General features: G+C 64.0%; 60 protein-coding genes and 3 pseudogenes. 33 read left to right on the plus strand and 30 right to left on the minus strand.

Features of this window, described 5'->3' with window-relative positions; all coding sequences use genetic code 11:
- The 7 genes and pseudogenes from K359_RS61885 to K359_RS0135095 form a co-directional block, all read right to left on the minus strand.
- Positions 1–176 (minus strand): annotated as a pseudogene (locus K359_RS61885) (IS5/IS1182 family transposase); the annotation flags it as partial.
- A 330-nt stretch (positions 177–506) separates the two neighbouring features.
- The gene (locus tag K359_RS0135070; protein ID WP_029083457.1) at positions 507–1,115 is read right to left on the minus strand and encodes a hypothetical protein; all 609 of its coding nucleotides are present in this window, start codon (positions 1,113–1,115) and stop codon (positions 507–509) included.
- 192 nt (positions 1,116–1,307) lie between these two features.
- Positions 1,308–1,886, minus strand: coding sequence for a hypothetical protein (locus tag K359_RS0135075; protein WP_371261224.1), 579 nt, complete (start codon positions 1,884–1,886; stop codon positions 1,308–1,310).
- Positions 1,887–2,012: 126 nt separating this feature from the next.
- Positions 2,013–2,855 carry a shikimate dehydrogenase gene (locus K359_RS0135080; protein ID WP_035977696.1) on the minus strand — a complete coding sequence of 281 codons (843 nt, stop codon included), beginning with the start codon at positions 2,853–2,855 and terminating at the stop codon, positions 2,013–2,015.
- Positions 2,856–2,886: 31 nt separating this feature from the next.
- Positions 2,887–3,530, minus strand: a pseudogene (locus tag K359_RS53940) (YoaK family protein).
- A gap of 123 nt (positions 3,531–3,653) precedes the next feature.
- The gene (locus K359_RS0135090) at positions 3,654–5,702 is read right to left on the minus strand and encodes an elongation factor G (protein ID WP_029083460.1); all 2,049 of its coding nucleotides are present in this window, start codon (positions 5,700–5,702) and stop codon (positions 3,654–3,656) included.
- A gap of 179 nt (positions 5,703–5,881) precedes the next feature.
- Entirely contained in the window at positions 5,882–6,787 is a 906-nt protein-coding gene (locus K359_RS0135095) for a LysR substrate-binding domain-containing protein (protein ID WP_029083461.1), read from the minus strand.
- A gap of 124 nt (positions 6,788–6,911) precedes the next feature.
- Here K359_RS0135095 and K359_RS0135100 point away from each other — a divergent pair, with 124 nt between their 5' ends.
- Positions 6,912–7,838 carry an alpha/beta fold hydrolase gene (locus K359_RS0135100; protein WP_051346583.1) on the plus strand — a complete coding sequence of 309 codons (927 nt, stop codon included), beginning with the start codon at positions 6,912–6,914 and terminating at the stop codon, positions 7,836–7,838.
- Between the two features lies 1 nt (position 7,839).
- Here K359_RS0135100 and K359_RS0135105 read toward each other — a convergent pair whose 3' ends face one another.
- The 3 genes from K359_RS0135105 to K359_RS0135115 form a co-directional block, all read right to left on the minus strand.
- Entirely contained in the window at positions 7,840–8,319 is a 480-nt protein-coding gene (locus tag K359_RS0135105) for a DUF992 domain-containing protein (RefSeq protein WP_029083463.1), read from the minus strand.
- Between the two features lie 259 nt (positions 8,320–8,578).
- Entirely contained in the window at positions 8,579–9,100 is a 522-nt protein-coding gene (locus K359_RS0135110; RefSeq protein ID WP_029083464.1) for a DUF992 domain-containing protein, read from the minus strand.
- A gap of 254 nt (positions 9,101–9,354) precedes the next feature.
- Positions 9,355–10,557: a pyridoxal phosphate-dependent aminotransferase gene (locus K359_RS0135115; protein ID WP_029083465.1), complete on the minus strand. Its 1,203-nt coding sequence runs from the start codon at positions 10,555–10,557 to the stop codon at positions 9,355–9,357.
- A 602-nt stretch (positions 10,558–11,159) separates the two neighbouring features.
- Here K359_RS0135115 and K359_RS0135120 point away from each other — a divergent pair.
- From K359_RS0135120 to K359_RS63545, 3 genes are all read left to right on the plus strand, one after another.
- Entirely contained in the window at positions 11,160–11,810 is a 651-nt protein-coding gene (locus tag K359_RS0135120) for a glutathione S-transferase family protein (protein ID WP_029083466.1), read from the plus strand.
- 180 nt (positions 11,811–11,990) lie between these two features.
- Positions 11,991–12,167, plus strand: a complete 177-nt coding sequence (locus K359_RS63540) for a hypothetical protein (protein WP_165127746.1) — start codon at positions 11,991–11,993, stop codon at positions 12,165–12,167.
- Positions 12,168–12,228: 61 nt separating this feature from the next.
- Positions 12,229–12,384, plus strand: a complete 156-nt coding sequence (locus tag K359_RS63545) for a hypothetical protein (RefSeq protein WP_165127744.1) — start codon at positions 12,229–12,231, stop codon at positions 12,382–12,384.
- On the opposite strand, the gene K359_RS0135135 is transcribed toward K359_RS63545, so the two are convergent.
- Entirely contained in the window at positions 12,381–12,734 is a 354-nt protein-coding gene (locus K359_RS0135135; protein ID WP_029083467.1) for a DMT family protein, read from the minus strand. The two genes, K359_RS63545 and K359_RS0135135, sit on opposite strands and share 4 nt — an antisense overlap.
- Before the next feature lie 210 nt (positions 12,735–12,944).
- Between K359_RS0135135 and K359_RS0135145 the strand changes: the two genes are divergently transcribed.
- The 3 genes from K359_RS0135145 to K359_RS0135155 all read left to right on the plus strand — a co-directional run bounded on the left by K359_RS0135145 (position 12,945) and on the right by K359_RS0135155 (position 15,553).
- On the plus strand, positions 12,945–13,760 hold the full coding sequence (locus tag K359_RS0135145) for a PAS-domain containing protein (RefSeq protein WP_029083468.1): 816 nt from the start codon (positions 12,945–12,947) through the stop codon (positions 13,758–13,760).
- A gap of 97 nt (positions 13,761–13,857) precedes the next feature.
- Positions 13,858–14,319, plus strand: a complete 462-nt coding sequence (locus K359_RS0135150) for a GNAT family N-acetyltransferase (protein WP_029083469.1) — start codon at positions 13,858–13,860, stop codon at positions 14,317–14,319.
- Positions 14,320–14,611: 292 nt separating this feature from the next.
- Positions 14,612–15,553 carry an aldo/keto reductase gene (locus K359_RS0135155; protein ID WP_029083470.1) on the plus strand — a complete coding sequence of 314 codons (942 nt, stop codon included), beginning with the start codon at positions 14,612–14,614 and terminating at the stop codon, positions 15,551–15,553.
- A 150-nt stretch (positions 15,554–15,703) separates the two neighbouring features.
- Here K359_RS0135155 and K359_RS0135160 read toward each other — a convergent pair whose 3' ends face one another.
- Both K359_RS0135160 and K359_RS0135165 read right to left on the minus strand, forming a co-directional pair.
- Positions 15,704–16,933, minus strand: coding sequence for a DUF1501 domain-containing protein (locus K359_RS0135160; protein WP_029083471.1), 1,230 nt, complete (start codon positions 16,931–16,933; stop codon positions 15,704–15,706).
- The gene (locus tag K359_RS0135165; protein WP_029083472.1) at positions 16,930–18,501 is read right to left on the minus strand and encodes a DUF1800 family protein; all 1,572 of its coding nucleotides are present in this window, start codon (positions 18,499–18,501) and stop codon (positions 16,930–16,932) included. Before K359_RS0135165 ends, K359_RS0135160 begins: the two co-directional genes overlap by 4 nt.
- A gap of 327 nt (positions 18,502–18,828) precedes the next feature.
- On the opposite strand from K359_RS0135165, the gene K359_RS0135170 reads away from it, so the two are divergent.
- Positions 18,829–19,503 carry an HAD family phosphatase gene (locus K359_RS0135170; protein WP_029083473.1) on the plus strand — a complete coding sequence of 225 codons (675 nt, stop codon included), beginning with the start codon at positions 18,829–18,831 and terminating at the stop codon, positions 19,501–19,503.
- Positions 19,504–19,796: 293 nt separating this feature from the next.
- Here K359_RS0135170 and K359_RS0135175 read toward each other — a convergent pair whose 3' ends face one another.
- Together K359_RS0135175 and K359_RS0135180 are read right to left on the minus strand one after the other, a co-directional pair.
- Positions 19,797–20,240 (minus strand): DoxX family protein, encoded by a 444-nt coding sequence (locus K359_RS0135175; protein ID WP_029083474.1) that lies wholly within the window; start codon positions 20,238–20,240, stop codon positions 19,797–19,799.
- Between the two features lie 214 nt (positions 20,241–20,454).
- Positions 20,455–21,051 (minus strand): TetR/AcrR family transcriptional regulator, encoded by a 597-nt coding sequence (locus K359_RS0135180; protein ID WP_029083475.1) that lies wholly within the window; start codon positions 21,049–21,051, stop codon positions 20,455–20,457.
- Between the two features lie 87 nt (positions 21,052–21,138).
- On the opposite strand from K359_RS0135180, the gene K359_RS0135185 reads away from it, so the two are divergent.
- A complete protein-coding gene (locus tag K359_RS0135185; protein ID WP_029083476.1) occupies positions 21,139–21,930 on the plus strand; it encodes a crotonase/enoyl-CoA hydratase family protein in 792 nt (263 codons plus the stop codon).
- A 136-nt stretch (positions 21,931–22,066) separates the two neighbouring features.
- On the opposite strand, the gene K359_RS0135190 is transcribed toward K359_RS0135185, so the two are convergent.
- Complete coding sequence (locus K359_RS0135190) at positions 22,067–22,774, minus strand: glutathione binding-like protein (RefSeq protein WP_029083477.1); 708 nt, start codon at positions 22,772–22,774, stop codon at positions 22,067–22,069.
- A gap of 227 nt (positions 22,775–23,001) precedes the next feature.
- Here K359_RS0135190 and K359_RS0135195 point away from each other — a divergent pair, with 227 nt between their 5' ends.
- Positions 23,002–24,117: an MBL fold metallo-hydrolase gene (locus tag K359_RS0135195; protein WP_029083478.1), complete on the plus strand. Its 1,116-nt coding sequence runs from the start codon at positions 23,002–23,004 to the stop codon at positions 24,115–24,117.
- Complete coding sequence (locus tag K359_RS0135200) at positions 24,114–24,746, plus strand: SCO family protein (RefSeq protein ID WP_029083479.1); 633 nt, start codon at positions 24,114–24,116, stop codon at positions 24,744–24,746. The genes K359_RS0135195 and K359_RS0135200 overlap by 4 nt, the downstream gene beginning before the upstream one ends.
- A gap of 75 nt (positions 24,747–24,821) precedes the next feature.
- Here K359_RS0135200 and K359_RS0135205 read toward each other — a convergent pair whose 3' ends face one another.
- Positions 24,822–25,055 (minus strand): hypothetical protein, encoded by a 234-nt coding sequence (locus K359_RS0135205; protein ID WP_029083480.1) that lies wholly within the window; start codon positions 25,053–25,055, stop codon positions 24,822–24,824.
- A gap of 16 nt (positions 25,056–25,071) precedes the next feature.
- A complete protein-coding gene (locus K359_RS0135210; protein ID WP_029083481.1) occupies positions 25,072–25,833 on the minus strand; it encodes a sulfite exporter TauE/SafE family protein in 762 nt (253 codons plus the stop codon).
- An 88-nt stretch (positions 25,834–25,921) separates the two neighbouring features.
- On the opposite strand from K359_RS0135210, the gene K359_RS0135215 reads away from it, so the two are divergent.
- From K359_RS0135215 to K359_RS0135240, 6 genes are all read left to right on the plus strand, one after another.
- Positions 25,922–26,824, plus strand: a complete 903-nt coding sequence (locus K359_RS0135215) for a LysR substrate-binding domain-containing protein (RefSeq protein WP_029083482.1) — start codon at positions 25,922–25,924, stop codon at positions 26,822–26,824.
- Positions 26,817–28,037 carry an NAD(P)-binding domain-containing protein gene (locus K359_RS0135220; protein WP_029083483.1) on the plus strand — a complete coding sequence of 407 codons (1,221 nt, stop codon included), beginning with the start codon at positions 26,817–26,819 and terminating at the stop codon, positions 28,035–28,037. Before K359_RS0135215 ends, K359_RS0135220 begins: the two co-directional genes overlap by 8 nt.
- 170 nt (positions 28,038–28,207) lie before the next feature.
- The gene (locus tag K359_RS0135225; RefSeq protein WP_035977688.1) at positions 28,208–28,444 is read left to right on the plus strand and encodes a hypothetical protein; all 237 of its coding nucleotides are present in this window, start codon (positions 28,208–28,210) and stop codon (positions 28,442–28,444) included.
- Positions 28,441–28,647, plus strand: a complete 207-nt coding sequence (locus tag K359_RS0135230) for a hypothetical protein (RefSeq protein ID WP_371261221.1) — start codon at positions 28,441–28,443, stop codon at positions 28,645–28,647. Before K359_RS0135225 ends, K359_RS0135230 begins: the two co-directional genes overlap by 4 nt.
- Before the next feature lie 287 nt (positions 28,648–28,934).
- Entirely contained in the window at positions 28,935–31,847 is a 2,913-nt protein-coding gene (uvrB, locus tag K359_RS53950; RefSeq protein WP_084518612.1) for an excinuclease ABC subunit UvrB, read from the plus strand.
- A gap of 3 nt (positions 31,848–31,850) precedes the next feature.
- On the plus strand, positions 31,851–32,294 hold the full coding sequence (locus tag K359_RS0135240) for a pyridoxamine 5'-phosphate oxidase family protein (protein ID WP_029083486.1): 444 nt from the start codon (positions 31,851–31,853) through the stop codon (positions 32,292–32,294).
- Positions 32,295–32,318: 24 nt separating this feature from the next.
- Here K359_RS0135240 and K359_RS65895 read toward each other — a convergent pair whose 3' ends face one another.
- From K359_RS65895 to K359_RS0135255, 3 genes are all read right to left on the minus strand, one after another.
- Positions 32,319–32,558, minus strand: coding sequence for an SEC-C metal-binding domain-containing protein (locus tag K359_RS65895; protein ID WP_246709471.1), 240 nt, complete (start codon positions 32,556–32,558; stop codon positions 32,319–32,321).
- A 939-nt stretch (positions 32,559–33,497) separates the two neighbouring features.
- Positions 33,498–33,689: a hypothetical protein gene (locus tag K359_RS0135250; protein ID WP_245284812.1), complete on the minus strand. Its 192-nt coding sequence runs from the start codon at positions 33,687–33,689 to the stop codon at positions 33,498–33,500.
- Positions 33,690–33,790: 101 nt separating this feature from the next.
- Positions 33,791–34,030 (minus strand): hypothetical protein, encoded by a 240-nt coding sequence (locus K359_RS0135255; RefSeq protein ID WP_029083488.1) that lies wholly within the window; start codon positions 34,028–34,030, stop codon positions 33,791–33,793.
- A 143-nt stretch (positions 34,031–34,173) separates the two neighbouring features.
- Here K359_RS0135255 and K359_RS0135260 point away from each other — a divergent pair, with 143 nt between their 5' ends.
- The 7 genes from K359_RS0135260 to K359_RS63550 all read left to right on the plus strand — a co-directional run bounded on the left by K359_RS0135260 (position 34,174) and on the right by K359_RS63550 (position 39,167).
- Positions 34,174–34,986, plus strand: coding sequence for a hypothetical protein (locus tag K359_RS0135260; protein WP_029083489.1), 813 nt, complete (start codon positions 34,174–34,176; stop codon positions 34,984–34,986).
- Positions 34,987–35,189: 203 nt separating this feature from the next.
- Positions 35,190–35,633 (plus strand): nuclear transport factor 2 family protein, encoded by a 444-nt coding sequence (locus K359_RS0135265; protein ID WP_029083490.1) that lies wholly within the window; start codon positions 35,190–35,192, stop codon positions 35,631–35,633.
- Positions 35,634–35,754: 121 nt separating this feature from the next.
- A complete protein-coding gene (locus K359_RS0135270; protein ID WP_029083491.1) occupies positions 35,755–36,015 on the plus strand; it encodes a hypothetical protein in 261 nt (86 codons plus the stop codon).
- A 448-nt stretch (positions 36,016–36,463) separates the two neighbouring features.
- Complete coding sequence (locus K359_RS0135275; protein WP_029083492.1) at positions 36,464–36,898, plus strand: nuclear transport factor 2 family protein; 435 nt, start codon at positions 36,464–36,466, stop codon at positions 36,896–36,898.
- 284 nt (positions 36,899–37,182) lie between these two features.
- Entirely contained in the window at positions 37,183–38,136 is a 954-nt protein-coding gene (locus K359_RS0135280) for a hypothetical protein (RefSeq protein WP_029083493.1), read from the plus strand.
- A 154-nt stretch (positions 38,137–38,290) separates the two neighbouring features.
- Positions 38,291–38,710, plus strand: coding sequence for a hypothetical protein (locus K359_RS0135285; protein ID WP_029083494.1), 420 nt, complete (start codon positions 38,291–38,293; stop codon positions 38,708–38,710).
- Between the two features lie 319 nt (positions 38,711–39,029).
- Positions 39,030–39,167, plus strand: coding sequence for a hypothetical protein (locus K359_RS63550; RefSeq protein WP_165127736.1), 138 nt, complete (start codon positions 39,030–39,032; stop codon positions 39,165–39,167).
- A gap of 140 nt (positions 39,168–39,307) precedes the next feature.
- Here K359_RS63550 and K359_RS63555 read toward each other — a convergent pair whose 3' ends face one another.
- From K359_RS63555 to K359_RS0135305, 3 genes are all read right to left on the minus strand, one after another.
- Positions 39,308–39,451, minus strand: a complete 144-nt coding sequence (locus K359_RS63555; protein ID WP_016841369.1) for a hypothetical protein — start codon at positions 39,449–39,451, stop codon at positions 39,308–39,310.
- Between the two features lie 173 nt (positions 39,452–39,624).
- A complete protein-coding gene (locus K359_RS0135300) occupies positions 39,625–40,107 on the minus strand; it encodes a MaoC family dehydratase (RefSeq protein ID WP_029083495.1) in 483 nt (160 codons plus the stop codon).
- A gap of 8 nt (positions 40,108–40,115) precedes the next feature.
- A complete protein-coding gene (locus tag K359_RS0135305; protein ID WP_029083496.1) occupies positions 40,116–40,574 on the minus strand; it encodes a MaoC family dehydratase in 459 nt (152 codons plus the stop codon).
- Between the two features lie 315 nt (positions 40,575–40,889).
- Between K359_RS0135305 and K359_RS0135310 the strand changes: the two genes are divergently transcribed.
- Together K359_RS0135310 and K359_RS63560 are read left to right on the plus strand one after the other, a co-directional pair.
- Complete coding sequence (locus tag K359_RS0135310) at positions 40,890–41,186, plus strand: DUF4282 domain-containing protein (protein WP_029083497.1); 297 nt, start codon at positions 40,890–40,892, stop codon at positions 41,184–41,186.
- A gap of 155 nt (positions 41,187–41,341) precedes the next feature.
- Positions 41,342–41,485 carry a hypothetical protein gene (locus K359_RS63560; protein ID WP_165127734.1) on the plus strand — a complete coding sequence of 48 codons (144 nt, stop codon included), beginning with the start codon at positions 41,342–41,344 and terminating at the stop codon, positions 41,483–41,485.
- Positions 41,486–41,670: 185 nt separating this feature from the next.
- Here K359_RS63560 and K359_RS0135320 read toward each other — a convergent pair whose 3' ends face one another.
- Positions 41,671–42,351: a ParA family protein gene (locus K359_RS0135320; RefSeq protein WP_029083498.1), complete on the minus strand. Its 681-nt coding sequence runs from the start codon at positions 42,349–42,351 to the stop codon at positions 41,671–41,673.
- Between the two features lie 34 nt (positions 42,352–42,385).
- Between K359_RS0135320 and K359_RS65900 the strand changes: the two genes are divergently transcribed.
- Positions 42,386–42,520 (plus strand): hypothetical protein, encoded by a 135-nt coding sequence (locus tag K359_RS65900; protein WP_256375189.1) that lies wholly within the window; start codon positions 42,386–42,388, stop codon positions 42,518–42,520.
- 12 nt (positions 42,521–42,532) lie between these two features.
- On the opposite strand, the gene K359_RS0135325 is transcribed toward K359_RS65900, so the two are convergent.
- Together K359_RS0135325 and K359_RS0135330 are read right to left on the minus strand one after the other, a co-directional pair.
- Positions 42,533–42,877: a hypothetical protein gene (locus K359_RS0135325; protein WP_051346584.1), complete on the minus strand. Its 345-nt coding sequence runs from the start codon at positions 42,875–42,877 to the stop codon at positions 42,533–42,535.
- 134 nt (positions 42,878–43,011) lie between these two features.
- Positions 43,012–43,341: a hypothetical protein gene (locus K359_RS0135330; RefSeq protein ID WP_051346585.1), complete on the minus strand. Its 330-nt coding sequence runs from the start codon at positions 43,339–43,341 to the stop codon at positions 43,012–43,014.
- A gap of 378 nt (positions 43,342–43,719) precedes the next feature.
- On the opposite strand from K359_RS0135330, the gene K359_RS57565 reads away from it, so the two are divergent.
- The 4 genes from K359_RS57565 to K359_RS0135350 all read left to right on the plus strand — a co-directional run bounded on the left by K359_RS57565 (position 43,720) and on the right by K359_RS0135350 (position 49,791).
- The gene (locus K359_RS57565; RefSeq protein WP_084518613.1) at positions 43,720–45,855 is read left to right on the plus strand and encodes a calcium-binding protein; all 2,136 of its coding nucleotides are present in this window, start codon (positions 43,720–43,722) and stop codon (positions 45,853–45,855) included.
- 457 nt (positions 45,856–46,312) lie between these two features.
- Positions 46,313–47,950, plus strand: coding sequence for a calcium-binding protein (locus K359_RS57570; RefSeq protein WP_051346587.1), 1,638 nt, complete (start codon positions 46,313–46,315; stop codon positions 47,948–47,950).
- A gap of 230 nt (positions 47,951–48,180) precedes the next feature.
- The gene (locus K359_RS0135345; RefSeq protein ID WP_029083501.1) at positions 48,181–48,843 is read left to right on the plus strand and encodes a VIT1/CCC1 transporter family protein; all 663 of its coding nucleotides are present in this window, start codon (positions 48,181–48,183) and stop codon (positions 48,841–48,843) included.
- An 87-nt stretch (positions 48,844–48,930) separates the two neighbouring features.
- Positions 48,931–49,791 (plus strand): TorF family putative porin, encoded by an 861-nt coding sequence (locus K359_RS0135350; protein ID WP_029083502.1) that lies wholly within the window; start codon positions 48,931–48,933, stop codon positions 49,789–49,791.
- A gap of 37 nt (positions 49,792–49,828) precedes the next feature.
- Here the strand turns inward: K359_RS0135350 and K359_RS53965 are convergent, their stop codons facing one another.
- On the minus strand, positions 49,829–50,962 hold the full coding sequence (locus K359_RS53965) for an HWE histidine kinase domain-containing protein (RefSeq protein ID WP_156928826.1): 1,134 nt from the start codon (positions 50,960–50,962) through the stop codon (positions 49,829–49,831).
- A 529-nt stretch (positions 50,963–51,491) separates the two neighbouring features.
- Between K359_RS53965 and K359_RS53970 the strand changes: the two are divergent.
- Positions 51,492–52,367: pseudogene (locus K359_RS53970) on the plus strand (integrase arm-type DNA-binding domain-containing protein); the annotation flags it as partial.
- 42 nt (positions 52,368–52,409) lie between these two features.
- Here K359_RS53970 and K359_RS64780 read toward each other — a convergent pair.
- Together K359_RS64780 and K359_RS65905 are read right to left on the minus strand one after the other, a co-directional pair.
- The gene (locus tag K359_RS64780; protein ID WP_245284818.1) at positions 52,410–52,580 is read right to left on the minus strand and encodes a hypothetical protein; all 171 of its coding nucleotides are present in this window, start codon (positions 52,578–52,580) and stop codon (positions 52,410–52,412) included.
- A gap of 98 nt (positions 52,581–52,678) precedes the next feature.
- Complete coding sequence (locus K359_RS65905) at positions 52,679–52,801, minus strand: hypothetical protein (protein WP_256375190.1); 123 nt, start codon at positions 52,799–52,801, stop codon at positions 52,679–52,681.
- A 345-nt stretch (positions 52,802–53,146) separates the two neighbouring features.
- On the opposite strand from K359_RS65905, the gene K359_RS0135365 reads away from it, so the two are divergent.
- On the plus strand, positions 53,147–54,283 hold the full coding sequence (locus K359_RS0135365) for a M91 family zinc metallopeptidase (protein WP_029083503.1): 1,137 nt from the start codon (positions 53,147–53,149) through the stop codon (positions 54,281–54,283).
- The last annotated feature ends 742 nt before the right edge of the window (positions 54,284–55,025 follow it).

Here is a 55,025-nt window from a genome sequence, read left to right on the forward strand (position 1 = left end):
GTCTCAATCCCCGGCCGGCCGTTCTCGCTGTAGAGCGGCGCGATCTCGCCGTCGATCCAGTCCCAATCGATCTTGCCGGTGAGCCGGACCAGCTCGTGCTTCAGATTGATGATCTGGTCGAGCCGCGCCCGGAAAAAATCGTTCGCTCCCGTCGTTTTGTGCTTCTTCGGCCGCATCGTGCCCTCCGATGCGGACAGGGAATCATGCTTCGCCCGTCGAGGGAATCTCGAAAACGAAATTGCAAGCTTCCGATGCACAAAACACCAAAACCTTGCAATCTCAGAACGTCATTCCAGCCAAATTACGATTCCAGATCAGTCGCCTGGAAGCTTCTTAACGGGCGACTAGAACACGGCTGTGGCCACAGCTTATCTCAACAAAAACCATCGGTGGTTATGGGTCCCGGCTCCCGTGCGCAATTGCGCACTAGGCCGGGACGACAACGGAGTTCGTCGCTCGAGATCCCGGGTTCGATGCTGCGCATCGCCCCGGGATGACGCTTCGCGTCACATCGGCGGTGCGATTCCGTCGCGGCCGACATTGACGCGGTTGGCTTCCAGCGTGCCGTCCTCCTTCTGGACCGCACCGAAGATGATGATCTTGGCGCCCGGCTTCAGCTCCGCCTTGTCGCCGGCGACGAAAGTGACCACCGGGGTGCCCGGCGGCACCACGACCTTCTTCTCGCCGTCCTTGTATTTCACCGTGATGTTCTGGCCGTCGGTGCCCTCCACCGTTTCGGCGACGGTGGCGTTGGTCATGGTCGAGTTGGCGCGCAGGTCCCAGGGACGAAAGCCTTCGGCGGCGCCACGCTGGTTTTCCGGGAAGATGTGAACCGCGATCGCCTTCTGCGTTCCGTCCGGCTCGGGCATCGCGGTGACGCCGATATAGGAACCGGGCTTGATCTGCGACAAATCGGTCTTGGCGACGCCGAACACCGCGACGTTGTCGGTCGTCCGCACCTTCATGTCGGCGCCGTCGCGCGACTTGATCGACAGCATGGCGCCGTCGACGGCCTCGATGGTGCCGCGAATGCGCACCGTCGGCGGCTGCTGCGCCGATGCGGCCGAGGCAAAGGCAACGAGAAGCAATGCGGCGAATAGCGTCGATTTCGGCATGATGTCCCTCATGGGTTTGGCTGGCGGAGTCAGGAACACCGGGGAAATGATGGTATTCCGAGCGAGCCACCGTCCTGTTCGCAGGAGAGGTGGCTCGCTCGGTAAACTACGAGCCAGACGAAGGGTCTGTTACTGTGTACCAACCGTTCATCGAAGCCAGGCTCTTCACAAAGAAGAGATGATGAAACCGCGTCACATTGGCGGCGTCAGGCCGTCGCGGCCGACGCTGACGCGGTCGGTTTCGAGCGAGCCGTCGGGCAGTTTCTTCATGAAGGCGATGATCTTGGCGCCGGCCTTCAGATCCGCCTTGTCGCCGGGAACATAGGTCACGACAGGCGTATCCGGCGCGACCTGCACCGTCTTCTCGCCGTCCTTGTACTTGACCATCAGGGTATGACCGTCATTGCTGACCACGGATTGCGCGACGGTCGCGTTGGTCATGCTGCTGTTCGGCTTCAGGTCGTAGGGCCGCGAGCCCTCGCCGGTGCCGCGCATGTGCTCCGGGAAGACATGCACCTCGACCGCCTTCGGCACACCGTCGGGCCCGGGCACCGTGGTGGTGCCGATGAAGGAACCGACCTTGATGTCGGACAGCGCGATCCTGGTGAGGCCGAGCACCAGCATATTGCTCGCCATGTGCAGCTTGACGTCTTCGCCGCTGCGCGACTTCACCGCGAGCGTATCGCCGTCGACGCTCTCGACGGTTCCACGCACCCGCGTCGGCGTCGGCGGCTGCTGCGCGAGTGCGTAGAGCGTGGATGCCGTCACCATCGCAAATGCAATGAATGGGCGAATGAGCGAGGAACGGCTGGCAGACATTGGGGGATCTCCGGGAGGGGCCAAAGGGGCCAAGGTTGATGTAACACTGACCCCCGCTGCATCCCGCTATTCCAGGCCTCAAGTCTTTGTGAGATCGGCTTCAACGAGCGCACGCAGTTCCGGCGTCACTTGCGGACGCTGCCCGAACCACAATTCAAAACCGCGCACCGCCTGGTGCAGCAGCATGCCGAGGCCATCGGCGGTCTTCAGGCCGCGCGCCTGCGCCGCCGCAAGCAATGGCGTCACCAGCGGCACATAGACAAGATCGGTCACAACAGCGCCTTGCGGCAACAGGCCGACATCGATCTCGAGCGCGGGCTGGCCGTGCATGCCGAGCGACGTCGTGTTGACGAGCAGCCCCGCGCGCGGCAGCAGATCGCCGACCGTGTCCCACGTCGCGGGATGAACACATGCACCGAACTGATCGGCCAGCGCGCGGGCACGGTCGATGGTGCGGTTGACCAGATGCACGCGTTTGATGCCGCGCTCGATCAGGCCGAACACCACCGCGCGCGCCGCGCCGCCGGCCCCTAACACCAGCGCATCCTCGGTCTTGTCCCAGCCGGGCGCGCAGGCGTCGAGATTGTTGATGAAGCCTTCGACATCGGTGTTGGTCGAACGCAGCTCGCCGTCGGCAAACCACAGCGTATTGGCGGCACCGACGGCGCGGGCGCGCTCGTCCGGCGTCGACAGAGCCAGCGCGCGCTCCTTGTGCGGAATGGTGACGTTAGCGCCGACGAAGCCGCGCAGCGACAGGCGGAACAGGAAATCCTTGAAATCATCCGGCGGCACCGCCTCGATCACATAGCCGCCCTCGATGCCCAGCGTGCGCAGCCAGTAGCGATGGATCAGCGGCGACCGGGAATGCGCGGCCGGCCAGCCGATCAGGCACGCGGCGCGGGTTTTGCTGGATGATGTCATGGCCGTGACATCGGCCAAGGCAGCCGCGCTGTCAATCCGTCCGTTTCGCGGTTACGGCAACCAGCATGCTGAGCCCGAGCGCGGTGCCGGCGGCAAACCAGATCGCGGCGAGGTTGATCCAGTGGTAAGCAAGTGCGCCAAGAAGCGCGCCTGCGACCAGCGCCGCACCCACAGCAGGAGGTTCGGCAGCCAGGCCCAACCGGCTCCGCCGGTCAGCGCGGCGGCGATCAGCTGGCCGGCCTTGACCAGCGCGCCGGTGACATAGGTGAGGCCGAGCCCGGCGCCGCCTTCGAGCTGGAATGCGGCATTCTCGAGCCCCATCGCCAGCACTATAGCGGCGACCGCGGCGTTCGGCAGGCCATAGGCATAGGCCAAGGCGGCCGCCGTCAACAACAAGGCCTCGCCGAGCAGGATCAGGGGCTGGCGATAGCCGATGCGGCTGAGCACGACCAGGCTGCCGGCCGCAGCACCCGCGACGAACAGCACGATCAGCTCCAGCGCCTCCAGCGCATGCTGCCAATGCCCCTCGGCCAGCGTCACGCCAAGCCGCGTCGAGTTGCCGCTCATGAAGGAGACGAACAGCCCGCCCAGATGCAGATAGCCGATGCCGTCGACATAGCCGGCCAGCGCGCTGAGCGCGGAGGCCAGCGCCAGGTTACGGCGGGATTCAAGCATGATGTCGGAAACTGCTGGGAGAAAATCTCATCGGTCATTCCGGGATGGTCCGAAGGACCATACCCGGAATCTCGAGATTCCGGATTCGCTCGCTGGCGCGAGCGCTCCGGAATGACAATTGGATCACGCCGCGTCGCGATGCGCGGCGATGATCTGGTCGGCGGCGCGGCCCGTCACTTCGGCCATGCGGTCGAACTGGCGGGTGAAGGTGCCGGCGCCGGCGGTGGCCGATCGCAGCTCGACGATGAGGTCGCCGATCTCGGATTCCGGCATGGTGGCTCGGACGCAATCCCAGCCGCTCCAGCCTTCGCGGGTGTCGAAGCCGAGAATCTGGCCGCGGCGCGCCGACAGGATCGCGTTGACCTTGGCAGTCGCCTCGTTCGGACAGAATATCTCGACCAGATGGATCGGCTCCAGCAGCACCGGCTGGCACTGCGGCAACCCTTCGCTGACGCCGACCCGCGCCGCGGTGCGGAACGCCAGATCGGAGGAGTCGACGCTGTGATAGGAGCCGTCGGTCAGCGTGACGTCGAGGTCGATCACGGGGAAGCCGAGCGGTCCACGCGCCAGCGCGTCGACGACGCCCTCTTCCACCGCGCCGATATAGTTGCGCGGCACCGCGCCGCCGACCACCTTCTCGTGGAATTCGAAGCCTGTGCCGCGCGGCTTCGGCTTGATGTCGAGCACCACGTCGCCGAACTGGCCGTGGCCGCCGGACTGCTTCTTGTGCCGGCCGCGCTGGGTAATGGCTTTGCGGATGGTCTCGTGATAGCCGATCGCCGGCGGATGCGATTTGACGTTGACGCCGTAGCGGTCCTTGAGCCGCTCCTGTGCCACGCGCAGATGCATCTCGCCCTGCCCCCACAGCACGGTGTCGTGGGTCCGCGGGTTCTGGATCATCGTCAGCGAGGGATCCTCCTCGTTGAGCCGCAGCAGTGCCTGGCCGAGCTTGACGTCGTCCTTGCGGTCGGTCGCGGCGATCGAGATCGACAGCACCGCCGCGACCGGCTCGACCTTGACCAGCGAGGCCGGGGCCGTCTTGCCGCTCGAGACCGTATCGCCGGTCTTGATCGCGTCGAGCTTGCCGAGCGCGACGGTCTCGCCGGCCTCGGCCTGCGGCCGCTTGCTGTCATGCGTGCCCGAGACCGCGAGGATGCCGGAGATACGCCCGGTCTCGCCGGACGAGGATTGCAGCGTCGCGCCGTCGTCGAGCCGGCCCGCCAGCACGCGCGCCAGCGACAGCTTGCCGCCGTGCTGCAGATGCACGGTCTTGAACACATAGGCCAGCGCGTCCTTCTGATCCTTGACGCCGAGCCTATTGGCAGTCTCGGTGACGCCGGGCGCCTCATGGCGCAGCGCCTTCATCAGGCGGAGCACGCCGTTTTCGCGGCTCGCCGCACCAAGCAGCACCGGGCAGATCAGCCCTTCGCGCAATTCGCGGGCGAGATCGTCGAACACCGCGTCGCGCGGCGGCTGGATATCCTCCAGCAACTGCTCCATCAGCGCGTCGTCATGATCGGCGAGCTTCTCCAGCATCGAGAAGCGCGCTTCCTTCTCGCGGTCGAGATTGCCGCCTTCCAGCGCGACCACCTCCGACGGCTTGTGCTCGCGATAGACGAAGGCGCGCTCCAGCGCGAGATCGACAAAACCTTCGATCAGATCGCCGTTCCAGATCGGGATCTGGCGCAGCACCAGCGGCACGCGCGAGGCCGGCTGCAGCGTCGCAAGCGTCTCGCGGACCCGCTTGTTGGCGCGGTCGATCTTGTTCAGGAACAGGAAACGGGGAATGCCGAGCTCTTCGAGCTCGCGCAGGATGATCTGCAGCTGTGGCAGCTTCTTCTCATCGGCTTCGCAGACCACGACCGCGGCATCGACCGCCGGCAGCGCGGCACGCATGTCGTGCGCGAATTCGATCGAGCCGGGACAATCGATGAAGGTGTAGCTGTCGCCCATGAAGGTGGTGGTGGCGGCGGTCAGGCCTACGCCCATCTTGTGCTGACGCGCCTCGGGGCTGGCATCGCCGACGGAAGTTCCGGCGTCGACGCTGCCGGCAGACTTGATGGCGCCTGTGCGCGCCAGGATTGCTTCCAGAAGTGTGGTTTTACCGCTTTGGAAAGGGCCCACCAGTGCGATGCACCGTGGACCTCGGGGACTTCTGACGTCTTGTCCCATTGCCGCCTCCTCGTTTTGGAGCTCGGCCCATGATTGGGTCGGCGACCATTCATGCTCTGCCTGCGTTTCGCGTTTGGCAAGCGGGAAAACGTCGCTGCGGTGCGGCGGCGTTTAACCATGGCCACAACGGCGGGAATGACCACTATTGTCCGGACGAACGTATCAGGTGCGCCAGTTCCTTAGGCCGGTGCCGCCGCTGTCTCGCGCCAGCGCGTCGCGATGTCGAGCAGGCGCTGCACGGCAGGCGAGACGTCTTCATCACGCCATGCGATCGTGAGCGGCGCCATCACCGACGGTGCGGCAAGCGGAACGTAAGCCACACCGCGACCGGTCTGCGCGCGTGCCGCGGCCTCCGGAACGAGCGACACGCCGACACCGGCTGCGATCAGACCGATCGCGGTCTGCAGATGAAGCACCTCCTGCGCCAGACGCGGCGTGAATCCCGCATCCTGGCAGGCGGCCACGATCAGACCGGTGACCGACGGCTCCGGCCGCACCGGGTAGAGCACGAAGGCATCGTTGGACAATTCGGCGAGCGCAATGTCACTTCGCGCCGCGAGCGGATGCGCGCGCGGCAGCGCTGCGACATAGGGCTCATCGAGGATGAGGCGCTGGGCAAGCCCCGCTTCGGCGAGCAGCGCCGGGCGCACGAAGCCGACGTCGATCCGGCGCCGCCGCAGCGCCTCGGCGATCTCCGCCGCCAGCATCTCGTCAAGCACGAGCTCGACGTCGGGAAACGCGTCGCGATAGCTGCTGACGATATCGGGAAGGCCGGCAAACATTGCGGAGCCGACGAATCCGATCGCGAGCTTTCCAGCCTGACCGCGGCCGACGCGCCTGGTATCGGCAACCGCGTCCTCGAAACTGGCGAGCAGCGCACGTGCGCGCGCAAGAAACAGCTCGCCGGCCTCGGTGAGCCTGACAGGACGGCTATTCCGCTGCAGCAGCGTCACGCCGAGTTCGTCCTCGAGCTGGCGAATCTGCTGGCTCAGCGGCGGTTGCGCGATGTGCAGCCGCTCGGCTGCGCGCGTGAAATTCAATTCCTCGCCGAGCGCCACGAAATATCTGAGGTGTCGCAATTCCATGCCGGCGGTATAGCACGGCGGCCGGCGCCTACGGTCATACGCAATAGCTCTGCTACCGTATCGAACGAATATTGGACCGGAGAAGCGAACGCGGACAGCCTGCGGCGAACCACAGGAGGTCTTAATGACGGCGCTGGAAAAGGCTTTCGCGGAAGCGGCCGCGGCAGGCTTCACGCAGGAGAAGATCGATATCGGCGATATCAGCGTCAACGTCGCGCGCTTCGGCAAAGGCCCGCCGCTGCTCCTGCTGCACGGCTGGCCGGAATTCTGGCTGGTGTGGCGTCCGGTGATGCTGCGTCTCGGCGACAGTTTCGAATTGATCGCGCCGGACCTGCGCGGCTGCGGCGACACCGGCAAGCCGGCGGCTGGCCCGGATGCGTCCGCCACCGCAGAGCGCCACGCGCTGGATATGTTCGCGGTGATGGATGCGCTCGGTCATGACAGCTTCGGCGTGATCGGCGGCGATCTAGGCGCCTATGTCATGCAGGCGATGTCGCATCGTCAGCCGCAGCGGCTGACGGGTACGCTCTATCTGTGCACGCCCTATCCGGGCCTCGGCAACCGCTACGGCCAGCCCAGTCACCTGATCGAAGTCTGGTATCAATACTTCCAGCAGCTGCCATGGGCGGCGCAACTGGTCGGAAGCTCGCGCGAGTCATGCCGACTCTATTTCCGCCACTTCCTCGATCACTGGTCGGGCGACAATTCCGCCGTGTTCGGCGACCTGCTGGAAGCCTATGTCGATAACTTCATGAAGCCCGGCAACATCCAGGGCGGCTTCGACTGGTATCTCTCGTCGGCACCCAATCGCCGGCGCTGGCTGGAAGGCAGGCTGCCGGCGCAGCCGCGCATCGAAATCCCGTCGCGCTTTCTCTGGGGCCGCCGCGATCCGCTGATCGCGCCGGAATGGTCGGACCGGCTGGATCAATACTGGACCGAACCTTCGATCAGGTTCGTCGAGGCCGGGCACTATGTCCACGCCGAGGCGCCCGAGGTGGTTGCCGAGGAAGCCCGCAGTTTCTTCGGCGGAATACAAAACGGTGCAGCTTGAGTTAGCGCCCCGGACGCAGCTCCAGGCTCTCGAGCCCGGCGGCGATGTTGACGCCGACCTGACCCTGCACGCTGAGCGGCTGCAAGGCGATGGTGTTGTCGGAACCGCCGACCAGCACGTTACCGCCGACGCCAACGCCGAGCGTCGCGCTGCCCTGCGCGCCGGCGTAGTTGCCGGACAGCGCGCCAGGTCCAAGCTGGGCCACCGGCGCGTAGACGCCCCAGGCCAGCGCCGACTCCTGGGTGATGCCGAGATCGATGCCGACCTTGCGAATGGTCGCGATGTAACGGTCCTCAGGTGCGCCATCGACGCGCAGCACGCAGCCGAGATTGGTCACCGAACCGACGATGAATCCGACGCTCGCGCCGCCGCGGCATTCCAGGACACCGACCTGCACGCGCTGAATCGGCTGTTGGGCGTTGGCGCCAGCGATCGCCAGCGTGGCGAGGGCAGCACCGGCGAGGAGGATGAAGCGACGCATGTTGGAGGTCTCCGGCTGAAAGGCGTGACGCGAGCAGAGAACAGAACGGCGCCGTGTCTGCGGCGCCTGTCGCTTCCTATGCCATAACATCGGATGCACAGCCAGAATTTGCGGTGTCCGGCCACCGATTGTTACGGGATGTGGCGATGTTGCTATGATCCCGCTGCCGTCCAGAACCTGCCGCGCAAAACACAACAAACCACAGACGCAAAAAAAGAGGCCCGCTTTCGCGGGCCCCTTTGATCAAACACCGACCGGCTTAGTGGTGGTGGTGATGACGGTGGTAATGATGACGGCGCGGACCAGCGAGGCTGACCGGCTCGAGATCGATGCCGGCGATGCCCGCCGCGACGTTGAGGCCGGTCTGGCCCTGCACGCTGATCGGCTGCAGCGCGTATGCGTTGTTCGGGCCGCCGAACAGGAAGTTACCGCCGGCGCCGAGGCCGACCGAAGCGTTGACGCCGACGCCGCCGTAGCTGCCGGCGAGCGCACCGCGCGGGAGCTGCGTGGTCGGCGCGCTGACGGCCCAAGCGAGCTGCGTCGTCGCGGTGACGCCGAGGTCAAGGCCGATCCGCTTCACGGTCGCAACATACGGCTCCGGCCGGCGGGCGTTGGCGCTCTGGAATACGCATTCGAGGCGGGCGACGGAGCCGACGACGAAGCCGACATTCTCGCCGCCCTGGCATTGCAGGACCCCGGCCTGAACCTCGGGCGCCGCGTTGGCGGTGGCGAACGGCGCCAGCAACGCAAGCGCTGCAAGGGTGAGAGTCGAAAGTCGCATTTGGTCTGTCTCCGCAAGATGAACTGAATTAGCGCGGCGGACAGAAGGGAAGGCTCGTGTCCAAAACAAGGCAGTCCGCAAAGACGCCCTAAAAACTTCGCGCGTGTGGCATCGTTGTTCGCGCACACGCGCGTGAGATGAGCGTGATGTGATTTGACTCGTCGAATTTACCGGCGCGCGATCTGCGTACACAAATAGAAACGCTCCCACACTTGGTGCAGGAGCGTTTCCTGAGTTTCTTGAGTTCGGAACGACTAGCGCAGATTGCCGCAGAAGCGCTGGATGCGCTTGCAGGCATCATCGAGATCGGAGGTCTTGGTGGCGTAGGAGATGCGGAACGCCGGTCCGAGACCGAACGCCGAACCCTGCACCACGGCGACACCCTCGCTCTCGAGCAACTCGGTGACGAAGGTCTCGTCGTTGTCGATCACCTTGCCCGACGGCGCTGTCTTGCCGATCGTGCCGGCGCAGGACGGATAGACGTAGAACGCGCCTTCCGGCCGCGGGCACTCGATGCCGCTGGCCTGGTTGAGCATCGACACCACGAGGTCGCGGCGCTCCTTGAACACCTTGTTGTTCGCGGCGATGAAGTCCTGCGGTCCGTTGAGCGCCTCGACCGAAGCCCATTGCGCGATCGACGACGGGTTCGAGGTCGACTGCGACTGGATCGTCGCCATCGCCTTGATCAGTTGCGCCGGGCCGCCGGCGTAGCCGATGCGCCAGCCGGTCATGCAGTAGGCCTTCGACACGCCGTTCACGGTCAGCGTGCGATCGTAGAGGCTCGGCTCGACCTGCGCCGCCGTGGTGAAGACGAAGTCGTCATAGACGAGGTGCTCGTACATGTCGTCGGTCATCACCCAGACATGCGGATGCCTGACCAACACGTCGGTGATCGCCTTGAGCTCGCTCCTGGTATAGGCCGAACCGGTCGGGTTCGACGGCGAGCACAGGATCACCCACTTGGTCTTCGGCGTGATCGCCTTCTCGAGATCCTGCGGGCGCAGCTTGAAGCCGCTCGACGCCGGACAGATCACCGGCACCGACTCGCCGCCGGCGAGCGCCACCATCTCGGGATAGCTGACCCAGTACGGCGCCGGGATGATCACCTCGTCGCCCGGATTGATGGTCGCCATCAGCGCATTGTAGAGCACCTGCTTGCCGCCGGTGCCGACGATGATCTGGTTCGGCTTGTAGCTCAGGCCGTTCTCGCGCGAGAACTTGTTGATGATGGCTTCCTTGAGCTCCGGAATGCCGCCGACATCGGTGTACTTGGTCTTGCCGGCCTCGATGGCGTGGATCGCAGCCAGCTTGATGTTGGCGGGCGTGTCGAAGTCCGGCTCGCCGGCACCGAGGCCGATGACGTTGCGGCCCGCGGCTTTCAGCGCGCGTGCTTTGTCCGTGACCGCGATCGTCGCGGACGGCTTCACACGGTCGAGCGCAGCGGACAGGAAGGCCATAATCATCTCCTGGCAAACGTCGTGAGCCGTTCGGCCACGACTTGATTTGAATGGGATCGCGGCACCCTAGGCCTGTCTCCGCTGCATCGCAAGAAGCTTGGCGGCAAAGCACGAAAACTTTCGCGCATGGCCCGCAACGCGCGCAACATTCCGCAAGTTCCGGAGCCAAATGGCTCATATCCGGCAAGCCCGGCGACGGCCGCTGCAGCGTTGCCGGCAAGGCTTCCGGCGGTCTGCGCCAGCGCGGATTGCTCCGAGGACAATGTGCCGAGCGGTGCGCACCTCGCGGTGCCGATGGCACGCGGTCCGGCCGGCCTGTCGCGCGTTAAGATTTGTGAATTGCCGCGCGTCCGCCACCGCATCGACCGGCACCGTGCACAGCGTCGCGCAGCCGTGATCCGAGTTGTTGCGCCGTGTTGATGGAATCGTTCTGAACGCGTGCAGTGCGGTAGACGTTTCGACTTTTTCCACTGTGCAGGGCTTGCGACGCACCGCTGTCGGCATCATTGTTTAAGCGCGTTGCGGTGTGACAGGCCGCGCAATTTTTCAAGCGTACCGTCTCAGACCAAGTGAACCCGACGCACCGAGTGAACACCGACGCAATGTACAAGCTCTATTCGATGCAGCGCTCCGGCAACAGCTACAAGGTCCGGCTGGCGCTCGCCGTGTTGAACACGCCGTACGAGGCGATCGAGATCGACATCCTGCGCGGCGAGAGCCGCACCCCGGAATTCCTGGCCAAGAATCCGAGCGGCCAGGTGCCGCTGCTGGAAGTCGACGGCCGCCATCTCGCCGAGTCCAATGCCATCCTCTGGTACGTTGCGATCGGCACGCCGCTGGCGCCGGAGTCGCGGATCGAGCGCGCCGAGGCGCTGCAGTGGATGTTCTTCGAGCAGCACGCGCTGGAGCCGAACATCGGCGCCGCCTATTTCTGGCTGTCGCTGGTCAAGGGCGGGCGCGACCTGCAGACGCACGCGCTGGAGGACTGGATGGAGCGCGGCTACGCCGCGTTGCAGGTGATGGAAAATCACCTCAAGGGGCACGCCTATTTCGCCGCCGACCAGTTCACCGTCGCCGACATCGCGCTCTACGGCTACACCCATGTCGCCGACCGCTGCGACTTCGACCTCGCGACCTTTCCGTCGGTCCGCGCCTGGCTGAAACGGGTCGAGCAGACCCCCGGATTTGTCTCGATGGATTGGCGGCCCGGGACCGATGCCGAGCCTGAGGCCCGCCTCGCGGCAGGCGTCTGAACAAAGGGGTTCGAATATCGGGAATAGCGGGGAAACTGCCCAAATAGCGGGCAAAACGCTCGTCGTTGCCGCATTTCTGCCGTTTTCAGGGGGCGTCGCCGCCGCAATCTTGCCGGTGACAACGGGCAGATTTGCTCGGATGTCGCGAGTGATTCGCTCGCGGCCTGAGGGATTTACACCATGACACGGTGGTCCGGCACGGCGGGCTTCCATGGCCGCCCTGCCCCAGTGGCATCGTCCCGGCTGACCCACGCGATCGCGGCGTCGCTCGCGCTTGGCGCGCTGACGCTGTGCCTGGTCGTCGCCGTCACGGTGCTGTCGAGCAACATCAGCATGGCAACGGCGTTCCCGGCGTAATCAAGCAATTCCACTTGGCACCTTGATCCGCGGCAAGGCGCGGGAGAGACAGCGGCGCGACATGTTGAAGACCCCCGTCGGACTGGTGACCGTGACGCTGTCGGCGGCGATCCTGCTGGCCGCTTCGCTGTTGATCGTGACCGGCACCCAGGGCGAGGACCGCGCGCACCCTGCGCAGCTCACGGCGCCTGCCGCCAAGCCGGCCCCGCACAACTAACCCCATTTGTGGAAGATCAGGAACGCGCCGGCGGCGATGAAGGCAAAGCCGAGCGCGTGATTCCAGCCCAGCGGCTCCTTCAAATACAGCACTGAGAAGCCGGCGAACACGACCAGCGTGATCACCTCCTGCATGGTCTTGAGCTGCGCCGCCGAGTAGACCGCGCTGCCCCAGCGATTGGCCGGCACCGCAAGCCAGTATTCGAAGAAGGCGATGCCCCAGCTCACCATGATGACGATCGGGAGCGAGTGATCCTTGAACTTGAGATGGCCGTACCAGGCGAAGGTCATGAAGACGTTCGAGGCGAACAGCATCAGGATCGGCAGCAGCGAAGGCGAAATGGCGGGCATCGATGTCCTCGTCAAAGCAAAGCAGGCGGTAACCCGCGGGCACGAAACCGGGTTCCATGCCGATCTGCATATCATTTGATTTGAAAGCAGCGAAAGCTGGTTCGGATGGGACAAGGCCACCTTAACGGTCGGGGGCAAAATCCCGGCACCATTGCGGCTCTGTCGTCAAACTACGGCTTTATCGTTCGTTTGAGAGACATGAGAACGAGCATGCGGTTCGACTGGCGTGCAATTTCAGGACCGGCCTTGACGGCGATCACGGCGCTCGCCGCTTTCCTGATCGATCGCCTGATCGTCGCCGTCCCCAATCCCGCGCCGCTGTTCGTCTGCATCGTGGCACTGGCGAGCTCCGTCAGCGGCATCACCCCCGGGCTGATCTCCGCCGCGATCGCGGTCGTCGCCTCGGCGCTGTTCTTCCTCGATCATCGTGCGCTGCCCGGCTATGACACAGCCGACGTAGCACGGATGCTGATGCTGGTCGCGACCACGGCCGGCACCGCCTTGATCACCGGGATGCTGCGGCAGAAATGGATCGATGCCTTTGCCGCAGAGCAGCAGCATCACGCCACAGCGGCCCGGCTCGCCGCCGCGCTCGACCAGGTCGACATCGGCATCGTGCTGCTCGACGCCGACACCCGCGCCGAGTTCATCAACCGCGCCTTCCGCGATTATTTCGCGCTGTCGGATGCGCAGGCCGAGAGCAAGCCGCCCTTCGTCGCGCTGATGTATCACGGCCGCGACACCGGCGCCTATGAATTGCCGGAGGACGAACTGAGTGCATTCGTCGCCAAGCGCATCGAGATGATGCGCGCAGGCGATTCCACGCCGATCAACCTCAATCTCGCCGACGGCGAGGTGCTGCGCTTCAGCTGCACGGCGTTGCCCGACGGCGGTCGCATGCTGAGCTACACGCCGGTGACGGACCTGGTGCGGCACACCGACGATCCCGCCAAGGCCGACGAATACCGGGCGCAGCGCGCCGGGCGTGAACGCCATCTGGCGCGGCTGCTGCGCGCCGCCGAGTGAGGCGCGATCGCGCTGGCAATTGATCCCACACGGCGGCAACGATAGAACGTCGAAGCGATGCGCAGGCATCGCGCAACGCAGCCATCCAGGGATATCCATGTCCGACGACGTCACCATCCGCTTCGTCACGCGCGACGATTACGTCCAGTGGCTTCCGCTGTGGGACGGCTACAACGCCTTCTACGAGCGGTCCGGACCGACGGCGCTCGCGCCCGAGATCACCGCGATGACCTGGGAGCGCTTCTTCGACGCCTATGAGCCGGTGCACGCGCTGGTCGGCGACGCCGGCGGAAAACTGCTCGGGCTGACGCACTATCTGTTTCACCGCTCGACCACGGCGATCGCGCCGACCTGCTATTTGCAGGATCTCTTCACCAGCGAGGCCGCGCGCGGCAAGGGCGTCGGCCGCGCCTTGATCAACGGCGTCTACACGCAGGCGAAGCTTGTGGGTTCGCCGCGCGTCTACTGGCAGACGCATGAGACCAACCACACCGCGATGCAGCTTTATGACAAGGTCGCCGACAGACCTGGCTTCGTGATCTACCGCAAGATTCTCTGAGCACGGCTCCGCAACCTGTGGATTAACCGGGATGTCACCGGCACGTTACAAAGCCCGGCTAGGCTTCGCTCGCGTAAGATCAGGCCCCCCGTCTCAGATCCTGCGCCCCGAGCGGTCCCCGTCAGTCGCCGCGTCTGACCGGGACCGCTTTTTTTACGACATTGCCCTGCGTGATAGGTGCCATGCGTGATCTGCGGTAGGTCGGCACCTTGCCGCGCTCCGGCGTGCACGCCACTATGCGCGCCGTCCCCTCGCCTATCCCACAGGATTGTCGCTCCAATAGGATTGTTTCATGGAAATTCGTAATCTCGGCGGCTCCGGCCTGCGCGTGTCCGCCGTCGGCATCGGCTGCAACAACTTCGGCCAGCGCACCGATCTGGAAACCTCACGCAAGGTGATCCACAAGGCGATCGACCTCGGCATCACCCTGTTCGACACCGCCGACATCTATGCCGGCATGGGCGGCTCGGAAACCGTGCTCGGCACCGTGCTGGGCGACCGCCGCAAGGACATCGTGCTCGCCACCAAATACTCCAAGCCGATGGCGAGCGACGGCACCAAGCAGGGTGCCTCGCGGCGCTACATCATGGCGGCCGTCGAAGCGAGCCTCACCCGCCTGAAGACCGATTACATCGACCTCTACCAGCAGCACGACTACGATCCGCTGACGCCGATCGACGAGACGCTGCGCGCGCTCGACGATCTCGTGCGCCAGGGCAAGGTGCGCTACATCGGCAACTCCAACTTCCCGGCATGGCGGATCGCGGAGGCGGAATACGTCGCGCGCCAGATGAACGTGAGCCGCTTCGTCTCCTGTCAGGACGAATACAGCCTCGTGGTGCGCGGCATCGAGAAGGATCTGCTGCCGGCGGCGCAGCAATACAATCTCGGACTGCTGCCGTTCTTCCCGCTCGCCAGCGGTCTCCTCACCGGAAAGTACCAGCGCGGCACTGCTGCGCCCGCCGACACCCGCTTCGCCAAGGCGCCGGCCCTGAAGGATCGCTACGTGACGCCGCGAAACGAGGACATCGTCGAGCAGCTGCAGGCCTTCGCAAGAGAACGCGGCCACACCATGCTCGAGCTCGCCTTCTCCTGGCTCGCCGCGCGCCCGCAAGTCGCAAGCGTGATCGCCGGCGCGACGCGTCCCGAGCAGATCGAGCAGAACGTGAAGGCGATCAGCTGGAAGCTGAGTGCCGAGGAGATGGCGGAGATCGACAGGATTACGAAGGGCTAGTTACTTGCGTCGTCCCGGCGAAGGCCGGGACCCATAACCACAAATCGTCATGGTTGCGCCGCGCTGTGGGTCCAGCGCGTTACAACAATAATCCGCGGTGGCAATGGGTCCCGGCCTTCGCCGGGACGACACTGTGATTGAGGCTGGCGCTTACGCGACCAACCCCTTCATCGGCTTCGCCGGGGCGCTGTCGGGAAACACCGTCTCGGCCAGCACGCGCTCGCCGAGGCCGAACTGGTCGTGCAGCACGCCCTTGATCACGGCGCGCAGGTCGGTGGTCGGGGCGAGGTCGCGGGCCTGGTAGAGATTGGCCGGCTTGAGGCCCGGCCAGTCGGTGATCATCCGGCCGCCGTTCACCGCGCCGCCGGCGAGCAGTGCGATGGTGCCGGTGCCGTGATCGGTGCCCTCGGTGCCGTTGATGCGCGCGGTGCGGCCGAACTCGGTGGCGACCACGATCACGGTGTCGCGCCAGCGCGCGCCGAGGCCGCTCTGGAATTCCGCCAGCGCGCCGTCGAGCCCGCCGAGCAGCTGCGCGAGACGGCCGACCGGGCCGCCTTCATTGGCATGCGTGTCCCAGCCGTCGAAGGCGAGCGCGCCGATCCGCGGGCCGTCATCGGCCGCCATCAATTTGGCGGCGCCGCGCGCCACCAGCCGCATCGCCGCCACGCCGCCGGCGCCCGGCTTCGGCTTCATCTCGTCGCCCTGCGCCTGCTTGTCGAGCTGCAAGCCCTGCGTGAGTGCGCTCGCCAGCGTCGGATCGCGATGCTGGTAGAGATCGAGCAGCCGCATCGCGGTGTCGTCGGCGGCCTGTGGCAGCGCGGTCGGCGCCCAGCCGACGGTCGGCGCCGCGCCGCGCAGCACCAGCGGCGTGGTCGGGCCGACCGCGAGCGCACTCGTCACCCGCTCGCCTTTCGGCAGCGCCTCCAGCGCGCGGTTGAGCCAGCCGGACTGCACGCGGCCGGGACCGGGGAAACCGCTCTCCAGCACATCCTGTCCATCAAAGTGAGAACGGTCGCGATAGGAGGTCGCCACCGCATGAACCACCGCGGCCTGCTTGGCGCGATACATCCGCGCGAATTCCGGCATCGCTGGGTGCAGGCCGAAGAACGGATCCAGCATCACGGCCGCGTTCGGTCCATCTGCGCGAAGCGCGATCGCACCGTGCAGGCCCGCATAGTCCGGATCGCCAATCGGCGCGACGGTGGCGAGGCCGTCGAGCGCGCCGCGCAGGATCACGACGATGAAGCGGGGATCGCGGCCATCGGCGGCGCGCGCGAATTTCGGCAAGTAGGCCCAGACGGCAAAGGAAGCGCCGCCGAGCAGCAGCGCGCGCCGCGACGTCGCCTGCAGCATCAGGCTCTCGGAGCAATCCATCGTCATCTCCTCTGGAACTCGGGCGACATCAACAGCAGCGCCAGCGCCTGCTGCCGCGACTCCGCGCGCTCGATGGTGCGCCGTGTCTCGGGCGAGGCGGCATCTGCGGCCACCAGCTCGAGCAGATCGCGCGGATCGAACCGGTCGGCGAGTTGCGAGGCGAGCTGCGCCGAGATGTCGAGCCTGAGCTTGAGGCCCTCAGGCGCCGCCCAGGCTGCAGCGGTGTCCGGAAAACCGTTCGGTCCGGCCGGCGACCACAAGGGCTGGCCGAGCACGTTGAGGCAGTTGAGATAGCGCGCGGGATCTTCGGGATTGCGCGCCAGCAGCCGGCCGGAGGCGACCAGGAATTCGTAGGGCGAGCGCATCTTCGTCAGCGGCGCCTGCCACGCTTCATTCGACTCGACCAGCGCGGTGGCGAGCGCCCTGAGATCGCCGTCGGTCTTGCTGAACGTATCCTGCAGCTTCGCCACCAGCGCCGGCGGCGGATCATCCGTGACGAAATGGCAGGCGAATTTGGTCGCGATGAATTTTGCCGTCGACGGATGCCGCGCGATGTCGGACAGCACCGCCTCGCCCTGTGCGATGCCGGCCTGCGCATAGGTCTTGCCCAGCACCTGCTGCGGACCGGGCTGGTGCGCATTGGCATTGAACACAAAACTGCCGGGCGTGCCGAGCTGGCCCTGCCGGCCGGCAAAGGTCCAGCCGGTGATGACGCGCGCCAGCGACGTCACATCGTCCTGGGTGTAGCCGCCGCCGACGCCGAGTGTATGCAGCTCCATGATCTCGCGGGCGAGGTTTTCGTTGAGGCCGCGGCTGCGGTTGATGCCGGCGCGCGACTCCGGCCCCAGCGATTGCTGGTTGTCGAGGAAGAACAGCATCGCCGGATGCTGCTCGACGGCCTTCAGCATGTCGCCGAAGCGGCCGAGCACGTGCGGGCGGACCGCCTCGCGCTCGAACGAGCCGGCCCACATCCGCGCCAGCGCGCCCTTGTTGGCGGAGATGCAGAAGTGATTGGACCAGAACACCACGAGCCGCTCGACGAAGCCGCAATCGGCGACCACGCCGCGTTGCAGCCGCGCCAGCGCCTCGGCGCGGAACGTCTTCTGGATGATGTTGAGCGGTTGCGCCGGCGGCTTGGGCGGACCGGCCACCGGCTGCATCGTCGGAGGCTGCATCGTCGGCGACGGCGTCATCGCCGCATTGGCGTTGTCGACCGCCTGCGCCTGCATCGCAGGATCGATCTCCTTGGCGGCGGAAGAGAGCGACAGATTGCGCCGCTGCTGCGGCTTTGGGTCCGGCCCCTGCGGCGTCTCGCTGGCGCCGGATCGCGCGGCCTTCGCGGCGTTGCGCGCCTGCTGGATCTCGAACTGATAGTCGAACACCTGCTTGCCGAGTTCCGGCGTCGAGAGCAGGCCAGGCATTTCGAGCAGCGCACCGTTCGGACGCACGAGCTCCGCCAGCACGAATCCGCGCGGATCGGAGGCGGCGTTGATGAAGTCGCCGGCCGCCCCGCCGCGAGCGCCAAATCCAAATCGGTTGAGGGCAACCAGCGCGGCTTGCGAATCACGGGCCATCACAGTGTCCTAAGCAATTCCCTTGGCGGCCGATCCCGGCTATATCAGCTGCACGGCATCATAGCGCGGTTCGGGATGAACCCGAGATTAATTCGCGCATTAAATCGCGGTTAGAATGCGCCCCTCGTCAAACGATCGTTCCGAACCAGTCTCTCCGCGCCGGCTTGCCTGCACGGCATGCGGCAGCGAATTCTCCTGCTCGCTCGCCGGACCGTGCTGGTGTTCCGATGAAAGCTTTCGCCTGCCTATGCCGACCGACGGCGGCGACTGCCTATGCCCTTCATGCTTACGGAAACTGGCGGAGCAGCAGGCAGCGGTGGGCGCAACGTGAACGCGCGCTGGACCATCGACGCCGTCCTGCTCGACATGGACGGCACGCTGCTCGACACCGAGAAGGTTTACTTCGACAGCCTGGTCGCGGCGCTGAACGCATGCGGCTACACCGATGACGTCGTTGCGCTGTGCCATTCCATGGTCGGACTGCCCGGCCCGGTCTGCGAGGCGATGCTGCGCGACCACTACGGCGTGGCGTTTCCGCTCGACGACGTCAATCGCGCCTTCCTCGAACATCGCGATCGGATGATGCGCTCGGGCCTGCCGCTCAAGCCCGGCACGCTCGATCTGCTGGATGCAATCGCCACCGCGCAGCGACCGATGGCGATCGTCACCTCGTCGTCGCGCCGCTCGGCCGAGCGCAATCTGACGCTTGCCGGCATCCGCGACCGCTTCGAGACGCTGCTGACGCTTGACGATGTCGCTGAGGGCAAGCCGGACCCGGAGCTCTATCTCAAGGCCGCCGCGCGGCTTGGCGTGGCGCCACAGGCCTGCATCGCCGTGGAAGACTCCAACCACGGCGTCACCGCCGCCCACGCCGCCGGCGCCATCACGCTGATGGTGCCGGACATGGCGCCGCCGACCGAGGCGACGCGCGCGAAATGCGCGGCGGTGCTGCCGGACCTCAATGCGGTGCTGGCGCTGATGCAGGAGCGCGGTGCGCTTTAACCGTCATTGCGAGCGAAGCGACGAAAGAATGGCGGAGGCCGATCGGCCATGGCGTGTGCTCCAAAGGATCCGCTTCTGAGGGTAGAAGCGGATGCCAGTCGGCCCGACCGTCATCGGCGGCTTTTGACCCGCAGCAGACGACGGTCAATCGATCACTTCGACGGCTCTTTCGAGCAGGTCACTTGGCGCGGTGACGCCGATTAGTCCGCAAATTGACTTCCAGTTCGCGAGCTGACAACAAAATCGGCATCTCACCGGGATTGGCACCGTCGAGAACGGCGACGACGTCAGCGTTAGCTTCCTGCAGATGATGAAGCGCTGACGAGACGGTCCTCCCAAGGCAGCTTCGGCGACGCTTTCAATGCGAATGCGCCGTCGCCGACCAGAGCTTGGATGGCCAGCATGATGGCCCAGACGAAGGGTAACTCCCAGCCAGCATCCGTGAACAAGAACCCCTTTCTGGCCATCCAAAACAGGGTCGCACCGATCATCATCGGAAGCGCGTAGAGGCTTACCCAGCGCGTATATACGCCAAGCAGCAGGAGGAGCGCCGCTCCAAATTCGGCGCTCAGAGCGTAGACGAGCACCCATTCCGGATAACCCGCCCTCAAGAGCCCGTTCCACCACAGGCTAATCGGCTTAAGGACAGTTTTGCCGTAGAGATGGACAATGAAGAGACCGGCGAGCGTCAGGCGCAGGAAAAAAGCAGCATAAGGTGCGGTTTTCTGGTCAATCATTGGGGGCTCCTTGAAATGATCTGAAGCCGTCCCAGTCTGACGCGCATGGCCAAGAAATAGCAACGACCACAGAAACAAACTGCAAAGCGAACCGCACTTTCTTTGCCTTGTCGGCCCCTGACAGGAGAGGTCAGCCCAAGGCCGACGTGCATTCAGTCCGGATTCCATGACGCCTTTTGAGAGCGTAGCGGAGGCGGCCTTTATGGTACTCGCCTTACCGCCGCTTACGCCCCGGCTTCGCCAGCGCCGTCTCGATCAGCGTGCGCGCGGCCTCGCCGGCCGTCTCCATGTAGCTGGCGTCGCGATGCAGCAGCACGACCGCGAACGATCCATCCAGCAGCAGCAGGATCTGCCGCGCCAGCTTGAGCGGATCGGCGATCCCCTGCTCCGCGAAGGTCGCGCGCAGCCAGTCCTCGAACTTCTTCTTGTGCGCGGCACAGATCCGGATCGCAGGATGCCCGGGCAGGTTGGCAAGCTCGGCCGAGGTGCGCAGGAAGCCGCAGCCCTTCCACTTCGGATGCCGCGCCGAGCGCGCGAGGTTCTTGAAGATCGCCTCGACCTTCGCCGGCAGCCGGCCTTCGGCCTCCGCGAACCATGTCCGGAACAGCGCGAGGTTGGGCTGGTCGCGCGCGGCCAGATAGGCGGCGACCAGGTCGTCCTTGCTCTTGAAGTGATAATACAGCGTGCGCTTGGTGAGGCCGGCCTTGGCGGCGACCTCGTCGACGCTGACGCGGCGGATGCCTTCATTGTAGAACAGCGCGCTCGCCGCCTGGACGATGCGTTCACGGGTGGGCTCGGAGGGTCTGGGCATGGCGCGTATGTATACTAACCAGTGAATATACACAAATCGCGGCTGACCCTACATTCGGCGCCGATACGCCAGTGCCGGAGACTGCCTATGCCCGAACCCATCCTGCTCGAGACCGAAGACGGGATCGCCCTGATCACGCTGAACCGTCCCGCGCAGCTCAACGCGCTGAACTACGCGCTGATCGATCAGCTGATGGCCGCGCTCGACGGCATCGAGGGCGACGCCGACGTGCGCGCCGTGATCCTGACCGGCGCCGGCGAGCGCGCCTTTTCGGCGGGCGCCGACATCCACGAATTCTCGGGTAGCGTCAAACAGGGGGCGGCCGTCGCGGTGCGCGACTTCGTCCGTCGGGGTCAGGCGATGACCGCGCGGCTCGAGGCGTTCAAAAAGCCCGTCATCGCCGCGGTCAATGGGCTCGCCTTCGGCGGCGGCTGCGAGATCACGGAGGCGGTGCACCTTGCTGTTGCAAGCGATCGCGCGTTGTTTGCAAAACCCGAGATCAAGCTCGGCATGCCCCCGACTTTCGGCGGCACCCAGCGGCTGCCGCGGCTGGCGGGACGCAAGCGCGGGCTGGAATTGCTGCTGGCGGGAGATCCGTTCTCACCCGAGCACGCGCGCGAAATCGGACTGGTCAACCAGATCGTGCCGCACGATCAATTGCTGATCGCCGCGCGCGAGTTCGCCGGCCGCATCATCAGGCATTCGCCCGGTGCCGTTGCCAGCACCATCACCGCGGTGACGCGTGGGCTCAACATGCCGATTGCCGAAGGGCTGCTGGTCGAGAGCGAGCAGTTTGCCGCGCTGGTGCCGAGCCGCGACCTCGCCGAGGGGCTCGCGGCCTGGAAGGAGCGGCGGCCGGCGAAGTACGTCGGGGTGTAAGTGATCTATATCAGGTCGTCATGCCCGGGCTTGACCCGGGCATCCACAACTTTCGCGCCAAGACGTGGATGGCCGGATCAAGCCTGGCCATGACGACGGAGAGACGTCGGATGACGACGATGGAGAGAGTCGTGCCCTACCGCACCACCGCCGCGGTCTGCCCGAACAGCAGCTTGCGTTCTTCCTCGGTGCGGATCGCGGGCTGGCCGAAATTCGGGTTGACCTCCTTCGCCTTGGCATAGGCGCGCTCGGTCGCGGGGCGTTTGCCGATCGTCTCCAGCCAACGCTTCAGATGCGGGAAGTCCTCGATCTCCTGGCCCTGGTTCTTGTAGGGCACCACCCAGGGATAGCTCGCCATGTCGGCGATCGAATAGTCGCCGGCGATGAACTCGCGGTCGGCGAGCCGCTTGTTGAGCACGCCGTAGAGCCGGTTGGTCTCGTTAACATAGCGGTCGATCGCGTAGGGCAGCTTCTCGACCGCATAGTTGCGGAAGTGATGGTTCTGGCCGGCCATCGGCCCGAGCCCGCCCATCTGCCAGAACGTCCACTGGATCGCGTCATAGCGGCCGTAGAGATCCGCAGGCAGAAATTTTCCGGTCTTCTCGGCGAGATAGAGCAGGATCGCGCCGGACTCGAACAGGGAGATCGGCTGGCCGCCGCCTTTCGGCGCGTGATCAAGGATCGCGGGAATGCGGTTGTTTGGCGCGACTTGCAGGAAGTCCGGCTTGAACTGATCGCCCTTGCCGATGTTGACCGGGAAGATCCTGTACTCCAATCCGGTCTCTTCGAGGAACATCGTGATCTTGTGACCGTTCGGCGTGGACCAGTAATGGAGGTCGATCATGGGGCGATCCTGCGTTTCCGGAGATTGCTGATATCGTGCATCCGGCGAGAAAGATGCGATTGCATGGATTTGCGCGCAAAGCCGTACCCAAGTCAATGGCGCGCGCATTGCACCGCGCGCGAATGTGATCTGCAGGCAGCGCAAGTGCCCGATTGAGCCCCGCCCCGATTGCTCCTAGGCTCCGCCTCGGTTCGCGCTGATGAATTTTCAAAACATGGGGCATTGCAATGACACGGGATTTGGCACGACGTGATTTCCTGAAAGGCTCGGCGGCGATCGCCGGCGCTGCGGCCGCGGGCGCATTCTCCTGCGTCGAGATCGCGAGCGCCGCGCCGATCCAGGTGCCGACCGTCGACAAGCTGTCGATCCGCGTCCTCGTCGATTCCAGCTTTGACTTGTTCCTGCGGCCCAAGCAGGCGCACGGCGTCTCGATCGCGCCGGCGGCACGCGGCCCCGACTTCCGCAAATCGCTGCACAATGAATGGGGCCTGTCGCTGTGGCTGGAATCGGAGGCCGCGGGCAGCCGGCGCACGCTGATGCTGGATTATGGCTACACGCCCGAGGTGCTGCTCAACAACATGGAGCTGGTCGGCGTCGATCCCGCCAACCTCGACGCACTGATCGTGAGCCATGGGCATTACGACCATTTCGGCGGCCTCAACGGCTTCCTCGACAAATTCCGCGACAGACTGCCGGCCGATGTGAAGCTCTATGCCGGCGGCGAGGACAATTTCTGCCACCGCGTCAACGCGACGCCGACCAAGGGCCAGTTCGCCGATTTCGGCACGCTGGACCGGCGCCAGCTCGCCGCACAGCGCGTCACCACGGTGCTGTGCGAGACCCCGACCGTGATCGCCGGCCACGCCTTCACGACCGGCAAGATCACCCGCCGCAGCATCGAGCGCGTGCTGCCGCAGACCTGGGTCGAGTTCAGCATGAAGGACGGGCTCGGCTGCAACGCCAGCCACTATCTGCCGGCCGAGATGGAAGGCAAGATCGTGCCCGACGAGCACATCCACGAGCATGCGACCTGCTTCAACGTGAAGGATTTTGGCCTGGTCGTGATCTCGTCCTGCGGCCATGTCGGCATCGTCAATTCGGTGAAGCAGGCGCAGGAGGTCTCCGGTATCCAGAAGGTCCACGCGATCGTCGGCGGCTTCCATCTCGGACCGGCACCGAAGGACTACCTCACCGAGGTGGTCGCCGAGATCAAGAAGCTCGACCCCGACGTATTGATCCCGATGCATTGCTCCGGGCTCAACTTCGTGCAGGAGGCGACCGCGCAGATGGGCGACAAGGTGCTGGTCACCACGACCGGCAGCCGCCTCTCCTTCGGCATATGAGCCGAAACATCCTGCGCGTCATCGCGTGCGCCGGCGCCGGCCTGTGGCTGACGCTGGCGGCCGCGGCGGCCGGCGATGCACTGGGGCAATCGGCGCGCTCGGCCGCCGAGATCATGGACATCCTGATGTGGAATCGGGAGCCGGTCGGCGGCCCGTTCGCGCTGACTGATCAGGCCGGGCATGCGCGCACCGACAAGGAGTTTCGCGGCAAATTGATGCTGGTCTATTTCGGCTTCACCTATTGCCCCGACGTCTGCCCGACCGATTTGCAGGCGATCGCGCAGATGCTCGACAAGCTCGGCCCTGACGGCGAACAGGTGCAGCCGATCTTCATCACGGTCGATCCCGAGCGCGACACCGCCGCGCATCTGGCAGAATATGTGCCGCTGTTCCATCCGCGGCTGATCGGCCTCACCGGCAGCGCCGACGCAATCCGCCAGGTGGCCGATGCCTACAAGGTCTATTTCGCCAAGGTGCCGCTAAAGGACGGCGACTACACCGTCGATCACACCGCCTACATCTATCTGATGGACCGCGACGGCAACTACCTCGGCTTCTTCCCGCCGGGCACATCGGCCGACCGCATGGTCGAGATCATCCGGCAACGGCTCGCCGAGCCGGTGCGCTAGTGCCGCAGCGGGATCGCCCTCCCTCTCCCGCAAGCGGGAGAGGTGAAAGCGAGTTCGCGGACAGGCCGCGCATTCTTAATGCATCCGTCCATGCGCGCGCAAAAACGTCTCGCCGCTTTCCGTCACCATCACCCGCATGCCCTCGACCGAGGGACGGCGCGCGACATAGCCGCGGTCGACGGCATCCTCCCAGATCGTCAGCCGCGGGCATGAGGTGCGCCAGACCTCGAGCACCTCGGCATAGCGCCGCGGCTCGCGCGCGACCCACTCGACGAGGTCGAGCACCAGGGCATCGGTGGTCTCGGTCATCGGAGGTCTCCCGTTGCTATTGCGCGACGGCGCTATTGCCCGCGAACATCAGCCAGCCGCCGTAAAGGATGTAGTAGCTCGCCACCGTCGTGATCAGGCGGTTGGCCCAGGTGCGAAACTGCTGGTCGCTCATCGCCTCCAGGATCCGCCGCGCCAGCGAGGTGCCGAGCATCGATGCCGCGACCGCAACCAGCGCCAGCACGGGATCGAGCGAGGCGGCCTGGTCGATGATGCCGCCGAAATAGATCAGCTTGGTGAAGTGGCTCGCGACCTGGCAGGTCGCTTTCGTCGCCACCGTCTCGCGGCGGCCGAAATTGCCGCCGAGGAAGAAGGTGTCCATCAGCGGACCGGAGACGCCGGTCATCAGCATCAATCCCATGCAGACCGAGCCGTAGAATGTCCCCTGCCAGAGGCTGTCCGGATTCGGCTTGATGCCCTTCGGCACCAGCCGCGCCATGAACGGCGTGACGCCAAGCAAAAGCAGCGCGACCGGCTTGTCCGGCACGTAGCGGGTGATCGACCACAGCCCAAGCGCCAGCGCGCAGCCGATCAGGTAGACCACGACCGGCCGCCAGCGGATGTGCCGCCGCCACAGGAAGGCGCGCCAGCCGTTCGAGGCCATCTGGGTGACCGCGTGCAGCACCATCGCCGACGGCAGCGGCAGGATCGCCAGCAGCACGCCGATCAGGATCAGCCCGCCGGCCATGCCGAACAGTCCCGACAGGAACGCCGTCGCGACCATGAGGGCACCGAGTGCTGCGATCAGGAGGGGGCTCATGCTCTATCTCCGCCAATATTTCTGCCGCGCTTGGCCTGCGCCCGCAAACTGAGTTATCTTGCCCTTGCATCAGTTTTCCTGAGGGTTCATGCGGCGGCTGCTCTTTCTCAACGGCATCAGGGCGTTCGAAGCCGCGGCGCGGACCGGCAGCTTCGCGGCCGCGGGCCACGAGCTCAACGTCTCGGCGGCTGCGATCAGCCGGATGGTGCATCTGCTGGAGGAGCGGCTCGGCGTCGCGCTGTTCGAGCGCAAGGCCAACCGCCTCGTCACCACACCGGCCGGCCGCGCCTATCAGGGTGGGCTGACGCCGATCTTCGACGCGCTGGCGAGCCTAACCGCGCAGGTCACGGCATCGGCGAGCGCGCGCGTGCTGACCGTCGGCGTCGGCCCGACATTCGCGATGAAGTGGATGATCCCGCACCTCGCCGAATTCCGCAAAGAAGAGCCCGACATCGAGGTGCGCATCACCACCGGCGGCATGGCGGCGCCGTTCGGCGACGACTGGAGCTGCGGCATCCAGCTCGGCGACGGCCAATGGCCGGGCCTCGTCGCCGAGCCGCTGTTCGCCGCCGACCTGATGCCGGTGTGCACGGCGCGGCTCGCCAACAGCTTGAAGCGCCCGGCCGACCTCAAGGGGCCGAGCCTGATCCGCGTCGCGCATTCGCCCGACGACTGGCCGTCCTGGCTGAAGGCCGCCGGCGTGCCGCGGGTCAACGCACGCGGACCGGAATTCCAGTTCTACGGCCAGGCGCTGCAGGCCGCGGTCGACGGGCTCGGCATCGCGATGGGGATCCGGCCCTATATCGATGATGATCTCGCCGCCGGCCGGCTGGTGGCGCCGTTCGCGCTCAGCGTGCCGAAGGGGATGCGCTGGTATCTGGTCTATCGCGGCTTCCACGCCGAGCAGCGCGATTTCGCCGCGTTCCGGCGCTGGATCATCCGCGCCGCGGCGGAGCCCGCCGCCCGCCGCAAGGGGACGCGCAGTGCCTGACGAGACGATCGATACGCTGGTGATCGGCGGCGGCCAGGCCGGGCTGACCATGAGCCACCGGCTGAAGCAGCGCGGGATTGCGCATCTGGTGCTCGAGCGGCAGCGCATCGCCGAGCGCTGGCGCAGCGAACGCTGGGACGGATTGATGTTTCAGTTTCCGAACTGGTCGGTGCGGCTGCCGGAGTTCGCGTTTCCGCACCGCGATCCCGACGGCTTCTCGCCGACGAGCGCGATCGTCAGCTTCATCGAGGACTACGCCGCCTTCGTCGCGCCGCCGATCCGCTGCGGCGTCGCGGTGACGCGGCTGCGCAGTGGCGATAGCGGCGGCTTCATCGCCGAGACCGCGGACAGGCGCATCACAGCCCGCAACGTCGTCGTCGCCACCGGCCCCTACCAGCGGCCGCTGCGGCCGGACATCCTGCGCGACGCCGATATCTTCCAGGTTCACGCCAGCGGTTACAAAAATCCCGCGCAATTGCCTGACGGCGCGGTGCTGGTGATCGGCGCCGGCGCCTCCGGCGCGCAGATCGCCGAAGAGCTCGCGCGCGCCGGCCGCCGCGTCCTGCTCTCGGTCGGGCAGCACAGCCGGCTGCCACGCCGCTATCGCGGCCGCGACCTGATCTGGTGGCTCGCCGAGATGGGCATCGACCAGCGGCCGGTCGAGGAACGCGGCCCGTCGCGCCTGCTGCCGGTGATCTCGGGCGCCCATGGCGGCCACACCGTCGACTTCCGCCGCTTCGCGGCCGAGGGCATCACCCTGCTCGGCCGCGTCAGCGCCTATGGCGGCGGCGTCATCACGATCGCGCCCGACCTTGCCGAGAACATCGGCAATGGTGATGCGTATTACGCGACGTTCCTCGCCATGGTCGACGACTTCATCGCCGCGCGCGGGCTCGATTGCCCGCCTGATCCCGCCGCCCGCGCCCGCCTGCCCGACCCGGCCTGCCTCACCGCGCCGCTGCGCGAGCTCGACCTGCGCACCGAGGGCGTCGACGCCGTGATCTGGGCCACCGGCTACGGCCTCGATCTGAACTGGATCGATATACCGGTGCTGGATGCCAACGGAACACCGCGACACCGCCACGGCGTCTCCGACGTGCCCGGCCTCTATTTCCTCGGCCTGCAATGGCTGTCGCGAATGAAGTCCTCGTTCCTGTCCGGCGTCGGCGACGACGCCGCCGATCTCGCCGATCACATCGCTGCTCGCGGCTAGAGCATTTTCGAGCGAAGCGGATATCGATTCGCGCGAAGAAAACGTCAAAACGAAAGCTGGAATCCGGGTTCCATCGCTCCGCACAAATAAACCCGGCGGCATGTGATCTGCTTCACATTTGCCCCCGCGCGCCCGTGTTTTCCTTGAGCTGGGCATCCCGAGGTCGCGCAATGATTTACAGCGGTTTTGAGATCAAGTCTTTTGAGGTGGGGAAGGGGCAATGGCACGCCAGGATTCAACGGGTCGATCAAAGGCCGGTCGTCATCGATGGCATTCTGTTTCCGATGCTCGACATCGGTTTTGCGTGGTCCGATCCGGATGCGGCGATCGCCGACGCGAAGAAAGCTATCGACCGGTTCCCACAGCGGTCTGGCATGACAGTGCCGGTGGCCGAGGTATCGGGGTGACCGGCAACGTCGTGATCGCCATCGTCCCGCAATGCGAGCCCGATCCGGTCTGGCCGGCGCAGGTCAGAACCAGCTGCCCGGAATGCGCCGCTCCGCTGTCGCTGCTGCGCGTCATTCCCGGCCGCGCCGCCGACTATTGGACCATGCGCTGCGACGGCTGCGGCGGCATCCATCTCGACATCGTCGACCGGCCGCGGGCCTGAGGCCCACCAACTCTCACCACGCACACTGTGCACCTCTCCCGCTTGCGGGGGAGGTCAAATCGCATCGAAAGATGCGATCCGGGTGGGGGCTCTCTCCACGACGCGACTCGTGGAGAGACCCCCCACCCCAGCCCTCCCCCGCAAGCGGGAGAGGGGGCCGAGTTCCGATGCGGCGGCATCACGGACCGAAGCTCTGCTGACACCCTGCTGTCAGCAGCCTCGCCAACACGCCAATCCGCGCGCCCTTTGCCCTTTTCTCGCTGCCGGACTCGTCCCATATTCCCGGCATGGCGAAGACACCGAACACTCCGAAAAAGCCCGGCAAATCCCCCAAATCCAAGGCGCACCGGCCCGACGTCCAACCGATCGGGCCAGCGCTGGCTGAGCTGCTCAATCCCGCGATCAATCGCGGCGATGCCGGCATGGGTTCGGGCACCGGCCTGCAGCCGCCGCCGGACAATTCCTGGGACCGCCGCGCCGGCGGCGAGGCCGCCGCGCATCGCGCGCGGGCCTCGACGCGCGAGACCGGCGAGGACGTCGCCAGGCGTGATACCGCCGGCCTCGGCGAGGCGCCGCAGGCCAATTACGGCACCTCGGCCACCATCCCGACTCTCGATCCGGAACTGGCGCGGCAGCTCGGGCTGCCGACCGCCGAGGACGATGACGAAGCGCTGGCGCGGCCGCCGCGCAGCAAGATGGAGGCGCTCGGCGTCAAGGCGACCGCCGACGCGCTGGAGAATTTGATTCGCGACGGCCGTCCGGAATTCCGCAAGGACGACGGCTCGACGCGGGTATGGACCCCGCACCGGCCGCCGCGCCCGGAGAAATCCGAAGGCGGCGTGCGCTTCGAGATCAAGTCGTCCTACGAGCCGAGGGGCGACCAGCCCACCGCGATCGCGGAGCTAGTCGAAGGCATTGAGCGTAACGACCGCACCCAGGTGCTGCTCGGCGTCACCGGCTCCGGCAAGACCTACACCATGGCCAAGGTGATCGAGGCGACGCAGCGCCCCGCCATCATCCTCGCGCCGAACAAGACGCTGGCCGCCCAGCTCTATGGCGAGTTCAAGAGCTTCTTCCCCGACAACGCGGTCGAGTATTTCGTCAGCTACTACGACTACTACCAGCCGGAAGCCTACGTCCCGCGCACCGACACCTACATCGAAAAGGATTCCTCGATCAACGAGCAGATCGATCGCATGCGCCACTCGGCGACGCGCGCGCTGCTTGAGCGCGACGACGTCATCATCGTCGCCTCGGTGTCCTGCATCTACGGTATCGGCTCGGTCGAGACCTATACCGCGATGACCTTCGCGCTGAAGAAGGGCGAGCGCATCGACCAGCGGCAATTGATCGCCGATCTCGTGGCGCTGCAATACAAGCGCACCCAGGCCGAGTTCACCCGCGGCACCTTCCGCGTCCGCGGCGACGTCATCGACATCTTCCCGGCGCACTATGAGGACCGCGCCTGGCGCGTGAACCTGTTCGGCGACACCGTGGAGAATATCGAGGAGTTCGATCCGCTCACCGGCCACAAGCAGGACGAGCTCGAATTCATCAAGATCTACGCCAATTCGCACTATGTGACGCCGCGCCCAACGCTGGTGCAGGCGATCAAGTCGATCAAGTCAGAGTTGAAGATGCGGCTCGACCAGCTCAACGACCAGGGCCGCCTGCTGGAAGCGCAGCGGCTCGAGCAGCGCACCACGTTCGATCTCGAGATGATGGAAGCGACCGGAAGCTGCGCCGGCATCGAGAACTATTCGCGCTACCTCACCGGGCGGCTTCCCGGCGAGCCGCCGCCGACGCTGTTCGAATACGTGCCCGACAACGCGCTGGTGTTCGCCGACGAGAGCCACGTCACTGTGCCGCAGATCGGCGGCATGTTCCGCGGCGACTTCCGCCGCAAGGCGACCTTGGCCGAATACGGCTTCCGCCTGCCCTCCTGCATGGACAACCGCCCGCTCCGCTTCGAGGAATGGGACATGATGCGGCCGCAGTCGGTTGCGGTGTCGGCGACGCCGAGCGGCTGGGAGCTCAACGAGTCAGGCGGCGTGTTCGTCGAGCAGGTGATCCGCCCGACCGGCCTGATTGATCCTCCCGTCAATATTCGCCCTGCGCGCACCCAGGTCGACGACCTCGTCGGCGAGGTCCGCGCCACCGCGCAGGCCGGCTATCGCTCGCTGATCACGGTGCTGACAAAACGCATGGCGGAGGACCTCACCGAATATCTGCATGAGCAGGGCATCCGCGTCCGCTACATGCACTCTGACATCGACACCATCGAGCGCATCGAGATCATCCGGGATCTTCGACTCGGGGCGTTCGACGCGCTGGTCGGCATCAATTTGCTGCGCGAGGGCCTCGACATTCCCGAATGCGCGCTGGTCGCGATCCTCGACGCCGACAAGGAAGGTTTTTTGCGCAGCGAGACCTCGCTGATCCAGACCATCGGCCGCGCCGCGCGCAATGTCGACGGCAAGGTGATCCTCTATGCCGACCAGATGACCGGCTCGATGGAGCGCGCCATCGCCGAGACCAACCGCCGCCGCGAGAAACAGGTCGAGTACAACACGGAACACGGCATCACGCCGGAGAGCGTGAAGAAGTCGATCGGCGACATCCTCAACTCCGTCTACGAGCGCGACCACGTGCTGGTCGAGATCGGCGACGGCGGCATGGCCGACGACGTGATCTCGATCGGGCACAATTTCGAGGCTGTGCTGAGCGATCTCGAAACCAGGATGCGCGAGGCCGCCGCCGATTTGAACTTCGAGGAAGCCGCCCGCCTGCGCGACGAGGTCAAGCGGCTGCGCGCCACCGAGATGGCCGTGGTCGACGACCCCACCGCCAAGCAGCGCAACGTGCAGAAGCAGGCCGGCGCCTATGCCGGCACCCGGAAATACGGCGACGCCGCTAATTTGCCGGTGGCCGCGCTGAAGAACAAGACCGCGCAGACCTCGATCAAGGCAAGCCGCGGCGGCAAGTCCGGCTCACGCGTGCACAAGCCCGACCTCGACGAGATGCACGGCCCGGAATCGCTGCCCTTCCGCCCCAGCGGCGCGCTGCCGGCAAAGCCGTTCGGCACCACGAGCCGCATCATCCAGCCGACCGACTCGCGGCAGTCAGGGCCGGAGTTCGGGCCCTCGCCGCGGAGCAGCGGCGGGGCGCCGGGGAAGCGGGGTGGGTGGAAGAAGCGGTAGGTCATGACGCACACCGAACTTCTCACTTACTTGCGGAAGCATAGGCTCGCGGTCGTCAGCACGATCCGTGACGGCGCACCACAAGCGGCGGTCGTCGGGATCGCGGTCAGCGATGACCTCGAGATCATCTTCGACACGCTGACCACCTCGCGCAAATACCAGAGCCTCCGCACCGATCCTCGTGCCGCGCTGGTGATCGGCTGGGACGCCGAGCAGACCGCGCAGGTCGAGGGCATCGCGGACTTTCCGAGTGGCGCGGAGCTCGCCGCATGCAAGCAGGTCTATTTCGCGGCGTGGCCGGACGGGCCGGAGCGCGAGACCTGGCCGGACATCGGATATGTGCGCATACGGCCGCGCTGGGTGAGGTTCAGTGATTTCGGCGCGAAGCCGCCGCGGATCGAGGAGATGACGCTGCCGTCGACAGCGTCATCTTCGATTACTCCCTAAAAGTAATAGTTGCGGTTGGCGCCGTCATGCGCTCCGGACGTCATGCAGCAGGCCTTGAAACCTGCGTCCGGAGCCGCACGGGCACAGATCATTGCGGCCGAGCTTCTCGCTCAGCTCGACGTCGCCATGGACGACGCGACGCCCGCGTTTGACGTGGGTTTCCGAGGGGAAGGACTTCCGCCGCTTACGCGTGATGCTGAAAGCTGGGGAGGTTTTCGAGATCGCGATCCTTGCGCATGATGCCCTCCATTGGTCTGCGAACACGGCCAATTGCCGCGGCGCTCAGCTAGCATGGCGAAGGCCAATTTGGAAGCGGCGTCAGCCGATCAACTTCCGGCGCATCGCGCGCCGATCGCCCAATTACTGGACGTCGAATGCCGGCGTCAAAGAACATCGGCGCGCAGGCGTGCGCGAACCACTTCGGGAATTTTGCGATGTTCGGCTTTTCAGAATTTGACTTGACACCTGACCCAACTCAGATGTTCAATGCTCCCGTCTCACCCGATCGAGGGGCGCTTCGCGATCGTCACGAACGCGGTGTGGGATGCGGTGGACGCCGAGCGTGCGAGAGACGAGTGCACACAAGGCGGACGGTGAAGTCGTGTGGTCCTGACGCCCTAGCGGCCGGTGTCCTCTCGTAAAGCGCGCAGCGCTTTGTGAAAGCGGTGACAAACAAGCCCAGTCTCGCCGGGGAGAGCACGAAGTAAGCCGTAACCCATCGCGCAGGGAAAGCCGGGTTGTTTCCGGTTACACCTGTGGTCCTACCCCCGAGCTTTCTACCCATTGCTCGGGGCCCATGGGTGCGATCGGCACCCGGCTTTCCCTGCGCCCTCTGTTCGAGGAGAGGGTGAGACGAAACGCAAAGCTCGGACAGATCATGTCGCGAGAATACGAAGCTACGTCCCCACTACAGTTGTCATCGCCCGGCTCGACCGGGCGATCCAGTACGCCGCGGCCCCTCGATTCAATCGCTGACGTCTCTGGAATACTGGATCACCCGCATGCGCGGGTGATGACACCGTACAGGCTGTTTGACACGTGAATCGGATTGTCATCGTCGTCCTGGCGAAAGCCAGGACCCATTACCCCAAATCTCAATTGTTGCGCGGCGCTGCGGCCGCGCTCCCGTTCATTACCGAATGCGGTGGTTATGGGTCCTGGCTTTCGCCAGGACGACACCGGGGGTGTGGTGCGGACCGGGCCCTACCCCGACCGCCTGTTGCTGGTGTTCTGGGTCAGATTGCCGTGTGCGGCCTGCTCGCGGATGTTTTGCTTTTCGTCGTCGCGATGGCCCTTGGTGGTGTCGAGGGGAACGCCGGGGGCGCTGCCGGGGCCCTTGTGGCTCTGGTTGTCGGCGGGAACGGGCTGGATGTTTCCAGTCTTTGGTTTCGTCATCATCGTCTCCGTTGCGCAACGAGACAACACCGCCGGTGCGGGCGGCGTTCCCGAAACGCGCCTTCACGTTTCGGAAACGCGGCGTCACGACTGATCGGGCTCTACAGCTTCTCCTGCTGCGAGGGCTGGGCCTGCCGCTGCTGTTGCTGGCGTGCCTGCTCCTTGGCGTGATGGCGGCCGTAGAGGCACCCCGCGGCGGCACCGAGTACGCCGTGATGGCCGGCATAATGGCCGGCGACGCCACCGACGACCGCGCCCTTGATGCAGCCCTTGGCGTCGGCGGGCGACGTGGCGGCAAGCGCAGTGACAGCAATGACGGACGCGAGAACGATCGATTTCATGATGTGGCTCCAATGCAATGCTGCCGCATCAACGGCGAAGCGGCCTCGCCGGTTCCCGCCCCGTCTCTACAGAAAAACCGCTGCGGATTCCTCCGGATCATGCTCTAAATGCCACCGCATTGCGGACATCGCGTTTCAGAAACATGCGTAAATCGAAGATTGCCCTCCTCGCGCCGGCACTTTGTGCGGCAATCCTCCTCATCGCGAGCCCCGCCCGCGCACAGGACAAAGACCGCGCGCTGCTTTCGACATTCTGCGCGGCCGCCAACATCAAGGGATCGGCCTGCACGCGGGCAACATCCTATCCGCACGGCGAAGGCCGAGCCTGCGACGTCAAGCTGACCGAGGAGCGCTATGCCGGACGCTTCCTCGCTGACAATGCGCTGCTTGTCGTCAACTATGAAAGCGAGTGCGAGCCGCACGCGACCGATTTCGGCGGCGTCGCCTTGTTCGAGCAGAGCGGCAAGACGGCCCGCTTCATCCGCTTCCTGCCCGGCGCGCAGGGCCATGACTGCATCGTGACGCCTAAGGACGAGCGGCAGGATGCACTGATCTGCGCGGTCGGTCACATGGGCCAGGGCATCCTCGAAAGCGCAGTGGCGCGGTTGGCGTTTTCCCAAAAGTCCGGCAAGCGCATCGAGATTGCGCCCGACTTTTTGATGAGGGCCGAGGATGCGGTCAGCGCCTATGGCTCCAACGTCGTGATGCGCAACGAAGGGCTGAAATATTTCGGCCTCTCCAACCTCGCCGCCGGCCCGCGCCAGAACACCGTGGCAGTCGACGTCGACTATGCCGACGACGAGACCATCCGCACCGCCTGCGGCGAAGGCTTTCCGAAGCCGAAGGAACTGTACCACGACCTGCTGCCCGGCGAGGCGTTCGTGCCGGAAGGCTATGAGAAGAAGAAGCGGCTCATCATCGACCTCGTGACCGGCAGGGCCGCGCCGTCGGATTAAAGCCACGCCGTCGGATGAGATGCCGCGCCATAACGGCCGCCCGCAGCGGCTCGGCGCACCGTCTGCCCGATGAGGCACAATGCACGCGCAAGTTGCCGAACCTAATCGCGTTTCGCGCGTCAAACATGTGGTTGATTGTGGAACGCTTCGGTTCACAATGTGAGCCGAGGGCGAGTCGGATGATGGAACCGGCGGAGTCGATCATGGGCGGGGATTTGAACCGGCAGCGCATCCTGAACTTCCTCGACGTCTATTATGCCGGCGGCATCGAGGGCGCGCTCGACCACTGCAGCGACGACGTCGCCTTTCTCGCCAATGCGCCGATCGACATCCTGCCGCATATGGGCCAGCACCGCGGCAAGCCCGCGCTGCGCCAGATGTGGACCACGATCCACGAGCGCTATTCCGAGATGCGCTACGAGGCGCCGATCGTAGTGGCCCAGGGCGACCGGGTGGCGGCGCAGCTGCGCGTGTTCTTCCGCAAGCGCCACAACCGGCGCGTCGTGCAGTTCGACGTCGCGGTGTTCTACACGCTGCGTGACGGCAAGATCATCGAGATCCGCGAGATCATCGACACCTATGACCTGATCCAGCAGGTGCTGGAGCGCGATCTCGCCGCGGCGCTGCTCGGCCAGAACGCGGAGTAGTCCCGAAAGCCAGAGAAGATCCCGGCGCCGTCAGGCACGCAATTTTGCACGCCGGCGTTGAACCTCGAAGGCCCGGCAAAGACCTATCACTGGGCTTGTTGCGGTCGGGGCTGAAATCACGATGAAAATCGCATTGCTCGCTGTGCTTGGTCTTGCACTGGGCGCCCTTGGCGGCGCCGCTCTCGGCATCGGCGCCGGGCTCAGCTGGATCGGACTGGCCAGAACCTCGGGCATCGACAGCGGAACGCTAGTGTTCTTCACCTTCATGCCGCTCGGCGCCGCGATCGGCGGTGTCGGCGGCGCGCTGCTGTTCGCGGTGGTCGCGATCCGCGACGCCGAGATCGTGATCGAGCGGCAGCCAGTGCGGCAGCGCGACCGCTGAATTGCGGAAGCGAATGTCACTCGTTACGTAAGGTGAGCACGCACGCCAGGCTCCCTCCCCCCTTGCGGGGGAGGGTTGGGGCGAGGGGTGAGTCCCCGGCGAGACGGTCGACGTCAGCGTCGATGTTGCAATTCCAGCATCGCATCGTTGAGACGCACTTTGAGAGAGATTGCCGAGTGGCCACCCCTCTCCCTAACCCTCCCCCGCAAGGGGGGAGGGAACCCTGCCGCCGGCGCGTCCCTCACTGGCCCGCCTGATGCGCCAGCGGGCGGCGGTCACATTCCGGTAGAATTCCGCGCAATTGTGCATTGCAAAAATGTCATTTGCGTTTTCGCCCTTCCGGACTATTTCAGGCAGCAACAGCGATGTGCAGCAACCTGGCGGGCGTCGGCGCTGACCCCCTGCCATTCGTTTGCTTTGAAAATCCAGTTTCCAGGACGAGATCAAAATGACAGAGCACAGCCTCTGGCGTTTTTCGCGCGCGTTGCATCGCGCGATCAACGAACGCCAGCTTGCAGACGTCGAGCCGCTGCTCGATGACGAGGTCGAATGGGCCATCTACGGGCCGATCGACCTGTTTTCTTTCTTCGGCTCGCGCCGCGGCAAGGCCGCGGTCCTCGAGGTGATCAAGCAGATCGGTGAGAACCTCAGGGTTCACCGCTTCGACCGGGAGTCCATCATGCTGGGAGCGGATACGGCGGCCTCGATGCTGCGCTATTCGCTGACGGCCCTGGACTCCAACAAGCCGATCTCGCTCCGGATCGCGCATTTTGCGCAGTTCAAGGCCGGCAAGCTCACGAGCTTCCGCGTGCTGGTCGACAGTTTCGACCTGGTCGAGCAGACCGTCGGCTATCCGATCCATTTGCCCCGGATCGCGGTCTAACCCGCCCCCGGGCTCACGCCTTCGTCATGTCCGGGCCAAAAGCACGAAGCGCGCCTTCGCGTTCGGCTCTCCGGGCGGGATGCGGCCGGTTTTGCCAGCCCCGAACCGGCCGCACGGGGACGCCCTGTGGGCGCGCTCGCGCTCGTCCCGGACATGACGATCACATTGACGGTCACATTGGCGTCACTTGCGATCACGCCGCTCTCACTCGCCTCCAGCGGCCCGTTGCCACAATTTCGCACCACGAAAACCGCATACTGCGGCTCTGGAATTGCGGGCTGGGAATGACCTCTACATCACGATTTGGCTGGGCAAGGCTGCCGGTAGCGGCGGCCGGCTTCAGCATGGCGATGGCGCTTTCCGCCGCCGCGCAGAGCCCACCCCTGCAGATCACTCCCCCGGCCCAGGATAACGTTCAAGATAGCGCTGCGGCCGACGCCGGGGCTGCGGCCGACGAGGCGCCGCCGGCGGCCGATGCCAATGACGCCGATATCCTGAAGGACATCGACGAGAGCAAGCTCGACTGGAGCCAGCTCGACACCGACTCCACCAGCTTGCCCACCCTGGCGCCGAAGAACGCGGCCAAGCGCGGCAGCGTCGCCGCCAACGATCCGGCCTGGTCCACCAACCGCAACGGCAACGGCTCGTCGGCGGTGTCAGTCAAGCAGTCGGTCTCGCCGTTCCTCGACACCCGCATCGGCGCCGACATGACAGTCGCCAAACAGGGCACCATGACGACATCGGAGCAATTGTCGGAACGGCTCGCCAATGGCGGCAGCCTGCCGCAGTCCGGCGGCTCGGCCTGGGCGTCGATCTCGGCGGGCGGCGTGGCTTCGATCTGGGACAAGACCTCGGTCGAGGCACGGGTCGATCCGGGCGCCGACCAGAGCAAGATCGGCACCTCCTTGAGCAAGTCGGTGCCGCTCTCGGAGCAGTATTCGCTGACGCTGCAAAACGGCTACAACGTCATCCAGCAGGGCGTGGTCCCGGTGCCCGGCATCGCCAGCCACCCGTCGCGCAGCTACGACACCGATCAGTCGGCAACCCTCTCCGTGAACGACTCCGGCACCAGCATCACCGCAGGCCAGACGCAGTCGACCTCCGACGACAAATGGCTGCGCCGGATCGGCGCCGAGCAGAAGCTGTTCGACGGCGTCACCGTCTCCGGCTCGGTCGGCGAGACCTCCCAGGGCACGACCAGCAAGAGCATCAGTGCCGGCTACAAGCGAACGTGGTGAACGATCTGTTAGCCCTGTCGCGCTAATGATCAAGCATTGCCCCAACTTGGCCCAGATGCGGTCAAATTCGGCGGCACTGATAGGTCCGTAACTTCATCAATTCGTCGTGCGGGGGACAAGCCGCGCTTCGCTATTGCGAACCAGGGGAAAGCCGATGAACGCCACCAACCGTACCGAGGAAGCCGAAACGGAGACTTCCGAGGTCGACACCAACCTCGCTGCGGTCTCGGAAGTCGAAGCCGGCATCCGCGACTTCGTCCGCAACGACATCGCCTATCTGCGCCGCCCGGTGGCGAGCCCGGAGACCGCGCCGACCGATCCGAACACCGATGCGACCGTCAACAACGTCAACTCGCTGATCCAGCGCGTCGCCGGCACCTCGCTCGCCGAGATCGAGAAGCTGATCGGCGAACTCGAAAGCCTGCGCGATTTGCTGCACGCCGAAGGCCAGCGCGTCCAGCGCGAGATCTCCGGCTATGCCCAGCTCAGCCAGGCCGCGATGAAGTCGACGCGCATGATCGCCGACAACGTCTCGCAGTGGAAGCGCGCCGCCGACGGCCTGCGCAACAGCTGATCCGGACCAGTCGTCAAGGAGCCCCGTTCCGATTGGATCGGAACGGGGCTGTTGATTGTGTTTTGACGCGTTTTCTTCACGCGAACCGCTACTCACTTCGCTCGAAAACGCTCTGAAAGCCGCCGCTCCGAACCGGAGGCGGCGGCTTCGTATTGCATGCCCTGATACAACGCAGAACGATTCGTTATTCAGCGCGGTGTAAATTCCGCGACGTCAATTCTTGCAGAACTTGATTTGAACTTTAGATGCCGAGCCCGCGTCCAATCCGGAGCAGACGTCCGGACCGCGCCTGGTGGGGCGCCCCTTTGGAGACAAATTCATGCAGAGCGTCCGGCCGGATAACGCCGATCCGATACCGCTGCGCCAGCCGCGGCAAGGCATTGGCACGATCATGATCCGGTTTATCGGACTGTTGGCGGCCGCGACCGTCGTGATGGTGCTGATCTGGAATCGCTAAATGCGCTTCGCGTGACTGGAATGCGTTCGACGAGAAGCTGAGCTTGATCCGGGGAAGTGTGACGCAGCCTACCGATAGATCACATTGAAAAAATAAACTCGGCCGGCGCTCCCTGAGCGCCCAGGGCTATGGACGCTGAATCAGCGATCGATGCTCGCGGTGGTTTCGAAGGAATAATTGCCGTCGGCGAAGCCCTTCACGACCATTCCGGTCGCCAGCATCACCACAACCGTGACCGTCGCGAAGATAATGCCGACGAGTTTCAGCGCGCTGCGATCTGCCATTGTCATCCCCAAAGTCTTCGTCAGGAGTTCGTGCCCTCAAACCATAAGGCAGGGACAAAGGTTCAGAATGCGTTAGCAAAAAATGAGTTCCACGCAATGCACAACTGCGTCGGCCAGCAGAAGTAATCTGCTAACCATGGCGTCCGTGCAACATCAGAGGCGTGCGGGCAACATCAGGAACCGGGATTGCGCCGCGGCACGAAGGCGGTCGCCAGGAACGAGAACACCACCTCATTGCGCTGATTGACGCCGGTGTTGCGCGCCTGGAGGATCCCCCATTCGGGCCGCTTCTCCGAGGTGCGCTTGGTCTCGATCTGGTTGGTGAAGCTTATGGTGTCGCCTGCCAGCACCGGGCGGATCCAGCGCAGTTCGCGGAAGCCCGGCGACGGCCCCCAGACCGCGACCGTTTCGCCGCGCGCCGCAGCTTCGGCGGCGAGTTGCTTGCCGTCGGCGACCAGCAGCTTCATGCAGACGCTGGCGACATGCCAGCCCGACGCAGCAAGCCCGCCGAACAGCGAATTGCGCCCCGCCTCCTCGTCGAGATGGAAGCGCTGCGGATCGAACTGCGCGGCAAAGCGCTTGATGTCCTCAGGCGTGAAGGTGAAGGAGCCGAACTCGCGGCGCGCGCCGATTTCGATGTCTTCAAAAAAGCGCATGACCTCTCCTATGCGCTCGCAGCGTCACGGCGGCTGATGATGATCGGCGACTCCATCTCGCACAGCATCTCGCCGCGCGCGTTGCGGATCGTGCCCTTGAAGGTGACGATGCCGGTCTCGGGCCGGCTCTTCGAGACGCGCGCCTCGACCACGTCGACGTCCAGCGTCAAATCGTCGCCCGGACGCAGCGGCGCCACCCAGCGCATCTCGTTGACCCCGGGCGAGCCGAGCGAGGCGGTGCGGCCGATGAAGCCGTCGAACAGCATCCGCATCATCAGCGAGCCGAGATGCCAGCCTGAGCCCGACAGGCCGCGGAGCATGGATTTCTTCGCCGCCTCCTCGTCGAGATGCATCGGCTGCGGGTCGAATTCGGCGGCGAAGCTAAGGATTTCCTCGCGCGACACATGGCGGGGGCCGAACGTGCCGAAATGGCCGGGCTTGAAGTCTTCGAAGGTCAGTGTGGTCATGGGGTAAGGATAAGCCGGAAGGAAGCCCGATTGTGGCCGTTATTTGCGGCAATCACAACCGGCCCACTCGCATAGCTCGCCCCTGGACTGCCGGCGCCCGGTCCGGGGCTCGCCTTTGGCGGGACAGACTGGGCTTCTGCGGTATCGATCCCGATGGTGCGGCCGGCGCTGTGGCGCCGTCCCGAACCATTGGCCCGGCCAAAGGCCTCGTCCTGACGGGCGCCTCCCCGCAGGCGGCCTGGATGAAGTGCTAACGCCGGGGATGACGCAGTAGGATGCGATGCGAATCATATTTCGGCGGCCGGGAGAACCACGATGTTCGATTTCCAGGATCTGTTTCAGTGGGACCGCTTCATCACGCCCACGATCATCAAGACGTTCTACTGGCTCGTGATCGCGGTCATCGTGCTGTTCGGGATCTCCGGCATCCTGTGGAGCCTCACCGCGATGGCGATCAGCCCGTTCGTCGGCTTCATCCAACTGCTCGCGTCGATCGCCAGCATGTTCGTCGGCATCGTGTTCTCGCGCATCGCCGCCGAGTTCATCCTGATCGTATTCCGGATCAACGAGCATCTCGGCGCGATCCGCGACCGGGACGGAGCGATGCACTGAGGCGCAACGCCTCCGGCCCGACGCGGCCTGCCGGGCGAGCCGTGGTTAATCCGAAGTAGCACAAGCGCGCAAATGCCCGCGAATTTCCGACCGGGATTTTAAAGCCGCTCGCGTATCAGCCTCTGCATTGCGCTTAAGACCAACGCGGGGGCGTCGTGAATTCGAGGAATGGTTTTGCCGTGAGGCCGGCTGCCGAGCCGGGCTTTACGACCGAGGATATTTTATGGGCTGTCGGCATCTGGTCGGTGATCCTGACCCTGGCGCCGGTGATCGTGTTCTATCTGCTGATGGTGGCGTAGCGCCCTGTCATTCCGGTGCATGCGAAGCATGAACCTCAGATGCGCCATTGCGCATCGGGGAATCTCGAGATTCCGGGTTCGATGCTCACGCATCGCCCCGGAATGGCATCTCACTGTTCAAGCATGATCGCGCAAAAAACGCGCGAGAGCCGCGCGTTCTTCCAGTTCGAACGGAAACGGCGTTGTTACGCCGCCTGCTTGTGCATCGCGCCGGAGGCCGACGCCGTGCCGCGGATCGCCTTGATCGAGCGTTCGATCGCGGCCCACAGCCGAGTGACCTCGGCGGCGGCGCGGCCTTCCGCATAATATTCGCGGGCGCCTTCACCCTGGCCGAGCGCCATCAGAAGGTCGGCGCGGTTGGTGATCTGGCCGCTCCACACCGGAGCGCGGAATTTCGCCAGCGCCTCGCGCGCGATCGCGACGATCCGGCTTTCGGCGTTGTCACGCTGCGCGGGCGCGCCGTTGATCACGACGGCGTAGGGCTTGCGCATCGAGCGGCAGGTCTGGATCGTTTCCTGCACCGCGTTGACGTCGAACACGCCGGGCCGCGCCGGAATGATCACCATCGTGGCGTTCTTGATGGAGTCGTCGACCACGGCCGAGAGGTTCGGCGGCGTGTCGATGAAAACCCACTCGATGCCGTCACGCTTGGCTTGAGCGATGATCCCGGCGACCGAGTTCACCGCGGTCTTGATCGCGGGTTCGTTGGTGCCGCGCAATTTGTGCCAGAGAGTCAGCGAGCCCTGCGGATCGGCGTCGATCAGCAGACATGGCTTCGTTGCCTTGTGCACTTGCGCGGCGAGGTGAGCAGCCAGGGTACTTTTTCCCGAGCCCCCCTTACGCGAAGCGAAAACAATCACGTTCATACCTTGGCCTCCAGATTGACCCCAGGAGGCGAAAATGAATCAGCGCGCTGATTCGCGAAAGAAGAAACTTCTTGCAATCCGCAAAGTGGCCAAGATTACCGGTGCATTCTGCTTTTTGAGTCACACTTCATCTATGACACAACTGCAAATGGAAGCGCTAAGCGCTTGATTTGACTCATCGCTAGCGCTTTTCGGCAGCTTTAGCCCGCTCGCGTTCGGTCCATTTGCGCTCGATCCAGCCGAGCAATTGTGCGGTGGGTTTCTGCAGGAACGGCACATCCTGTGCGAACAAAAGGAGTCCGAGCGGCAGCATCCAGAGTCCGAGCACCGGCAGGAAGCTGAAGATGCCGCCGATGATCAACAGGAACGCCAACGGAATCCGCACGTAGCGCGACGACGGCTTGCGCAGCCACGCGACGAAGCGCGCGGGGCCACGCGGAAGCTTGGCCTCGAACCAGGCGAAGTGCCGATCGATCTCTTGCTTGTAGTATTCGCTCACGCGTCCCACTCCACCCGTTTCGCCCATCGCGGAAACGGAGTCTGCAATGAACACAGCCCCACAGATGATGCTGCGTGACAGCGTCACAAGGCGTCAGTCTGTCGCGCATCGCGGCCTTGAAATCGCTGCGACGACATCTACTGCGCAGGATGGGTACCGGATCAGTTGGCCGGCTTCTTCGCCTTGCGCGATTTCGTGGCCTTGTGCTTGGCGGCAGCAGGCCGTCGCTCTACGCGCTCGCGCGCGTCACGCGGCTCGGGACCGGCGCGGAAGAATGCGCGGCAGGCCGGCGAAAGCTGCGCCTTGTTCCTGATCATGCAGGCGGTGATGCGATCGACGTCGGGAATCTCCGGCCCGCAAAGCCGAAACGCGTCAGGCGTACAGGTCTGCTGCTGGTCGGCCGTGTAAGCCTCGCCCCGGTCCGGCAGCAGCAGCGCTGCAAGCCCGAGCATCAACGCAAACGAAAAACTCCCTGCACCGGCGGTCCCCATGCGCGTCCCCCCAAAGGTGTCATAAAGGCGTCGTTTAAGGCGTCGTTTCACCGATAGTGGGTGAACGCACAGTGAATCGCAAGCGGGCGAGATGACACGGCGGGAACAGTTGCTGCACCGCACGAGGATGTCTCACCTCCACCATCGGCAGTTTCGTCGTCGCCGAGCGCAATCGTCATTCGAAAGTTGGTGCGACCCATGGTCGCTCATCGGGACCAAAACTACCCTGGATATTGCGCGTCCCGTTGCAAACAGTGTTCAAGCATGTTCGAAATCATCCCGCTGGTGAATTTGAAGGCTGGCGGGTCTCACTGCACGGCAAGAAATTGCGACCCCATTTTTGATCGCATCGACCGTGCCTAGCTGGAGGAACGAGTCATGGGTAACGTTTGGCGGCCCCCGGTGCTCATCGCGAGCGTGCAGCCCAACCCTCCAGCCAACGGCGTCGACAACGGCACCAATGGCCTGGGTTCAACCGCGCTGGCCGCCATCGGCAACGACCAGATGGCGATGGTCTACCTGCAAGGTGGCTATGCCAACTTCCCGGACCTCATGTACCAATCCGTCGTGCTGCGGCGGGTCGATCCGCTCGGCAATACCAGCGGGACCCCGATCACGATCGCCAGCAGTGCTGTCAGCCCGACCCAGATCGGCTCGGTCGTTTCCTCGCCCGACGTGACCACGCTGTCCAATGGATCGGTCGCCGTTTCCTACACGTTCGGATCCTACAACGCGGGCACGCTGCGGACCGATGTGTTCGCGAGGATTGTCGCGCCCGACGGTACCGTAGGAGCGGAAATCAAGCTCAATACCACCGCGGGCAACGAAACCAACGCAACGATCACGGCCGTGGCAGGCGGCGGATTGCTTGCCGTCTGGCAAGACGCTGTTTCCCCTGGACCGGGCGGTGTCGGCGGCGACGGCGCCGGCTCGGGCATCAGCGCGCAGCTGTTCGATGCCGCCGGAAACAAGATCGGCACCCAATTCACCGTCAACACGACGACCGCGGGGAGTCAGACCAACCCTTCGGCGACGACGCTCACCAACGGCAACATCCTGGTCAGCTGGATCAGCGGCGCCAATGTCGAGGCGCAGATCTACACCTCGGCAGGCGTCCCCGTCGGGACGGAGATCACGCTGTCGACTGCGCCCGGGCCCAGCGCTTCGGTCGGCTACGACAAGGTTGTCGCGCTCTCCGGCGGCGGCTTCGCGCTGGTTCGCGACTACACCAATTCGATCATCATCGCCCTCAATCCCGTGATCGACGTCCAGATTTTTGACGCGACGGGAACGGCAGTCGCACCGGCCCTCCAGATCGACGGCGTCGGCACCGGCTATTTCATCACCTCGATCGACGCAGCCGCGGCGACCGACGGCGGCGTGACCGTGACCTATAGCGACAACGATGCGTTCGTCGGCCTGACGTCGGTCAGCCGCTACCACATTGCGAGCAACGGATCGCTTGCAGATGCCAGCACGGTGACGACCACGTCGACCAACACGTCCGCGATCGGCGCTGCCGCGATTGGCATGTATGGCGACGGACGCGAACAGATCATATGGGACCAGCGCCAGCCCGGCTTTGCCGATACCTTGCAGGAATCGATCTACGACGATCGCAACGCGACGACGTTTTTCGCGACCGCCGCGCAACCGACCGCGGTCGGCAGCATTTCGAATGACTCGGTCTACGGCCATGCCGGCGCGGACACGCTGTATGGTTACACCGGCAATGATATTCTTGTTGGCCAGGGCGGTGACGACATCGGCTATGGCGGCGACGGCAACGATTATTTCTATGCCGGTGCCGGAAACGACATCTTGTTCGGCGATGCCGGCCTCGATGTGCTGCTCGGCGAAGACGGCAACGACGTTCTCTACGGCGGCACCGGCTTCAACTACCTGTTTGGCGGCAACGGCAACGATATTCTGGTCGGTTCGGGGGGCGCCGGGCCCTCCGACGTCAACGTGATGTACGGCGACAATGGCGCCGATCTGCTCTACGGCGGGGCCGGCACCAACTACTTCTACGGCGGCGCCGGCGTCGACACGATGTATGGCGGCTCCGGTCTCAACATCTTCATCTCGTCGGGCGAGACCGACGGCAATTTGATCTATGGCGGCTCAGGCCAGAACTATGTCTATGGCTCGAACGGCGGCGACACCGTCACGGGCGGCACGGGTGTCGACGTTTTCCTGATGGGCTCGGGCGCGGACAGCATCACCGGCGGCGGCGGCGTCGACTACGCCTGGGGCGGCCTCGGCAGCGATACCTTCACCATCAACGACTCGACCTCCGAAGTGATGGTGATCCAGGACTTCAATGCCGGCGGCGTCAACGACCTCATCAAGTTCGCCGGCACATCGCTGCATTCCTTTGCGGACGTCCAGGCGGCCTCGTTCTACGTGGCCGGCACCAACACCACCATCATCACCGATGCCGCGGGCAATGCGGTCTGGCTCACCGGTATCGCGCCGGGACAGCTGGACGCGAGCATGTTCCAGTTCAGCTGAGCGCTTCGGCCAGGACGAGGCATCTACGAGGCATCTGCACCAGCCCGGCTTGCTCTGCGCCGGCCTGTGCAAATGTTGCTGTTCGTTGCTGAGGATCGCGGATGGCCTCACATCACGCCTCCAACGATGCGCCTGGCGTCCGGGTGATCCAGGACCGGGATTCGCCCGCGACGTGGCGCAATTCCGTCGTGCATTCAATGGCTGCACCGTGGTCTAGATGAACGGCGCCACGGTCAGCATCGTCCCGGCCTCGAACTTCTCGATCGTGAGCTAAAGTCACCCCTGTTCAAGGGGGGATTGTCCGTTCTGGGCACCCCGAAAGTCTCGCGCGTTAAGAGAATTTTTTCGCCTACAATCAATCAAAAATGGTACCAAGCGCCAGTAAGGCCAGATTATTCAAGTGCATCTTTCGACGGCGACTAGATTAGACGGGCGATTAGATTAAAGGGACTATGAGATGGCGTGGACTTATACTGTTCAGCTCAACGACGCCGGTGGCGCTGGAGCGGCAACGGATTCGGCCCTGGTTTACGACCTGCAACAGGCGTTAAGCGTCTGGCAACAGTACGTCGGCGGCATCGGAAATCTGGTTGTCGATCTCAATATCACGACTACCGCCGTGGGGCGGGCAGATGGCGGGCCGACGTCGTCTTACTACGTCGGAACAAGCAATGGCCTGGCCGTCTATGAACCTTCGAGCCAGTACGAGCTGACGACGGGACAACACGTCAGCGGCACGACGAGCGACATCACCATCAATGTCGACACCACTTATTTCCAGTATCTCGATCTGACCTACGGCCTGAATTGGAACAGCTCGGTCCCGTACAACAAGCTCAACCCCATCGACGTGTTCCTGCACGAGATGATGCACGGGTTCGGAATGACGGGCTGGTACAGCCAGAGCGGCCAGCTCCCCGGCGCCTATGAATCGACCTTCGATACCTTTATCCAGAAGTCCGGATCGCTGGCCTATTTCATCGGTTCGCATGCGGAGGCCGCGTATGGCGGCCCGGTGCCGCTGACGACGGACAGCACCACGCAGAATTACTATCACTTCGGCAATCAGCAGTCCGACTTCTTCGCCTCGCCATCGACAGTCGCGGATCCGCTCACGCTGGATCTGATGAATGGCATCGTCTTCTTCGACGACTACCAATACGCCATCTCGCCGCTGGATCTCGGGGTGCTGAAGGACCTCGGATACAGCGTGCGCGGCTATGCCGACGACACCATGAACGGCACAGCCGGCGCGGATTCGCTGTACGGGACTACGTTGAACGACCTGATCTCGAGCGGCGCGGGCAACGACATCATCGTTGCGGGTGCCGGCTTCGATACCGTCGATGGCGGCGACGGCAACGACTACGTCTACGCGGGCGCCGACGCTGACGTCTTGAGCGGCGGCAACGGCAACGACGTGTTGCTCGGCGAAGACGGCGATGACGCGATCTACGGCGGCACCGGCTTCAACTATTTGTTCGGCGGCAGCGGCAACGACACACTGGTCGGCGCGGGAGGCACGTCGGCCAGCGACATCAACGTGATGTATGGCGGCGACGGCGCCGATTATCTGTTCGGCGGCGCCGGCACCAACTACTTCTATGGCGGCGCCGGCGTCGACACGATGTATGGCGGCTCCGGTCTCAACATCTTCATCTCGTCGGGCGAGACCGACGGCAATCTGATCTATGGCGGCTCCGGCCAGAACTACGTCTATGGCTCGAACGGCGGGGACACCGTCACCGGCGGCACCAGCGTCGACGTCTTCCTGATGGGCTCGGGCGCAGACAACATCACAGGCGGCGGAGGCGTCGACTACGCCTGGGGTGGCGGCGGCAGCGATATCTTCAACCTCAACGACAAGGCGTCCGATACCGAAGTGATGGTCGTCGAGGACTTCAACGCCGGCGGAGTCAACGACTTCGTCAATTTCGCAGGCACGTCGCTGCATTCGTTCGCGGACGTCCAGGCCGCCGAGTTCTACGCGGCCGGCATCAACACCACCATCATCACCGACGCCGCAGGCAACGCGGTGTGGCTGATCGGCGAAGCCCCCGGACAGCTGAGCGCGGGGATGTTCAAGTTCAGCTGAGGGGGCGGCGGGGATTGCGACGCGCGAACCGGCCCGACCACCACCACGATTGCGCTCGAATTCGCGGTTGCGCGAATTCCGCCGCGGCTTGACCTCCTGGTGAGTGGCGAGAGAGGCAAGATTTTCTGATAAACATTTTTGATCCGGCGTCAGAATGTTTGAGATAGATCAACACATCAGACCGACGCATTCGCTCGCATAGTCGCCTATCGACGAATTTCGGGGCTGGGATGTCGCAGATTTCAGATACGCCTGCCGGTAGCATCCTTGATCCGATGGAGCGGATCTCGGAAACCCTGTTCGGCCTGATCATGGCGCTCACCTTCATCTGCTCGCTCGGTGTCGCGACGGGGGCCGGCGTCAATGTTCAAACACTGCTGATCGGTGCGCTCGGCTGCAATCTGGCGTGGGGTATTGTCGACGGCGGCCTTTATCTGCTGGCTCGCATCAACGATCGGGGAGACAAGCTCTTGACGCTCCGCGCGATACGGCAGGCACCGAACCCCGAAACAGCGCGGCGTGTCATCGCCAACGCGCTGTCGCCGGAATTGGTGGCGCTGTTGCCTCCACACCAGATCGATTTGATGCGGCAGAAACTGCTGCAATCGCCCGAACCGCCGGGCGATCGAGGACTGACGAAGCGCGACTGGACCGGAGCGCTGGGGCTTTGCCTGCTAAGCTTCCTTTCGACCTTCCCTGTGGTGATCCCGTTCCTGTTCCTTAGCGACGCCAGATTGGCGCTGCGCATCTCCTACGCCATTGCCATTGTGATGCTGTTCGGCTGTGGTTACGTATTCGGAGTTCGTAGCGGGCTGCGGCCTTGGGCGGCGGGTCTTGCGATGGTGGCGGTTGGCAGTGCGCTGGTAGGTGTCGCGGTGGCTCTTGGAGGGTGATCGACAGTGCGGCAGCGGAGCATTGCATCTGTTCAGCGTGCAAGCGGTGCCTCGATCGCCGCGTTGATCGGGTTCTGGCTTTCACCAATGGCCGCCGGTCTTGCGCAGACCGAAACCCCCAGTCCGGGCGGGGCGATCGGCCTTGGCAATCGCGGCTGGTCGGCAACCGGCGCCAACCAGGCAACGTCTTCGAACGAGTTCGAATTCAGCGCCCGCGCCGGGGCTGCATCCGACTATATCTATCGAGGGACCACGCTGTCCGATCATGGGCCTGCGGTCGGCGCCGCCTTCGAAGCAAGATTTGGCTCGCTATACGCCGGCACCACGGTCGCCACCGTAAAGCTGCCGACCCAACCGGCGGCCGAACTCACTTTCGCCGGCGGTATCCGCCCGACGATCGCTACGATTGATCTTGATCTTGGCGTGACCTATTTCGCCTATCCCGGTGAACGGCTTCCCGGCGAGACCAACGGCATCAATTATTGGGAGGCGGTTATCCGCGGTGATCGAAAGATCGGCGAACAGGTCCGCGTCGCCGCCGGCTACGCTTACTCGCCGAACGTCTCGAACACCGGCGCCTGGAGTCAGTATGTGGCGGCCGGGGCCGGCTTCGACGTGCCGGGCCGCTTGCTGGCGAACGACTTGGCCGTATCATTCACGGCCGCTGCCGGCTACTCTTGGTTCGGCAATCAGAGCTTGCAACTCGGCGGCTTCCCGCTACCTGCCTATCTCAATTGGCAGGCGGGTGTGACCTTCACCCACAAGGCCTTCAACCTCGACCTGCGCTATTACGACACCAATCTGTCGAAGGAAAACTGCTTCGTCTTCACGGGCGATCCAAACGCACGGCCGGGCGGCCGCGTCGATCTCGCCACCAACCCGGGCGGCCTGGTCTCGAACTGGTGCGGCGCGGCCTTCGTTGCCAAGGCCTGGTTCGCGTTCAACTAGTCCCGTCGTTTGCGGGCTACCACTTTGAGGCAGGGCCTCAGACTGCAAGACGATCCAAAGGGACCGAAATCCTCAACCTGAGCCCGCTAGGCAGCCAATCATGCTCAACCTTGCCGCCGAGCTGATCAGCAATGCTGCGCTCTGCGAGCACGCTACCAAAGCCTTTAGCTGACGGTGGGGCGACAATCACGGGCCCGCCTGTCTCCTCCCATTCAAGATGGAAATCCCCGCCATGCGTCTCCCAAGTGATGCTGACCGAACCAGTCGGCTCCGATAGCGCGCCATATTTGGCCGCATTCGTCGTTGTTTCATGCAGGGCGAGAGCGAGACTTGTCACGGCCATCGCACCCACGGGCACACTAGGTCCTCTCATCATGATGCGTTCGCGAGACGTGTCGTCTTCGTACGGGAGCAACACCGTTCGCACGACGTCTCCCACCGTTGTTCGCTCGCTATGCGCTTCCGTACCCATGATCCCAGGACGGATGAGATCCTTGGCCTGCATGAGAGCGTTCAGACGGCCCCGTAGCGATTGAGCCATTTCCTGCGGCGTTCGGGCTGACCGAGCACTCAGATTGATGATGCCGTGGAAGACGGCGAACATGTTCTTGACGCGGTGGTTCGCCTCCCGGGCGAGCAACCGTTGGCGCTCTTGCGCAACTACACGCTCGGTCGTCTCGCTAACGATGCAAAGAACACCGCCAATTTCACCAAATTCGTCCTGTACCGGAGAGTAGGAAATGTCGAAGTAAACTGTCTCTGGGTAGCCGTGTCGCTCGATGTAAAAGGGGCGGTCCTTCGCGAAGACCGTCTCGCCAGTATCGAGGACGCGTCGGAGCAGGGGTTCTAAGTCGTCCCACAGCTCGGTCCAATTCTCGCGAGCTGGTCGTCCAAGCGCCCTCGGATGCTTCTGGCCTATCGTCGGCGCATAGGCGTCATTGTATAGCGCCACGAACTCCGGCCCCCAGAACAGCACGATCTGTGCTTTGGCCGGCAGCATAAGGCTGACTGCACTCTTGAGGTGCGCAGGCCACTCCATGATTGGCCCCAAGCTTGTGGCGGACCAATCGAAGGCGCGAATGAGTGCGGCGACGTCGCTCACACCTGGTGGAAAATCACTTTCCAGTTTGCGACCGATGCCCATGGCCTTCAGGCAATCAGATTTTGCCAACGGGAACAAGCCGCGCAAAACCCGTCACGGATGGCATCCCTACCTGCGAACGATCCGCGCGGCGTTTGCGCCCTCAAGCCCTCGGTCAGGTGTTGGGCCGGCCAGCTTGAGCTGCGCTTCCAACCTGACGCCGTAGAGGCGCACGTACTCCTCGCGGACATCCGCAATGCCATCTGCAGCGCGTTTTGTATTTCAGGCGGCGCAATTCCATCTGGCTTGTCAGTAAGGTGCTGGAGATGCGGGCAACTCAACTGCAATGGTACAGTTGGGTGGGCTCGAACCACCGACCTCCTGTTCCACAGACACAATAAGGGCTTCGTCGATTCTACGCTACTTCCGCCATTCCTACGAAAATTGCAGCATTATCAAACAATAAGCCCGCAGTGTCTCGCCTTACCTGCGCTGCAATTGGCGCTATTGTGGTAGCTACGTGGTAGCTACAGAGGCGATCGATGTCGGTCTCGAGTATAACGATTCGCGCAGTACAAGCGCTCAAGCCGGGCGAGACGACGCAGACCACCGCGAAGCGGTGCGGGGCTTTGGCGTTCGGCGTCAACGTGACCAAGCGACCTACGTCCTCAAGTACCGCGTGTTCGGCCGGCAGCGCTTCGTCACCATCGGTCCTCATGGCGCCCCCTGGACGCCCGAGCTCGCACGCAGGGAGGCCAAGCGGCTTTTGGGCTTGGTTGCCAATGGCAAAGACCCGGCGGACGAGAAAGCCAAGGCCCGCCTGCAGGCGGCCGACACGCTCCTGGTGATCGCAAATCAATATCTCCGCTGCATCCGGTCTCGGTCTTCCAAATCACCCGCCGTCATATCTCGGCTCGTATTGCTGACCTCACATCCGGTCATGGAGCGGTCTCGGCAGCCCGCGCCCGTACAGCGCTGTCCTCAATGTTCAACTGGGCAATACGCGAGGGCCTCGACATTGCCGCGAACCCGGTTCTCGGCACTAATCGACCCGCGCAGCCGGGAAGCCGCGAACGGGTTCTCACGGAGACGGAGCCTGTCAGCCATCTGGCGGGCCAGCGGCGATGACGATTACGGGCGCATTGTGCGTTTGTTGCTGCTCACAGCCCAACGCCGTGATGAAGTAGGCAGTATGCAATGGACCGAACTCGATACTATTTCGGGGCTCTGGACACTGCCAGGTGCCCGAACCAAGAACCATCGCGAGCACCTGCTGCCGTTGGTTCCCGCCGCCTTGGCCCTACTCCCGCCCCGCCGAAACGGCCGAGACTACCTCTTTGGTGACGGACCCCGACGCGGCGGTGACCCGCATCGTGGGTTCTCCGGCTGGTCAAAGTCGAAGGCAGCGCTTGATGAGCGCATCGCCGAGGCCCTTGGCAAGCCCCTCCCCCATTGGACAGTTCATGATCTTCGGAGATCGGCGTCCACGGTGATGGCCGACCGGCTTGGCGTGTTGCCGCACATCGTGGAGGCGATCCTAAACCATGTCAGCGGTCACCGGGCTGGCGTTGCCGGGGTATATAACCGCGCTCGGTACGCCGCCGAGATGCGCGAGGCGCTCGAGCGCTGGGCACAGCACGTTGCGGCCTTGCCAGCTCAAAAGCCGGGAAAGATTGGCATTGTGATAGCGGGCTCCGACCTTTCTCATACTGGTGTCGCTCACGGGGCTGTCGGCGTCCCCTCCTAGTTCAAGGACGGCCCCTTCGAGCAGGCGGGTGTTGGGTCAAATCGGGGACATGGACCGTCTCAAATTGCTGCTTCAGGCGTAGAGACATCGACCACCAGCAAACTCGGGCACTTCAGCTTGGATTTTTGCTCAGTTTCGCTGCCCGCCACCAGGCTGAAATTCAGGCCAACTTCCCACGCCATCAAAGAAGCGATTTTTCAGCCCCGGTAATTCGAGTTATGCCTAATTATAAAAGGGCCAAAAGTACCTCGAAAAACCAATTAAATCGAATTTCGGGCTCGAGCTGACCGCCGCATGGTCCACTAGACCGATAGTGACACGATCGAGACCCACGTCGCGCGCACAAAACTCAGCGATGCTGTGCCTCCACTCGGTTCAAGCCGACGAAGTAGACACCTCGTCGAATGGGATCTTTATCACGGTCGTGTGTTCGCGAGTGGACGAACCGACCTTATCTTTTCCGCGACTACCCAGCGTAAGTCCCGGCGGACCATCGCGTTGTTGAATGCTTCATACGGAGAGCTGCCATGGTCGACGGTGTTGATCTTACGGAGCTCGATTATGATATTTTAGGTTTCACCCTTCAGCAGAACGAGCAATATAAAAAATTCAATAAATATATCGAAAAACATGCATCTCCACTTGGTGCGTCGATGTTGGAGTGGGATCTAGTCGATCCCGTGATTGACGAAGGTCTGCCGGATGGCATTCTCATAGCCTTTCGAAGCATGGGATCGTGGATGGTGGTGAATCACGAAAGTGCTGACAACCATCCCGGCAAATTCGATCTTCTGAAGCAGAAATATATCGCGGACAAGAGCAACTACAGGCGTCAGATTGTCTGTCTCTTAAAACAAATACAAAGCTACCCGACTGGCCGCGCTTTGCTTGCCGAATTCGGGGCTGGCAGACCATCGTTCACCAGAATTCGCCCATATAACATGGCCGACGCCAACGCGCTTACGGTGGCGGACGACATTGACCAGCAGCAATATATCATTGCTCGCGGCACGCGCCTAAGTTTTGATAAGAAAAGTGAGTTGTTCAAAGTAGTCGGAAAAGGCGGCGGCGCTAATTGTGATGTCTTGTTCTCGCCCGAGAAAGCAGAGCTGCTTAGAAAAAAATATCGGAAGGCCCACCATGGTCATGCCCCCGCGATGGCGACGGACGAAGTGCTGTACCACGAACTCGTTCACGCCTCCCGAATGATCGCCGGCGTGATGAACTTTACCCCTGCGAACCACTGGTACCAAGATTCTGAAGAGTACCTCGCAGTCATTTTGGCAAACATATATGTATCTGATAAAGGCGGCCCCCCGCTTTTCAGGGCATTTTATGGACCTGCCGAAGGACCATACAAAGGTAAAGATCCCGCGCCCGATGATGCGTTGTGGGACGCGGCCGTCTTCCTCGACAATCCGCAGAACACATCTCCATCGCCCGTGCAAATCATCGAACAGTTTAGGCTCAGCCAGCCCGACTTGTACGGGAGACTCGTTCATCTACCGCCCGTAGGCGAGCTAATAAGGAAGTATAATTGGATTTATTGGTACGACCAAATCCGGGTCAAGGGACGGACGCGGGCGCGCGGCCCGATGGTTGGTCGACCGGCAGGGTCGGTCTGGACGCGGCCGCATTTGAGATTGCAGGGTTTTGGGATGTGAGGCGCACTGTCTGCAATTGTTAGCGGATTACCAACCCGCACCGCGAAGAGCAGTCCCGCCCATGAAAGACTATCCAACCAAGATCACGCTCCGGGAAATGCGCTACCTCTAACAACTCGCCGGCCGTCTAGGTGGTGCAGGACTGGAACGCGAGTACAGACACCGGACAACTGAATGGCACAGGCTTCGGCTCGTTCAGCTATGTGCTGTGTCGGAGGTGACCAACTATGTTAGCCGGATCTATTCGTTGTTCGACACCGCCAAATCACGGCGGCCGAAGACATTGCTCGTTGAAAAGCAGCGGTAGCTGCTACCTTCCCAGTATCGCTCCAACGACCACCACCGCATGCCAGCGTGATAGAGCAACCTACGCAAGGCGATTTGCTAAGCAACCCGGGCCGCGTAGCCGTGGATTGACTACAGGAGGATCGCTCGCCTGAAGCGCGAAGATCTCGAGGTTCAAACCAATAAATTCCGATGTGTCATCGCATTAGCTTGAACAATTCGAGGACGTCTGCCAGTCGCAGCTTCGTGACCTTCGGCAGATGCTCCAAGAGGAAGTGCTATTGGGTTGATCGCCTGAGGCGTTACCCGGCTTTTGGAATGGACGACCTCCAGCCATCCAGCAACGAAATCAGACTCTCCTATTTTACGGGCTCCGGCCTGGTCAATGCGGTTTTAACGTTTAATGCGGTCGGCCAAATCAGGAAGTTTAGTTGGGCCCCTCAAGCCGCCGAGAAGG

Source organism: Bradyrhizobium sp. th-b2 (assembly GCF_000426785.1).
GTDB classification, from domain to species: Bacteria; Pseudomonadota; Alphaproteobacteria; order Rhizobiales; family Xanthobacteraceae; genus Bradyrhizobium; species Bradyrhizobium septentrionale.

Coding starts and splice junctions, on each gene's coding strand:
- K359_RS0135070 (WP_029083457.1), bottom strand. CDS start 1,115: ATGCCGAAATCGACGCTATTCGCCGCATTGCTTCTCGTTGCCTTTGCC.
- K359_RS0135075 (WP_371261224.1), bottom strand. CDS start 1,886: ATGGTGACGGCATCCACGCTCTACGCACTCGCGCAGCAGCCGCCGACG.
- K359_RS0135080 (WP_035977696.1), bottom strand. CDS start 2,855: ATGACATCATCCAGCAAAACCCGCGCCGCGTGCCTGATCGGCTGGCCG.
- K359_RS0135090 (WP_029083460.1), bottom strand. CDS start 5,702: ATGGGACAAGACGTCAGAAGTCCCCGAGGTCCACGGTGCATCGCACTG.
- K359_RS0135095 (WP_029083461.1), bottom strand. CDS start 6,787: ATGGAATTGCGACACCTCAGATATTTCGTGGCGCTCGGCGAGGAATTG.
- K359_RS0135100 (WP_051346583.1), top strand. CDS start 6,912: ATGACGGCGCTGGAAAAGGCTTTCGCGGAAGCGGCCGCGGCAGGCTTC.
- K359_RS0135105 (WP_029083463.1), bottom strand. CDS start 8,319: ATGCGTCGCTTCATCCTCCTCGCCGGTGCTGCCCTCGCCACGCTGGCG.
- K359_RS0135110 (WP_029083464.1), bottom strand. CDS start 9,100: ATGCGACTTTCGACTCTCACCCTTGCAGCGCTTGCGTTGCTGGCGCCG.
- K359_RS0135115 (WP_029083465.1), bottom strand. CDS start 10,557: ATGGCCTTCCTGTCCGCTGCGCTCGACCGTGTGAAGCCGTCCGCGACG.
- K359_RS0135120 (WP_029083466.1), top strand. CDS start 11,160: ATGTACAAGCTCTATTCGATGCAGCGCTCCGGCAACAGCTACAAGGTC.
- K359_RS63540 (WP_165127746.1), top strand. CDS start 11,991: ATGACACGGTGGTCCGGCACGGCGGGCTTCCATGGCCGCCCTGCCCCA.
- K359_RS63545 (WP_165127744.1), top strand. CDS start 12,229: ATGTTGAAGACCCCCGTCGGACTGGTGACCGTGACGCTGTCGGCGGCG.
- K359_RS0135135 (WP_029083467.1), bottom strand. CDS start 12,734: ATGCCCGCCATTTCGCCTTCGCTGCTGCCGATCCTGATGCTGTTCGCC.
- K359_RS0135145 (WP_029083468.1), top strand. CDS start 12,945: ATGCGGTTCGACTGGCGTGCAATTTCAGGACCGGCCTTGACGGCGATC.
- K359_RS0135150 (WP_029083469.1), top strand. CDS start 13,858: ATGTCCGACGACGTCACCATCCGCTTCGTCACGCGCGACGATTACGTC.
- K359_RS0135155 (WP_029083470.1), top strand. CDS start 14,612: ATGGAAATTCGTAATCTCGGCGGCTCCGGCCTGCGCGTGTCCGCCGTC.
- K359_RS0135160 (WP_029083471.1), bottom strand. CDS start 16,933: ATGACGATGGATTGCTCCGAGAGCCTGATGCTGCAGGCGACGTCGCGG.
- K359_RS0135165 (WP_029083472.1), bottom strand. CDS start 18,501: ATGGCCCGTGATTCGCAAGCCGCGCTGGTTGCCCTCAACCGATTTGGA.
- K359_RS0135175 (WP_029083474.1), bottom strand. CDS start 20,240: ATGATTGACCAGAAAACCGCACCTTATGCTGCTTTTTTCCTGCGCCTG.
- K359_RS0135180 (WP_029083475.1), bottom strand. CDS start 21,051: ATGCCCAGACCCTCCGAGCCCACCCGTGAACGCATCGTCCAGGCGGCG.
- K359_RS0135185 (WP_029083476.1), top strand. CDS start 21,139: ATGCCCGAACCCATCCTGCTCGAGACCGAAGACGGGATCGCCCTGATC.
- K359_RS0135190 (WP_029083477.1), bottom strand. CDS start 22,774: ATGATCGACCTCCATTACTGGTCCACGCCGAACGGTCACAAGATCACG.
- K359_RS0135195 (WP_029083478.1), top strand. CDS start 23,002: ATGACACGGGATTTGGCACGACGTGATTTCCTGAAAGGCTCGGCGGCG.
- K359_RS0135200 (WP_029083479.1), top strand. CDS start 24,114: ATGAGCCGAAACATCCTGCGCGTCATCGCGTGCGCCGGCGCCGGCCTG.
- K359_RS0135205 (WP_029083480.1), bottom strand. CDS start 25,055: ATGACCGAGACCACCGATGCCCTGGTGCTCGACCTCGTCGAGTGGGTC.
- K359_RS0135210 (WP_029083481.1), bottom strand. CDS start 25,833: ATGAGCCCCCTCCTGATCGCAGCACTCGGTGCCCTCATGGTCGCGACG.
- K359_RS0135215 (WP_029083482.1), top strand. CDS start 25,922: ATGCGGCGGCTGCTCTTTCTCAACGGCATCAGGGCGTTCGAAGCCGCG.
- K359_RS0135225 (WP_035977688.1), top strand. CDS start 28,208: ATGATTTACAGCGGTTTTGAGATCAAGTCTTTTGAGGTGGGGAAGGGG.
- uvrB (WP_084518612.1), top strand. CDS start 28,935: ATGGCGAAGACACCGAACACTCCGAAAAAGCCCGGCAAATCCCCCAAA.
- K359_RS0135240 (WP_029083486.1), top strand. CDS start 31,851: ATGACGCACACCGAACTTCTCACTTACTTGCGGAAGCATAGGCTCGCG.
- K359_RS0135250 (WP_245284812.1), bottom strand. CDS start 33,689: ATGACGAAACCAAAGACTGGAAACATCCAGCCCGTTCCCGCCGACAAC.
- K359_RS0135255 (WP_029083488.1), bottom strand. CDS start 34,030: ATGAAATCGATCGTTCTCGCGTCCGTCATTGCTGTCACTGCGCTTGCC.
- K359_RS0135260 (WP_029083489.1), top strand. CDS start 34,174: ATGCGTAAATCGAAGATTGCCCTCCTCGCGCCGGCACTTTGTGCGGCA.
- K359_RS0135265 (WP_029083490.1), top strand. CDS start 35,190: ATGGGCGGGGATTTGAACCGGCAGCGCATCCTGAACTTCCTCGACGTC.
- K359_RS0135270 (WP_029083491.1), top strand. CDS start 35,755: ATGAAAATCGCATTGCTCGCTGTGCTTGGTCTTGCACTGGGCGCCCTT.
- K359_RS0135275 (WP_029083492.1), top strand. CDS start 36,464: ATGACAGAGCACAGCCTCTGGCGTTTTTCGCGCGCGTTGCATCGCGCG.
- K359_RS0135280 (WP_029083493.1), top strand. CDS start 37,183: ATGACCTCTACATCACGATTTGGCTGGGCAAGGCTGCCGGTAGCGGCG.
- K359_RS0135285 (WP_029083494.1), top strand. CDS start 38,291: ATGAACGCCACCAACCGTACCGAGGAAGCCGAAACGGAGACTTCCGAG.
- K359_RS63550 (WP_165127736.1), top strand. CDS start 39,030: ATGCAGAGCGTCCGGCCGGATAACGCCGATCCGATACCGCTGCGCCAG.
- K359_RS63555 (WP_016841369.1), bottom strand. CDS start 39,451: ATGGCAGATCGCAGCGCGCTGAAACTCGTCGGCATTATCTTCGCGACG.
- K359_RS0135300 (WP_029083495.1), bottom strand. CDS start 40,107: ATGCGCTTTTTTGAAGACATCGAAATCGGCGCGCGCCGCGAGTTCGGC.
- K359_RS0135305 (WP_029083496.1), bottom strand. CDS start 40,574: ATGACCACACTGACCTTCGAAGACTTCAAGCCCGGCCATTTCGGCACG.
- K359_RS0135310 (WP_029083497.1), top strand. CDS start 40,890: ATGTTCGATTTCCAGGATCTGTTTCAGTGGGACCGCTTCATCACGCCC.
- K359_RS0135320 (WP_029083498.1), bottom strand. CDS start 42,351: ATGAACGTGATTGTTTTCGCTTCGCGTAAGGGGGGCTCGGGAAAAAGT.
- K359_RS65900 (WP_256375189.1), top strand. CDS start 42,386: ATGAATCAGCGCGCTGATTCGCGAAAGAAGAAACTTCTTGCAATCCGC.
- K359_RS0135325 (WP_051346584.1), bottom strand. CDS start 42,877: ATGGGCGAAACGGGTGGAGTGGGACGCGTGAGCGAATACTACAAGCAA.
- K359_RS0135330 (WP_051346585.1), bottom strand. CDS start 43,341: ATGGGGACCGCCGGTGCAGGGAGTTTTTCGTTTGCGTTGATGCTCGGG.
- K359_RS57565 (WP_084518613.1), top strand. CDS start 43,720: ATGGGTAACGTTTGGCGGCCCCCGGTGCTCATCGCGAGCGTGCAGCCC.
- K359_RS57570 (WP_051346587.1), top strand. CDS start 46,313: ATGGCGTGGACTTATACTGTTCAGCTCAACGACGCCGGTGGCGCTGGA.
- K359_RS0135345 (WP_029083501.1), top strand. CDS start 48,181: ATGTCGCAGATTTCAGATACGCCTGCCGGTAGCATCCTTGATCCGATG.
- K359_RS0135350 (WP_029083502.1), top strand. CDS start 48,931: ATGGCCGCCGGTCTTGCGCAGACCGAAACCCCCAGTCCGGGCGGGGCG.
- K359_RS64780 (WP_245284818.1), bottom strand. CDS start 52,580: ATGAGAAAGGTCGGAGCCCGCTATCACAATGCCAATCTTTCCCGGCTT.
- K359_RS65905 (WP_256375190.1), bottom strand. CDS start 52,801: ATGGCGTGGGAAGTTGGCCTGAATTTCAGCCTGGTGGCGGGCAGCGAA.
- K359_RS0135365 (WP_029083503.1), top strand. CDS start 53,147: ATGGTCGACGGTGTTGATCTTACGGAGCTCGATTATGATATTTTAGGT.